The sequence below is a fragment of the Mycobacterium colombiense genome (assembly GCF_001672755.1).
Taxonomy (GTDB): Bacteria; Actinomycetota; Actinomycetes; order Mycobacteriales; family Mycobacteriaceae; genus Mycobacterium; species Mycobacterium colombiense_C.
This window is the reverse complement of sequence record NZ_LZKI01000043.1, coordinates 1-57671: the sequence shown is the minus strand read 5'-3', so window position 1 is coordinate 57671 and position 57671 is coordinate 1. Positions and strand designations below refer to the sequence as shown.

Here is a 57671-nt window from a genome sequence, read left to right as displayed (position 1 = left end):
ACCTGCAGCGGCAGCTCCGGGGTGGCCTGCGTGACGCAGTAATACGAACTGCTCCGCGCGGTCCCGGCCGCTTCGTCGATGTAGAGCTGCACGTTGGTTGTGTTGTGTTTGGTCTTCGGGGTGCCGTCTTCGTAGATCCGGGTGGCCATGTCATACATCTCCCGCACCCGGGTGGAACCCGCGAACACCGTCTCCGGCGGGCCGTCCTCCATCCCACAGATGCGGCCATGCTCGAAGAGCCGGGCCACGCCGTCCAGGTCGCCGCCATCGAGAAGCTGCGCATAGGTGTAGATGAGGTTGGTGATCTCGGTGGCGCTGTCACTCATTGTCGAACCGCCTCGGGAGTCTGCCGCTCTGTTCCGCAACAATGTTGGCAGAACCGGTCCAACTTACATAGAACCGACCATTACTCTTGATCGCCGTGACCTTACCGTGGACCCCGAGCAGGCTCGGCAACCTCACCGGCAAACGCGTGATCGTGACGGGCGCGACCAACGGCGTCGGGCTCGGCACCGCGCGTGCGCTCGCCAAAGCCGGTGCGCACGTGATCCTGGCGGTGCGCAACACCCAACTCGGCGAGCAACGCGCGGCTGAAATCGGCGGATCGACCACCGTGGTCAAGCTCGACCTCGCCGACCTGTCGTCGGTGCGCGCGTTCGCCGGCCTGATCGACGAGCCGGTGGACATCCTGATCAATAACGCGGGGGCCCTGACCGACCGGCGCACCGAGACGGTCGACGGCTTCGAGATGACGCTGGGCACCAACCTGCTCGGGCCCTTCGCCCTGACCAATCTGCTGCTGGGAAGGGTGCGCTCGCAGATCATCAATGTCGGCTCCGACGCGCACCGGTCGGCGACGCTGCGGCTCGACGACCCGCACCTGCGTCAGCACAAGTGGACGCGGCTGGGCGCGTATGCGCAGTCGAAGCTCGCGGTCATGCTGTGGGGGCTGGAGCTGGACCGCAGGCTGCGCGCGGCCGGGTCGCCGATCGTCACGCAGCTCACCCACCCGGGCTGGGTGGCCTCCAACCTGTCGAACCTGGGCGACTCGCCGCTGATGTCGCTGGCCCACCAGGGGGTCAAGTTGGTGGCCGACCGGTTGGCCAACGACATCGACGAAGGTGCGGCACCCACGCTCTACTGCATCAGCGAGCCGATTCCGCCGGGCAGCTACGTCGGGGTCAGCGGCAGGTTCGGGCTGCGCGGCGGCCCGGTGCTCATCGGCCGCACGCAGCTGGCATGCGATTACGACACCGCCGGGCGCTTGGTGGCCTTCGCCGAGCGCGAGACCGGCACGACACTGGAGGTGTAGTCATGGGTGAATTCGACAACACGGTTGCCGTGATCACCGGCGCCGCGCGCGGCCAGGGCCGCAGTCACGCCGTGGCGCTGGCCGAGCGGGGCGCCGACATCATCGCCGTTGACATCTGCGCCGATCTCGAGGCGATCCCCTACTCGTTGGGAACCAAGGCCGATCTCGAGGAGACGGTACGGCTGGTCGAGGCCGCCGGCCGTAAGGCCGTGCCCGTCGTCGCCGACGTCCGCGACCTGGCACAGCTGGAGGCCGGCGTGCAAGGCGCGATCGACGCCGTCGGAGAGGTGGACGTCGTCATCGCCAACGCGGGAGTGGTCGCGATCGGTGACACCGACGCCCATTCCGAGCCGGTGTTCAACTCGATCGTGGACACCAACCTCAAGGGGGTCTGGCACACGCTGCTCGCGACGGTGCCGTCGATCATCCGCAAGGGCCGGGGCGGTTCGATCGTGATGATCAGCTCGTCGCAGGGTCTGACCGGACGGGGCGGCGACGGCAGTTCCGCGATGTTCGCCTACGCCGCATCCAAGCACGGCGTGGTGGGGTTGATGCGTTCGGCCGCCAATGCCTATGCGCCGCACAAGATCCGGGTCAACTCCATCCACCCGGCCGGTGTCATGACGCCGATGATCCTCAACGACTTCGTCGTCAACCGGATGCTGGAGAACCCGAATCCTGCCGTCTCCCAGATGCTGCTGCCGGACGTGCCGCTGGTCGAACCGCAGGACGTGACCGAGGCGGTGCTGTGGCTGGCCGGCCCGAAAGCACGCTATGTGACGGGCGTGTCGGTGCCCGTCGACGCCGGGCACATCGTGATGTAGCTGCGGCTGTGCTCAGCCCGATGGTGGCGACCCGCTGCGCCCGGCTACGCCGCGCTTGCGATCGCCCCTAGCCGCGGACGACCTTGCCGGCCTTGATGCAGGACGTGCAGACGTTCAGGCGCTGCTTGTTGCCGCCCGGACGGGCGACGACGTGCACGGTCTGGACGTTGGGGTCCCACCGGCGGCTGGTGCGGCGGTGGGAGTGCGACACCGACTTACCGAAGCCGGGGCCTTTCCCGCAGATGTCGCACACAGCGGCCATTGTTCAAGCTCCTCAAATCTCGGGGGTCCGGCAATCTGGCCGGGACAGCCCAGGGTCGCCCGGGCTCAACCAGAATACCGACTGTGGTGGCAACCACCAAAACGGTCACCACCGGCTGACCCTGCGGTTACGGGGCGTCAGCGGGTCAACTGTGTGCTGGCAGCCCTTGCCCCGTCGACATGTAGTCGATCACAGTTACCGGTCGCATCGGGGTTGCTGGGGCGAACCGCCGTTAGGATGGCGTCGCCGCCGATGGTCGGTGTGGTCCCGTGTCAAGCGTGGACGGCGCGCTGGCCGTGACTGAAGTCTTCTTCCCGGTGGTGCCGGCCCGCGCGGAGCTGCGGATGAGGCTGGGAAGCAATATATCGGCAGGCTTTGAGGGGAGTGCGCGGAGTGGTTGCGCGCGCCGAAAACACCGCAGGTTGCGCCCGCGTCGAAAACCGACGCGGCTGTCCGGCGGGCGTAGGACGGTTGTTATCGCGGTTGCGACGGGTCGCGACGGCTTATCTGGTGGTGGCGGCGCTGGGCGGCGTCGCCATCGGTAGTACCTCGGGTATCAGCGCGACCGGTATGGCCGGGCCGGGCCCGAAAGCGTCGTGGGCCGGCCAGGCCGGTGCCGCTGCGTCGTGGTGGCAGCCCGTCAGCCTTCCTGCTGCGGGGCACGAGGCCGCTGCCGCGCAAGGCCCGATTCAGCTGTCGCAGGTGGGTTTCGACGGCCGGGGAGCGTGGCCGGAGGGACCGGATGCGATCCGGGGCTACCTCGAGGAAGCCCTGACGCGGATCGGAATCACCGACGCGCCGGCCCGCGGCCATTGGATCGAGGGGATGATGACCATCGCCGATCACGAGGCTCAGTTCCACTCGGGTGCCATCAATCTGTCGGACAGCAACGCCTACGGGCCCTCCCAGCTGGACGGAGCCCCGCTGCACGCGACCCGAGGCCCGTGGCAGGTGATGCCGGATACCTTCGCGGCTTTCCACCAGGCGGGGACGTCGAACTCGGCATGGGATCCGGTAGCCGCCGCGTGCGCGTCGATCAACTACCAGATGAGGCGCTACGGGGTGAGCCGCGACGGCAGCAATCAGCGCATGCTCGTGGGGCAGGCCAATCCCGGTATCAGGCAGGGCTATTAGGCCCGCCCGCGGTTTATCCTTGCAAAGGTGAATGGCGTCGAGGACCACCTCGATCAGATGGATCCGCTGCTTGCTGCTCAGGCTTTCGCAACGGCGCCGAGCAACTGAACGCAGCGGCTCCATCGCACGGCTACGCTGGCGCCCACCCCGGAATTGGTGCGGAGGAGGTGGGTCACCCTGGGCACTGCTGACACGTCGCAGGATCGTCTCCTGGACGCGATCACCCTGCGCGACTGGGCGCACACCGCCGTCAGCGACCTGATCACGCACATCGACGAGATCAACCGGCTCAACGTCTTCCCCGTCGCCGACTCCGACACCGGCGCCAACATGCTGTTCACCATGCGTTCGGCCCTGGCCGAGGCCAAGGTGGGTGCCGGCGCCGAGGGCGGCTCGACCTGCGTGGCGCGGGCCGCGGCGGCGCTCTCGACCGGCGCACTGAACGGCGCGCGCGGCAATTCCGGGGTGATCCTGTCGCAGATCCTGCGCGGCATCGCCGACGCCACCGCGACGGCCGCGGCCGACGCCGGGGGCGAACTGGCCCACATCGACGTCGTGGTCCTCGGTGCGGCGCTGCAACGCGGCGTGGAGCTCGTGATCAGCTCGATGGGCGGTGAGGAGGTACCCGGGACCATCGTGTCGGTGCTGCGGGCGGCCGCCGGTGCGGTTGCGCAGTGCGGCAAGGCCGGGGACGGGTTGGTGCCGGCGGTCATCGCCGCCGGGGACGCGGCGGTGGTGGCGCTGGAAAAGACGCCCGAACAGCTCGACGTGCTGGCCGACGCGGGCGCCGTGGATGCCGGCGGGCGCGGTCTGCTCGTCCTGCTGGACGCGTTGCGGTCCACCATCGCCGGGCAAGCGCCGGCCCGCACGGTGTACGAGCTGTCGCCACGAGCGCCGCAGCCGGAGGCGGCCCCGCAGCGCCCGGCGCCCCAGTTCGAGGTGATGTACCGGCTGGACGGCTGCGAGCCCACGGCGGCGGACACGCTGCGCGACCGGCTGGGGGAGCTGGGTGATTCGGTGGGCATCGCCTCGGCGCCGTCGTCGGCGCGGCGGACCTACTCGGTGCACGTGCACACCGACGACGCCGGCGCCGCGGTGGAGGCGGGCCTGGCGGCCGGGCGGCTCAGCCGGATCGTCATTTCGGCGCTGAGCTCCGCCACCCCCGGCCTGCCCGCCGGCGGCTGGACGCGGGAGCGCGCCGTGCTCGCCGTGGTCGACGGCGACGGCGCGGCCGACCTGTTCGCCGGCGAGGGCGCCTGCGTGCTGCAGCGCGACCCGGGCGGGCACGATCCCGTCACCAACATCAGCGCGCACCAGCTGATCCGGGCCGTCGTCGACACCGGCGCCGCCCAGGTGATGGTGCTGCCCAACGGCTATGTGGCGGCCGAGGAACTGGTGGCCGGCTGCACCGCGGCCATCGGCTGGGGGATCGACGTGGTGCCGATCCCGACCGGGTCGATGGTGCAGGGGCTGGCCGCGCTGGCCGTGCACGAAACCGATCGGCAGGCGGTGGACGACGGCTACACCATGGCCCGCGCCGCCGGTGCGGCCCGGCACGGCTCGGTGCGCATCGCCACCGAGAGCGCGTTGACCTGGGCGGGGCGCTGCCGCCCCGGCGACGGGCTGGGCATCGCGGGCGACGAGGTGCTGATCGTGGCCGCCGACGCGGTCGGGGCGGCGATCGGCCTGCTCGATCTCCTGCTGGCCTCCGGCGGCGACCTGGTGACGGTGCTGCTGGGCGCCGGCATCGACACCGACGGTGACGCCGGGGCCGTCGGCGACATCCTGGAAGAACACATGCACGACCACCACCCCGGAACCGAACTGGTCACCTACCGCACCGGCCACCACGGCGACGCGCTGCTGATCGGGGTCGAGTAGCGATGGTGTCGCTGAGCGATCGGCTGGACTTCGTTGTGGGCGCCAAGGCCGCCGACTCCCTCGACGAGGTGTTCGGCATCCGGACCGTCGACGACCTGCTGCGCCACTACCCGCGCAGCTACACCGAGGGCGCCAGTCGCTGGGAGGCCGACGGCGAGCGACCCGAAACGGGCGAGCACATCACCATCATCGACACGATCGCCGAGACCAAGACGTTCCCGATGAAGAAGACCCCGAAGAAGATGTGCCACCGCATCACGCTGGGCGCCGGGCGCAGCAAGGTGACCGCGACGTTCTTCAACGCGAACTACCTGAAGAAGGACCTGGTCAAGGGCGCCAAGGTGATGCTTTCCGGCGAGGTCGGATTCTTCAACAACGTGATGCAGTTGACGCACCCGGCGTTCCTCATCCTCGACGGACGCAACCGCGGGACCCGATCGTTGAAGAACATCGCCGACGCCTCGGGCGCGACCAGCGGCGAAGAACTGCTGGACGCCTACGAACGCCACTTCTTCCCGATCTATCCGGCCAGCACGAAACTGCAGAGCTGGGACATCTTTTCGTGCGTGCGCCAGGTGCTCGATGTGCTCGAGCCGGTGCCGGATCCACTGCCCGACGAACTGCGCGCGAAGCTCGCGTTGGTCTCCGAAGACGAGGCGTTGCGCGACATCCATCTGGCCGAGAGCGAGCCGCGGCGGCAGCGGGCCCGGCAGCGCCTCACCTTCGACGAAGCCGTCGGCCTGCAGTGGGCGCTGGTGGCCCGCCGCCATGGAGAGCTGTCGGAGTCGGGCCCGCCGGCGCCGCCGCTTCCGGACGGTTTGGCCGCAGAACTGTTGGGGCGCTTACCCTTCGAGCTGACCGCGGGGCAGCGTGAAGTGCTCGGTGTGCTGTCCGACGGGCTGGCGGCGAGCCGCCCGCTGAATCGCCTGCTGCAGGGCGAGGTGGGTTCGGGAAAGACGATCGTCTCGGTGCTCGCGATGCTGCAGATGGTCGACGCCGGCTATCAGTGCGCGTTGCTGGCGCCGACGGAAGTGCTTGCCGCGCAACATCTCCGGTCGATTCGCGACGTGCTCGGTCCGCTGGCGATGGCGGGGCAGCTCGGTGGCGCCGACAACGGGACCCGGCTGGCGCTGCTGACCGGTTCGATGACCGCCGCACAGAAGAAGCAGATCCGCGCCGAGATCGCCGGCGGCGAGGCCGGCATCGTCGTCGGCACCCACGCGCTGCTACAGGACGCGGTGGAATTCGACAACCTGGGCATGGTGGTGGTCGACGAACAGCACCGCTTCGGCGTCGAACAGCGAGACCAGTTGCGCGCCAAGGCCCGTCCCGGCGTGACACCGCACCTGCTGGTGATGACGGCGACGCCGATCCCGCGCACCGTCGCGCTCACCGTGTACGGCGATCTGGAAACCTCGACGCTGCGCGAACTTCCGCGCGGCCGCCAGCCCATCACCAGCAACGTCATCTTCGTCAAGGACAAGCCCGCGTGGCTGGACCGGGCCTGGCAGCGCATCACCGAGGAGGTCGCGGCCGGACGCCAGGCCTACGTGGTGGCGCCGCGCATCGACGAGAGCGACGACCCGGGCGAACAGGAGCAGAACGCCAAGGCCCCGGAGACCGCCGAGGGCCTGTACGCCCGGCTGCGCTCGGGCGAGTTGGCGAACCTGCGACTGGGTCTGATGCACGGGCGGCTGTCGGCGGAGGAGAAGGACGCCGCGATGGCGGCCTTTCGGTCCGGCGAGGTCGATGTGCTGGTGTGTACCACCGTCATCGAGGTGGGCGTCGACGTGCCCAATGCCACCGTCATGCTGGTGATGGATGCCGACCGGTTCGGGATCAGTCAATTGCATCAGCTGCGCGGCCGGATCGGCCGCGGCCAGCATCCGAGCCTGTGCCTGTTCGCCAGCTGGTCCGCGCCGGGTTCGTCGGCCGGCCGGCGGCTGAACGCGGTGGCCGGGACGCTGGACGGCTTCGCCCTGGCCGACCTCGACCTCAAGGAGCGTCGGGAGGGAGATGTGTTGGGCCGCAACCAGTCCGGCAAGTCGATCACGCTGCGGCTGCTGTCCCTGGCCGACCATCAGGAATTCATCGAGGCGGCCCGGGACTTCTGCGTCCAGGCCTACACCGACGACCGCGCCAACCCCGGCTTGGCCGTGCTGGCAGCGAGATTCACCGACACCGACCGCATCGAATATCTGGACAAGTCGTGACCGCCGGCGACGATGCAGAGCGTAGCGATGAGGAGGAGCGGCGCAGTTGAACCGCAAAGTGCTGCTGTGGCTGGCCGCGGCGGCGGTGCTCGCACTGCTGGTGGCCTACCAGACCGTGGGCTCCTCGGCGGCCCGGCATTCGGCCGAATACGCCGCGCGCGCCGACGTTCCGACGGTGCAGCCCGGCACCGACGTGCTCGCGGGCGTCGCCGTCGTGCCGCTGCGCCGGCACCGCTACGACTACCTGCGGTCGGCGTTCGGCGACGCCTGGGACGACGACAACGACGCGCCGATGGGGCACAACGGATGTGACACCCGCGACGACATCCTGAACCGCGATCTCATCGACAAGACATATGTGTCGATCAAGCGGTGTCCGGACGCGGTGGCCACCGGCACGCTGCACGACCCGTACACCAACAAGACCATCGCATTCCAGCGCGGGCCCAAGGTCGGCGAATCCGTCCAGATCGACCACATCGTCCCGCTCGCCTACGCCTGGGACATGGGCGCCAGCGGCTGGCCCGCCCCCGAGCGGCTGCGGTTCGCCAACGACCCGGCCAACCTGCTGGCCGTCGACGGGCAGGCCAATCAGGACAAGGGCGATTCGCCGCCGGCGCAATGGATGCCGCCGAACGCGGCGTTCGCGTGCCAGTACGCCATGCAGTTCATCGCGGTGCTGCGCGGCTACGCGCTGCCGGTGGATCAGGCGTCGACCGGCGTGCTGCGGCAGGCCGCGACGACCTGTCCGACGGGATAGCGGGCTACGAGCCCGTGTAGGTCTCCGGGTCCGGGCGCAGCCGGGTGCCGTCGTTGAGGCCGTTGATCGCATCCATGTGCTCGTCGGCCAGTTCGAAGTCGAACACGTCCAAGTTGGAGGCGATGTGCTCGGCGTTGGCCGACCGGAAGACGACCGCGTTGCCCAGCTGCAGGTTCCACCGCAGCAGCACCTGCGAGGCGGTCTTGCCGTATTCGCCCGCGACCGATTTCACCGTCGCGTTGTCGTTCAGCTTGCCCAGCGCCAGCGGCGTGTAGGACTGCGTGAGCACGTTGTGCTCGGCGTTGGTCTTGCGCAGCGCTTCCTGGTTGAGCAGCGGGTGCAGCTCGATCTGGTTGACCGCCGGGGTGACGAAGGTGAGGTCGATGACCGTCGTCAGGTGCTCGTCGGTGAAGTTGGAGACGCCGATCGAGCGGGCAAGACCATCCCCGCGCGACTGGATCAGCCCGCCGAAGGAGTTGACGTACGTCCCCAGCGACGGGGCGGGCCAGTGGATCAGGTAGAGGTCGACGTAGTCAAGGCCGAGGCGCTCGAGGCTGGCGCTGCACGCGTCCATCGCCCCCTTGAAACCCTGGTCGGGGGTGGCCAGCTTGGTGGTGACGAACAGTTCGGCGCGGGGAATGCCGGAGGCCGCGATGGCACGCCCGACGGCTTCTTCGTTTCCGTAGACCGCGGCTGTGTCGATCAGGCGGCAGCCGATTTCCAGCGCCGCCGACACCGCGCGTTCGGTCTCGTCGTCCGACAGTTCCGCGACGCCCAGGCCGAGGGCCGGGATCGTGTTTTCGTCGTTGAGAGCGATTGAGGGTAAGGCGGAGCCCGACTCGCCGGCCAATTCATTCACCTGCCTGTGAAATTGAAGGTTCGAGATTGTGCACCGAGCCGGGTTCCGTCATCGAGCGAGAGATCAACGCCGTTCGGCGCCGAGTTCGAGGCGCTCAGTTCGATATCGAACACGTCGAAGTTGCTCGCAATCCGATGACAGCTCACCGACTTGGGGATCACGATATTACCGAGTCAGTAAATGCAACCTAATCAACACCTGGGCAGGTGTCTATCCGCGCCTTCTGCATCGAGTACGCGACCCCGTACAGTTGGTCGCGCGGCACACCGGAATCGGCAGCCCGACCGGCCGGTCTTGCGTAGGACGCGGGGGTGGCGGCGATGTCGATTCGCCGGTAACCGACGATGGGCGTTGACCGCCCGTTTGGTGGCCGCCGGGGCCGGCAAGCCTCGAGACGATGGGTAGCGGTAGCCGAATAACCGTTCGTCGTCGAGCGTTAGCACGTGTTGTTTAAGGGGGTTGCCTATGACCAGGCCTCTGTCAGGCGCGCCGGAACTCGAGTTCGGAGCCGCCCGCGCGTCGGTGTCGCTGGCCAGTCGCATCCAGGGCGCCGTCACCGGCGTCGGGGCCAAGGTCATCCCGTGGATCCCGACCGCGATCAGACGAGGGCTGGTGCGCGGCCGTTCGGTCATCATCGACGGCAATACGCTGGATCCGACGTTGCAGCTGATGCTTTCGGGCCTGCGCGCCGTGGGCATCGACGGGTTGGTCGTGGACGACGACCCGCAGGCGTCGCGCGCACAGATGCGCGAGTCGACTGTCGGGTTCCCCGGTCCGCAGATCCACGTCGATGTGGACGAGCTGTCGTTGCCCGGCCCGGCCGGCGACATCCCGGCCCGCCACTACCGCCCCGCGGGCGGCGAGGCGGCGCCGCTGCTGGTCTTCTATCACGGCGGGGGCTGGTCGATCGGCGACCTGGACACCCACGACGCCCTGTGCCGACTGACCTGCCGCGACGCCGGCATCCACGTGTTGTCGATCGACTATCGGCTGGCCCCCGAGCACCCGGCGCCGGCCGCCATCGAGGACGCGTACGCGGCCTTCACCTGGGCCTACCGGCACGCCGCTGAGCTGGGTGCGACGCCGGGGCGGGTCGCGGTCGGCGGCGACAGCGCCGGCGGAAATCTGGCCGCCGTCGTCAGCCAGATGGCGCGCGACGAGGGCGCCCCGGCGCCGGCGCTGCAGTGGCTGATCTATCCGCGCACCGACTTCACCGCGCAGAATCGGTCGCTGACCCTGTTCTCGCGCGGCTTTCTGCTGACCAAGCGGGACATCGACTGGTTCGAATCGCAGTATCTGCGGCGTTCGGAGCTCGACCGCACCGATCCGCGGGTATCCCCGGCGCTGGCCGAATCGCTGACCGGCCTGGCTCCCGCGCTGATCGCGGTCGCCGGCTTCGACCCGCTGCGCGACGAGGGCGAGAGCTACGCCGAGGCGCTGCGAGCCGCCGGGGTCGCGGTGGACCTGCGGTACCTGGGTTCGCTGACCCACGGCTTCGCCAACCTGTTCCAGCTGGGCGGCGACAGCATGGTCGCGACCAGCGAGCTGATTTCGGCCCTGCGCGCACACCTGAGCCGGGTCTGATTCCGCGAGCGGCGGGCGCCGGTAATCTAGAGGCGCTTTGTCCGATCGCTTTGTCCGCAGCCGGGCAGACCGACAACTCGTACCGAAAGATCAGGGAACCTGTGGCCGACAAACCCAAACGTCCCCCGCGATTCGACATGAAGTCGGCCTCTGGCGGCAAGTCGAGCCGGCTCGTCCAAATAGGCGGCACCGCATTCGTCGTGATCTTCGCGGTCGCCCTGGTCTTCTACATCGTGACGTCGCACCACAAGAAGACCGGCCCCACCGGCGCCGGCGACACCGTCCGGGTGACGTCGAGCAAGCTGGTCACCCAGCCGGGCAGCAGCAATCCCAAGGCAGTGGTGACGTTCTACGAGGACTTCCTGTGCCCGGCGTGCGGCAACTTCGAGCGCACCTTCGGCCCGACGGTGTCCAGGCTCATCGACCTCGGCGCCATCGCCGCCGACTACAACATGGTGTCGATCCTCGACAGCTCACGGAACCAGAACTATTCGTCGCGTGCGGGGGCCGCGGCCCTGTGCGTCGCCGACGAGTCCCAGGACGCATTCCGCCGCTTCCACTCCGCGCTGTTCAGCACCGACATCCAGCCGAGCGAAACCGGCAAGACCTTCCCCGACAACGCGCGGCTGATCGAACTCGCCCGCGAGGCCGGGGCGGCGGGCAAGGTGCCCGACTGCATCAACAGCGGCAAATACCTGTCCAAGGTCACCGGCGAAGCGGCGGCCGCGCACATCAACGCGACGCCGACCATCAAGATCAACGGCGACGACTACGACCCGTCGACGCCCGATGCGCTGGTCAACAAGATCAAAGAGATCGTGGGCAACATTCCGGGCATCGACGGCGCGGTCGCGCCGGCATCCATGTGACCGGTGCGGTGTCCACAGCAGCTGCCGACCCCACGGGCGACCTGGCCCCGGATGCAGCGCCGACGACGGTAGTGCCGGCGCTCAGCGCCTGGTGGGTGCTGATCGCCGGTCTGATCGGTCTGATGGCATCGATGACACTGACGATCGAGAAGATCGACATCCTGCTCAACCCGTCGTACGTGCCGTCCTGCAACATCAACCCGATCCTGTCCTGCGGCTCGGTGATGATCACGCCGCAGGCGTCGCTGCTGGGCTTCCCCAACCCGCTGCTGGGCCTGGTGGCCTTCACCGTGGTGGTCGTCACCGGGCTGCTGGCGCTGACGAAAGTGACTCTGCCGCAATGGTATTGGGTGGGACTGACGGTCGGGGTGCTGGTCGGTGCGGTGTTCGTGCACTGGCTGATCTTCCAGAGCCTCTATCGCATCAACGCGTTGTGCCCGTACTGCATGGTGGTCTGGGCGGTCACGATGTCGCTGCTGGTGGTGGTCGCCTCGATCGCCTATCGCCCGGCGCTGCAAGGCCGCCAGACCGGCCCGGCGTGGGTGCTCTTCCAATGGCGGTGGTCGATCGCCGCGCTCTGGTTCACCGCGGTGTTCTTGCTGATCATGGCGCGGTTCTGGGACTACTGGTCGACGCTGCTGTAGGTAGCTGCAGGTGACCCGGATCATTGGCGGCGCGGCCGGGGGCCGTCGCATCGCGGTCCCGCCGCGCGGCACCAGGCCCACCACCGACCGGGTCCGCGAGTCGCTCTTCAACATCCTTGACGCGCGCCTGGAGCTGACCGGCCTGGCCGTGCTGGATCTCTACGCCGGTTCGGGCGCACTGGGATTGGAGGCGCTTTCCCGCGGCGCCGCCGCCGCGCTCTTCGTGGAGTCCGACCCCCGCACCGGATCCGTCATCGCGCGCAACATCGAAACCCTGGGCCTGGCCGGCGCGACGCTGCGCCGCGGAGCGGTGGCGACCGTGCTGGCGGCCGGGACCGCGGCCGCGTTCGATCTGGTGCTGGCCGACCCGCCCTACGACGTCGACGCCGCGGAGATCGAGGCCGTGCTGGCCGCGTTGGCCGAGCACGGCTGGGTGCACGGGGGCAGCGTCGTGGTGGTGGAGCGGCCGGCGGGCGGCGCACCGCTGAATTGGCCGGGCGGGTGGTCGGTGTGGCCGCAACGGGTTTACGGCGACACCCGTCTGGAGCTGGCCGAGCGTCAGTGAGGTGGCGTGTACCGTCATTCGTCATGGCGCCGCCCCTCAGCATCGCTTCGCTCTGCATCGTCTCGGCGCGCGTCATGGCGAGACGACCCGCTCACATCGGAGCGCCCGCATGACCGGCGCGGTGTGCCCGGGTTCGTTCGACCCGGTGACGTTGGGCCACATCGACGTCTTCGAGCGAGCGTCGGCTCAGTTCGACGAGGTGGTGGTGGCGATCCTGACCAACCCCGCCAAAAAGGGCATGTTCGATCTGGACGAGCGGATCGCGATGATCAACGAATCGACGACGCACCTGCCCAACCTGCGGGCCGAAGCCGGGCAGGGTCTGGTGGTGGATTTCGTCCGGTCGCGCGGCATGACCGCCATCGTGAAGGGGCTGCGCACTGGCACCGACTTCGAATACGAACTGCAGATGGCGCAGATGAACAAGCACGTCGCCGGCGTGGACACCTTCTTCGTCGCCACCGCCCCGCGCTATTCGTTCGTGTCGTCCTCGCTGGCCAAAGAGGTCGCGATGCTCGGCGGTGACGTGTCGGAACTGCTGCCCGAACCGGTCAATCGCCGCCTGCGCCAAAGGATTTCGGATAAGTCCTGACCCGGCTGCCCGAGGCCGAAAGCACTGCGGCAACCGGATTGACGGCGCAGGGCGCGGCCTGGAGTACCCGGGGGCGCAGCGGGTACCCGATGGTTTCGTGTTCTCCGTCGATTAGCCATGAGTCTCTCGCAACGGGCAGTCGACGGGTTCGAGTGCGCCACGGGCAACCCAGTCCACCGGAAAAGATCGCAGACGCCCACGCGGAACGTATGTTGATGATCTGATCCGAAGGAGGGGGTCCGCGAGGTTGCCGACGTCGATAGGAGAACGACACTGATGACGGTAGACAATCTTTTCGACGTACCCGAGGCCGCGGCCAATCTGATCGCACTGCTCGCCGACGAGGGAGTCGCGCACTTCTTCATCAATCCCGGAACGGATTCCGCGCCGATCCAGGAGGCGCTGGCCGCGGCGCGCGCCGCCGGCACCCCGAGCCCGCAGGCCGTGTTGTGCGTGCACGAGAGCATCGCGCTGGCGGCGGCCATCGGCCATCACATGGCCAGCGGCCGCCCGCAGGCGGTCATGGTGCATGTCGATGCCGGGACGCTGAACCTGGGCTGCCAGCTGCACAACGCGCAGCGCAACGGAACTCCCGTGGTGATGTTCGCCGGGCGCACTCCCTACAGTTCGGCGCCGCAGGTGCGCGGTCACCGCGATACCTATATCCATTGGCAGCAGGAACAACTCGACCAGCCGGCCGTGGTGCGCAACTATGCCAAGTGGCACATGGAGGTGCCCCGCGGCCGCGAGCTGGCCCCGATCGTGCGTCGGGCGTTCCAGGTCGCCCAGTCCTGCCCATCCGGTCCCGCCTACGTCATGCTGCCGCGAGAAGCGTTGATGGAGCCCGGCGTCGGTGCGTTGCCGCGCCGGTTACCGCCGGCCGTACCGCCCGGCCCTGACCCGGCCGCGCTCGGACGGTTGGCGGGAATCCTGGTGGCGGGCAAGCGGGTTGTCATCGTCACGTCCCGGACCGCCGCCGACCCGGGGACCGCGACCGTGCTGGGCCGAATCGCCGAGCTGCTCGGCGCGCCGGTCATCGATCAGGGTGACCGCGCCAACCTGCCGCCGGGGCATCCGCTGCACGTGGTGGGCGACGCCGCCCCCCTGGAAAGCGCCGACACCGTGCTGCTGCTGGACTCCGAGGTGCCGTGGGTGCCGTCGCAGCTGGCCCCGCCCGCGGACGCCCGTGTGGTGCAGATCGACGGGGATCCGGTCAAACCGAGCATGCCGCTGTGGTCGTATCCGGTCGAGGTCGCGTTGACCGCCGACACCCGCGTGGCGCTGCTGCTGCTCGAGCAGACCCTGCTACGGCTTACCACCGACGAGTTGCGGGAGAAGTGGGCCGCGCGCCGGCAGGCGGCGGAGGCCGAGACCGCCGAACGCGACCACGAAGCGATCCGCCGGGCCGCCTCCGGGCAGCCGGCGGATGTGCCCGATGCGATGCTGGCCGCGCTGGGCCGCGCCCTGCCCGACGATGCGATCGTGGTCCAGGAGGCCGTGACCAACCGGGCCGCCGTGGCCCGGCAGGTGCGCCGGGCGCCGGGGCACCTGTTCGACACTGGCGCACCGGCTTTGGGGTGGGCACTCGGCGGCGCCTTCGGGGTCAAGCTCGCCCGGCCGGAGGCGCCCGTCGTCGCCATCTGCGGTGACGGTTCGTTCAACTTCGGCGTGCCCACCGCCGCGCTGTGGTCGGCGCATCGCCACGGTGCGCCGTTCGTGACGGTCGTCTTGAACAACCGGTCCTATCTGGCCTCCAAACTACCGGTGATGGGTTTGTATCCGGACGGAGTATCGGTGCGGGAGAACGACTTCGGCGAAACCCGGCTCACCCCGGACACCGACTACGCCGCCCTCGCCCAGGCCTGCGGCGGTAGCGGACGCAGCGTGCACACGCCGGCGGAGATGAGCGAGGCCATCGGCTGGGCGCTCGGCGAGGCCGATAATGGGCGTTGCGTCGTGCTGGACGTGCGGTTGCCACAACCCTGACGGCGGTCAGTGGTGATGTTCGGTTTCGCCGGCGGCGGGGGAGCCGCCCATCATCCGCACCATCGGCAGGCCCCCGGACGTGACGAACCGGGCGACCAGGATGGCCGCAAGCGCCAGGAACGCGATGTTGAGCCAGGTCGTGTAGTTCCACGAGATCGACGCTTCGATCACCGTCGCGTTGCGCTGCGCGGGAATGAGATTTGTTGTGCCGAAGATCAATTCGATTAGATACCCGGCGGTGACCATCGCGGCGTAGAAGGTGCCCAGCAGCGTCAGCATCATCTTGGTGCCGTAGTACTTGCGGTAGATATTGAGGATCGGAAGGATCAGCAGGTCGGCGTAGATGAACGCGATGACGCCGCCGAAGCTGATGCCGCCGTTCCACAGCACCGCGGCCAGCGGGACATTGCCGATGGAGCACACGAAGGACACGATCGCCACGATGGGCCCCACGATCGGTCCCCATATCGCCGAGAGTCCCGGGTGCTCGGCCAAAAAGAAGACCTGCCAGAACTTTTCGGGCACCCAGGCCCCGATGGCGCCCGCGATCAGCAGGCCCAGGACGAGGTCGCGCAGGATCGCCAGCCACTCCATCACGAACACGTGCGAGACCGAGGTCAGGCCGGCGGGTGAGAACAGCCGTCGGTAGAACGAGCCGTCCCCCTGGATGGACATGTCCATGGCGGCATGGCCTTCCATCGCACCGGCGATTCCACGCTCGGCCTGCTCGCGGGCGGCGTCGACGAGCCGTGACCGCACGAACAGCCGGAACAATACGGCCAGCACCACGATCATCAGTGGGCCGCCGACGAATTCGGCGGCGGTGAACTGCCAGCCCATCAGCAGCGCCAGGATGATGCCCAACTCCACCACCAGGTTGGTGGACCCGATTTCGAACGCCATCGCGGCGGTGAAGTCGGCGCCCTTGCGGAACAGCGATCGCGCCAACGCCACCGCGGCGTATGAGCACGACGACGACGCCGCCCCCAGTCCCGCCGAGACCGCCAGGGTGCGCGGCCGGTCGTCACCCATCAGCGCCACGATCGTCGAGCGGCGCACCACGGCCTGCACCACCGCCGAGAGGGCAAAGCCCAGAATCAGCGCCCACAGGATTTCCCACGTCATCGAGCCCGCGAGCGTCAAAGCGTGCCCGACCGCTGATATCACCGTCACTGTGTCCTCCTGCGGGAAACGAGTCGCTCCGGGGGGCGCCGCACCCAACCGTGGAGTATACCCCTCGGGGGTATAAGCCGGCGCGCGGAGTGTCGCCGATGCCCTCGCCCCGGCGCGGCCAGCCGCGTCGTGCCTGCCGCGAGGATGACGGCGCGGATAGTGGCCCGGCCGTCCGCGACCTAGAATCGCTGGCAAATAGCCGGGTCCCGGCGCGTCGACGCAAATGCCGGGCCGCCGCCCCACCCGCATCGACCGGGACCCGGCAACGAATATGGATGAACCACCCCGCGCGGTCGCCGTGGCCGCGGTAACAGCGTGAATGGGCCCTTCTGCGATGACACTGACGTCCAAACGCCGGGCCGGAAACACCGGACCAGGGCGTTTAAGGGCCGCCGAACGGGCAAATACCCGACACACCGGTGTCGCCACCGCAGTCACAGGGACATCACCAGGCACACTAGTAACAACAGGATCTTTGCAGACGCCAGGAGGGTATGGCCGTGTATCGAGTCTTTGAGGCGCTGGACGAACTCAGCGCCATCGTGGAAGAAGCCCGTGGCGTTCCGATGACGGCCGGCTGCGTGGTACCTCGCGGCGACGTGCTGGAGTTGATCGACGACATCAAGGATGCGATCCCGGGCGAACTGGACGACGCCCAGGACGTCCTGGATGCGCGCGACTCCATGCTGCAGGACGCCAAGACGCACTCCGAGTCCATGGTGTCCTCGGCGACCACCGAGTCCGAGTCGATGCTCAACCACGCCCGCTCGGAGGCCGACCGGCTGCTGTCCGACGCCAAGGCGCAGGCCGACCGGATGGTGAGCGAAGCGCGCCAGCACAGCGAGCGGATGGTCGGTGAGGCCCGCGAAGAGTCGGTGCGCATCGCCATGGCGGCCAAGCGCGAGTACGAGGCGAGCGTCGGGCGCGCCCAGGCCGAAGCCGACCGGCTGCTCGAAAACGGCAACATCTCCTACGAAAAGGCCGTGCAAGAGGGCATCAAGGAGCAGCAGCGCCTGGTCTCGCAGAACAGCGTGGTGGAGGCGGCCAACGCCGAGGCCACCCGGCTCATCGACTCGGCGCACGCCGAGGCCGACCGGTTGCGCGGCGAATGCGACATCTACGTCGACAACAAGCTCGCCGAGTTCGAGGAATTCCTCAACGGCACCCTGCGGTCGGTGGGGCGCGGACGTCACCAACTGCGGACGGCGGCCGGAACCCACGACTACGCGGTGCGGTAGCGCTTCGCGGTTGTTTGCCGGGCGGGCGCGCCCTGGAATTGTGCGGTCAGCGCCGTAGGATTTCCGATATGACGCGGCAGCACAGCACACGATCGGCCCGCGGAGCGTCACGCCTGTCCGCGCCGATGGCGTTCGACATCACAAGGCTCGGGCGCCGCCCCGGGGCGATGGTGACCCTGCGCAAGACCGTGCCCAGCCCGTCGCGCATCGGGCTGGACATGATCGCGATCGAGGCGGACGCCCCGCTCGAACTGGATCTGCAGATCCAGTCGGTGTCCGAGGGCGTCCTGGTGACCGGGACGGTGACCGCGCCCACCGCCGGCGAGTGTTCGCGTTGCCTGACCAAGCTCGAGGGACAGGTGCAGGTGCGGCTCACCGAGCTGTTCGCCTACCCGGACAGCACCACCGAGGCGACCACCGAGGAAGACGAGGTGGGCCACATCGTGGACGACACCATCGACCTCGAGCAGTCCATCGTCGACGCCGTGGGACTGGAACTGCCGTTCTCGCCCGTCTGCTCGCCGGACTGCCCCGGGCTGTGCCCCGAATGCGGTGTTTCGCTGACCGCCGAGCCGGATCATCAGCACGATCGCATCGATCCGCGCTGGGCCAAGCTGGCGGGCATGTTCAGCGCGGAGTCGGACGAGCCGCGGGGTGAGCGGTGACTTCACGCCAACCGCTGATCGACGCCCTCGGGGTTGAGCTGTCCGAGGAACTGCTGTCCCTGGCGCTCACGCACCGCAGCTACGCCTACGAACACGGCGGCCTGCCGACCAACGAGCGCCTGGAATTCCTGGGCGACGCGGTGCTGGGCCTGACCATTACCGACGAGCTGTACCACCGGCACCCCGACCGCACCGAGGGTGATTTGGCCAAATTGCGGGCCAGCGTGGTCAACACCCAGGCGCTGGCCGACGTCGCGCGCAAGCTGTGCGAGGGGGGCCTCGGCGTCCACCTGATGCTCGGGCGCGGGGAGGCGAACACCGGCGGCGCCGACAAATCGAGCATCCTGGCCGACGGCATGGAATCGCTGCTGGGCGCGATCTACCTCGATCACGGCATCGACGTTGCGCGCGAGGTGATTCTGCGGTTGTTCGGCCCGCTGCTGGACGCCGCGCCGACGCTGGGCGCCGGGCTGGACTGGAAGACCAGCCTGCAGGAACTGACCGCGGCCCGCGGCATGGGTGCGCCCTCCTACGTCGTCACCTCCACCGGGCCCGACCATGACAAGGAATTCACCGCGGTCGTCGTGGTGGCGGAGACTGAATACGGCACGGGTGTGGGCCGGTCCAAGAAGGAGGCCGAGCAGAAGGCCGCGGCGGCCACCTGGAAGACACTCGACGTGCTGGATCCCGCGGGAAAAACCAGCGTCTAGATGCCCGAACTGCCCGAAGTCGAGGTGGTGCGCCGCGGCCTGCACGCCCACGTCGTCGGCAAGACGATGACCGCCGTCCGGGTGCATCACCCGCGTGCGGTGCGTCGTCACGAAGCCGGGCCCGCCGACCTCACCGCCCGGCTGCTGAACGCGCGGATCACCGGCACGGATCGGCGCGGCAAGTACCTGTGGCTGCTGCTGGACACGGAACCCGCTGGGCGGGAATCGGATACGGCGCTGGTGGTGCACCTCGGCATGAGCGGGCAGATGCTGCTGGGTGGGGGTCCCCCCAGCCGCGAAGCGGCGAGGGGGAAGGGGCCGCGCGCCGACCACGTCCGGATCTCCGCGCTGCTCGACGACGGGACCGTGCTGAGCTTCGCCGATCAGCGCACCTTCGGTGGATGGATGCTCGCCGATCTGGTCGAGGTGGACGGCAGCGTGCTGCCGGAGCCGGTCGCGCATCTGGCGCGTGACCCGCTGGACCCCCGCTTCGATGCGGATGCGGTGGTGAAAGTGTTGCGGCGCAAGCATTCCGAGATCAAGCGGCAGCTTCTCGATCAGCAGGTGGTGTCCGGCATCGGCAACATCTACGCCGACGAGGCGCTGTGGCGCGCCAAGCTGAACGGCGCGCGGATCGCCGACACGCTGAGCCGCAAGCAGTTGATCGCCGTGCTGGACGCGGCCGCCGAGGTGATGCGCGACGCGCTGGCCCAGGGCGGGACCTCGTTCGATTCGCTGTACGTCAACGTCAACGGCGAATCCGGATACTTCGACCGATCGCTGGACGCCTACGGCCGCGAGGGCGAAGCCTGCCGCCGTTGCGGGGCAGTGATGCGCCGGGAGAGATTCATGAACCGCTCCTCGTTCTACTGTCCGAAATGCCAACCGCGACCGCGTGGTTGAGTGCCTTCGGGCGACTCAGTCGAAGATGTCGCGCCGCAGCGTGCCGGTGGGCGTGGGCAACGCGGGGTCCACGAACCACTCGTGGCTGAACAGCGCGCCGAACACCTGGGGTGGCAACCGGAGCAGTAGCCCGAACACCCGCGCGGCCAGGGCGGAAGCGCCGATCTGAGAGCCGTGTGCGGCGAATGCGTCGCGCTTCTGGCGCGCATAGCGAAAGACGTTGACTCGATGGGTGATTGTGGCGCGCGGCGCGTAGGCACCGCGAACGATGTCCCGCTCGTACGGCCCGGGCAGCCGCAACAGGTGCGCGAGATCGCTGACGCGGAGCAGCATTTCGCGCGGCATCGTCACCTCCAGCACCCGCGGCGTGGCGGCGAGTTCGGCGGCCCGCTTGCCGACGTGGTGCACCTGGACGTGGTCCCGATGGCCGTAGCCGCCGTTGGGCTGGTAGCTGAGCAGCAGGTCGGCGTTTTCGTCGCGCAGAATGCGGGCCAGCCGCCCGGCGGCCTCGTCGACATCGGCCCGCCCGAACCGGGTGCGTCCGGGTGGGTCCGGATAGAACAGCGGGCCATAGCCGCTGTCGGCATACCCGAGGCACTCCACCCGGTGCGCCCCGAGAATGCTTGCGCTTCGGTGTAATTCGTCGAGCCGGTAGTCGCCGTCCTCGTTGTGGATACGCCCGTCGGTGGCCGTGACCACGACCACCCGGTGTCCGGCCGTGGCCGCCCGCGCCAGGGTGCCGCCGGTGAGCACGACCTCGTCGTCCGGGTGGGCATGGAAAGCGACCACGGTGGCCATGCCTTGCAGTATGCCCGCGCGTCCGAGTTCGCCTCGCCCGGTAGAAATAAGCCATGGCCGAACTATGGGTGGAACGCACCGGGACTCGCCGCTACACCGGATACAGCTCGCGCGGCGCGCAGGTGCTGATCGGTTCCGAGGACGTCGACGGCGTGTTCACCCCCGGTGAGCTGCTCAAGATCGCGCTCGCGGCGTGCAGCGGGATGTCCAGCGACCTGCCGCTGGCCCGCCGGCTGGGCGACGACTACCAGGCGGTCGTCAGGGTCTCCGGCGCCGCCGACCGCGAGCAGGAGCGCTATCCGCTGCTCGAGGAGACCCTGGAACTGGACCTGTCGAGCCTGGCCGACGACGAGAAGGAGCGCTTGCTGGTCGTGGTCAGCCGGGCCATCGATCAGGTTTGCACCGTCGGGCGCACGCTGAAGTCCGGTACCACGGTCAACTTCGAGGTCAGCTCCGAGGCGAACAATGTCGGAGCCTGACACCCGGCTCACAGCCTGGGTGCACGGCCGGGTCCAGGGGGTGGGATTCCGCTGGTGGACGCGCTGCCGCGCGCTGGAGCTGGGCCTCACCGGTTACGCGGCCAACCAGGCCGACGGCCGCGTCCTGGTGGTCGCCCAGGGGCCGCGGGCGGCCGGCGAGCAGCTGCTGCACCTGCTGGAAGGCGGCACGGCCTGGCCGTCGCGGCCCGGCCACGTCGACAAGGTGGTCGCCGACTGGTCGCCGCCGCAGGAGCGGTTCGAGGGATTCGTCGAGCGCTGAGACACGTCGCCGCCCCGCGCGTCACATCCGTCACACTGGCACCGGCTCTGGCTTCGATAGCCGAATCCGAAACGCGCTAGCGCCGGTGCTAGCGCGTTTCAGACAGACGCAATCGCCTTCTCTCCGTGGCTGATGTGGCCACTGTGACGAGTGCGCCGACCGCTCGGAGCGCGGCCACATTTCGGGCCTGCCGACACCCCTCGGTGCAGCAATCCGGGGGGATTTGAGCGGTAGTCTGGCTCGCCGTGTACCTCAAGAGTCTGACGCTGAAGGGCTTCAAGTCCTTCGCCTCGCCGACGACTCTGCGCTTCGAGCCGGGCATCACCGCCGTCGTCGGGCCCAACGGCTCGGGCAAATCCAACGTCGTCGACGCGCTGGCCTGGGTGATGGGGGAGCAGGGGGCAAAGACGCTGCGCGGCGGCAAGATGGAAGACGTCATCTTCGCCGGGACCTCGTCGCGGGCCCCGCTGGGCCGCGCCGAGGTCACCGTCACCATCGACAACTCCGACAACGCGCTGCCCATCGAATACTCCGAGGTGTCCATCACGCGGCGGATGTTCCGCGACGGCGCCAGCGAGTACGAAATCAACGGCAGCAGTTGCCGTTTGATGGACGTTCAGGAGCTGCTGAGCGACTCCGGGATCGGCCGGGAGATGCACGTCATCGTCGGGCAGGGCAAGCTCGACGAGATCCTGCAATCGCGGCCCGAGGACCGTCGCGCGTTCATCGAGGAAGCCGCCGGTGTGCTCAAGCACCGCAAGCGCAAGGAAAAGGCCCTCCGCAAACTCGACGCGATGTCGGCGAATCTGGCCCGGCTCACCGACCTGACCACCGAACTGCGCCGCCAGCTCAAGCCGCTGGGCCGCCAAGCCGAGGTGGCCCGTCGCGCCCAGACCATCCAGGCCGACCTGCGTGACGCCCGGCTGCGGCTGGCCGCCGACGACCTGGTCAACCGGCAGGGCGAGCGCGAGGCGATCTTCGAGGCCGAGGCCGCCATGCGCCGCGACCACGACCAGGCCTCGTCGCGGCTGGCCGTGGCGTCCGAGGAGCTGACCACGCACGAGGCCGCGGTCGGCGAACTGTCGAGCCGGGCCGAGTCGGTGCAGCACACCTGGTTCGCGCTGTCCGCGCTGGCCGAACGGGTCGCCGCGACCGTGCGCATCGCCAGCGAGCGGGCCCACCACCTCGATGTGGAGCCGCTCGCCCCCAGCGACACCGACCCCGACGCGCTGGAAGCCGAGGCCGAGCAGGTCGCGGTCGCCGAGCGGCAGCTGCTCGCCGAACTGGCCGGGGCGCGCACCCGCCTGGACGGCGCCCGCGCCGAATTGGCCGAGCGCGAGCGCGAAGCCGCCGAGGCCGACCGGGCCCACATGGCGGCGGTGCGCGCGGAGGCGGATCGCCGAGAAGGCTTGGCGCGCTTGGCCGGTCAGGTGGAGACGATGCGGGCGCGCGTCGAATCGATCGACGACAGCGTGGCGCGCCTGTCCGAACGCATCGAACAGGCCGCCGCCCGCGCACAGCAGGCCAAGGCCGAATTCGAGACCGTGCAGGGCCGGGTCGGTGAACTTGATCAGGGCGAGGTGGGTCTGGACGAACACCACGAGCGCACCGTGGCCGCGCTGCGGCTGGCCGACGAGCGGGTGGCCGAGCTGCAGTCCGCCGAGCGGGACGCCGAACGCCAGGTGGCGTCCTTGCGGGCCCGCATCGACGCGCTGGCGATCGGGCTGGACCGCAAGGACGGCGCGGCGTGGCTCACCCAAAACCACGGTGGCACAGGACTTTTGGGTCCGATGGCCAAGCTGGTCAAGGTTCGCCCCGGCTACGAGGCGGCGCTGGCCGCGGTGCTGGGGTCGGCGGCCGACGCGCTGGCCGCCGAAAGCTTCGGCGCGGCCCGCTCGGCCGTCGCCGCCCTCAAGGAGGCGGACGGCGGCCGCGCCGCGTTGGTGCTGGGCGACTGGCCCGCCGATCAGCCCGCGCCGCAGCAGGCCCCGGCGGGCGCGCGGTGGGCGCTCGACCTGATCGACGCGCCGGCGCGGCTGCGCGGCGCGATCACGGCCATGCTCTCCGGCGTCGCGGTGGTCGACGACCTGGACCAGGCGCTGACCCTGGTGGCGGCGCACCCTCAGCTGCGCGCGGTCACGCTCGACGGTGACCTGGTGGGCGCCGGCTGGGTGAGCGGCGGCTCGGACCGCAAGCTGTCCACCCTCGAGGTGACCTCGGAGATCGATAAGGCCGGCGACGAGCTGACCGCCGCGGAGGCCCGGGTCGCCCAGCTGACCGCGGCGCTGTCCGGGGCGCTGACCGAGCAGGCCGCCCGCCAGGATTCGGCCGAGCAGGCGCTGGCCGCGCTCAACGAGTCCGACAGCGAGATCTCCGGGATGTACGAGCAGCTGGGCCGGCTCGGCCAGGAGGCCCGGACGTCCGAGGACGAGTGGAGCGGGCTGCTACGGCAGCGCGAAGAGCTCGAGGCGGGCCGGACCCAGACCGTCGCCGAAGTCACCGAACTGGAAACGCGGCTGCGCAACGCCCAGGAGACCCAGCACGCGCCATCCGAAGAACCCGTGAACCGTCAGCAGATCGCCGCGGCGACCGAAACCGCCCGCAGCGTCGAGGTGGAGGCCCGGCTGGCGGTGCGGACCGCCGAAGAGCGCGCGAATGCGGTTCGCGGGCGGGCGGATTCGCTGCGCCGCGCGGCCGCGGCCGAACGCGAAGCCCGGCTGCGGGCCCAGCAGGCGCGGGAGGCGCGGCTGCGCGCCGCCGCGGTGGCGGCCGCGGTGGCCGACTCGGGGCGGCTGCTGGCGCAGCGGCTGAACGGGGTCGTCGACGCCGCCTCCAAGATCCGCGACGCCCTGGCCGCCGAACGCCAGCAGCGTGCGACCGCGATGGCCGCGGTCCGCGACGAGGTGAACGCGCTGAGCGCCCGGGTGGCCGCCCTGACCGACTCGCTGCACCGCGACGAAGTGGCCAATGCCCAGGCGGCCATGCGGATCGAGCAGCTCGAACAAATGGTGCTCGAGCAGTTCGGCATGGCGCCGGCCGACCTGATCGCCGAGTACGGTCCGGAGAATCAGCTGCCGCCCTCCGACCTGGAGATGGCCGAATACGAGCAGGCCAAGGAACGCGGCGAACAGGTATTCGCGCCCGCCCCGATTCCCTACGACCGGCCCACCCAGGAGCGGCGGGCCAAGCGGGCCGAGCGTGAGCTGGCCGAACTGGGCCGGGTCAACCCGCTGGCCCTGGAGGAGTTCGCCGCGCTCGAGGAGCGCTACAACTTCCTGTCCACCCAGCTCGAGGACGTCAAGGCCGCCCGCAAGGACCTGCTCGGGGTGGTCGACGAGGTCGACGCCCGCATCCTGCAGGTGTTCAGCGAGGCCTACACCGACGTCGAACGCGAGTTCACCGAGGTCTTCACCGTGCTGTTCCCCGGCGGTGAGGGCCGGCTGCGGCTGACCAACCCCGACGACATGCTCACCACCGGCATCGAGGTCGAGGCCCGCCCGCCGGGCAAGAAGGTCACCCGGCTGTCGCTGCTGTCCGGTGGCGAGAAGGCGCTGACGGCGGTGGCGATGCTGGTCGCGATCTTCCGCGCCCGCCCGTCGCCGTTCTACATCATGGACGAGGTGGAGGCCGCCCTCGACGACACCAACCTGCGGCGGCTGATCTCGCTGTTCGAGCTGTTGCGGGCGCGCTCGCAGCTGCTCATCATCACGCACCAGAAGCCGACGATGGAGGTCGCGGACGCGCTTTACGGCGTGACCATGCAGGGCGACGGCATCACGGCTGTCATCTCCCAGCGGATGCGCGGCCAGCAGGTGGACCAGCTGGTCACCAGTTCGTAGCGCTGGTCGCGAGCGCGGCGTAGCCGGGCGAAGCGGGCCGGCGCCCTCCGGCGAGCGCTGGTCGCGAGCGCCCGAAGGTGGTGGCTGCCCGGCGGCCACGCCGCCCCTGAAACAATGTCAGCGTGTCCCAAGGTCTTTGGATCGCCATCGCGGTCGTCGCTGCCCTGGTCGTCATCATCGCGCTGGTCCTGGGCCTGCTGCGGTATCGGCGCCGCCGTATCAGCTTCTCCACCCGGACCGAGCCCGGGGCGATCGACCGGTCCGGCGGCTACACCGCGTCCTCAGGCATCACCTTCAGCCAGACCACGACGGCCGACCGGCTCGACACCACCGGCCTGCCCGCGGTAGGCGACGACGCGGCGATTCCGCGCGACGCGCCGCGCCGGACCATCTCCGAGGTCGAGCTCCCCGAACCCGCGCCCCAGCCCGAGGCCCAGGTGGCCCCGCCGCCACCAGACGTTCAGGCCCCGCCCGCGCCGGAAGCCTCCGCGCCCGAAGCCCCCGCGCCCGAGGCCCCGGCCGCCCCCCAGATCGAGGAGATCGCGCCCACCGAGGGTCGGCTGGAGCGGCTGCGCGGCCGGCTGGCCAGGTCTCAGAACGCGCTCGGCCGCAGCATGCTGGGCCTGATCGGCGGCGGCGACCTCGACGAGGACGCCTGGCAGGACGTCGAGGACACGCTGCTGGTCGCCGACCTGGGCCCGGTGGTCGCCGAATCGGTGATCTCCCAGCTGCGCAGCCGACTGGCCAGCAGCGACGTGCGCACCGAGGCCGACGCCAAGGCCGTGCTGCGCGACGTGCTGATCAAGGAGTTGCAGCCCGGCATGGACCGGTCGATCCGGGCGCTGCCGCACGACGACCATCCCTCGGTGCTGCTGATCGTGGGCGTGAACGGCACCGGAAAGACCACCACCGTCGGCAAGCTGGCCAGGGTCCTGGTCGCCGACGGGCGGCGCGTGGTCCTGGGCGCCGCCGACACGTTCCGCGCCGCGGCCGCCGACCAGCTGCAGACCTGGGCGTCGCGGGTGGGCGCGGAGGTAGTGCGCGGGCCCGAAGGCGCCGACCCGGCCTCGGTGGCATTCGACGCCGTCGACAAGGGCATCGTCGCGGGCGCCGACGTGGTGCTCATCGACACCGCGGGGCGGCTGCACACCAAGGTTGGGCTGATGGACGAGCTCGACAAAGTTAAGCGGGTCGTAACACGGCGTGCCGCGGTCGACGAGGTGTTTCTGGTGCTCGACGCGACCATCGGGCAGAACGGGCTGGCCCAGGCCCGGGTGTTCGCCGAGGTGGTTGAGATCACCGGTGCGGTGTTGACCAAGCTGGACGGAACGGCCAAGGGCGGCATCGTCTTTCGGGTTCAGCAGGAGCTCGGCGTGCCGGTCAAACTCGTCGGGCTCGGGGAAGGCCCAGACGACCTCGCGCCGTTCGAACCGGCCGCTTTCGTCGACGCCCTGCTGGGCTGAAACCCCTTACACGGCGAGCGGGACGTTAATCCCGCTGAAACACGGTGGCACCATCGCCGAAACAACGATTGCGCAATCTTCTGGTCAGGTCATCAGACGCAGGTCTGGCGGCCATTTGTGGGCCGACCGGAGGAGATTGCGAGTGACATACCCGATACTGGGCCAGCCCAATACCGGCGATACCGCCTGGATGTTGGCCAGTTCCGCGCTGGTGTTGTTGATGACGCCGGGTCTGGCGTTTTTCTACGGCGGCATGGTGCGCGCCCGAAGCGTGCTGAACATGCTCATGATGAGCATCAGCGCGATGGGCGTGGTCACCGTGCTGTGGGTGCTCTACGGCTATTCGATCGCCTTCGGCGACGACGCGGGCGCCGGCATCGTAGGAAAACCAACCTCGTTCTGGGGCTTGAAGGGCCTCATCGGGGTCAACTCGGTAGCCGCCGATCCGAGCAAAGGTGTTGCGGCAACGGACATCCCGCTGGCGGGCACCCTGCCCGCCACCGTGTTCGTGGCGTTCCAGCTGATGTTCGCGATCATCACCGTCGCCCTGATCTCGGGCGCGGTGTCCGACCGGCTGAAGTTCGGCGCCTGGCTGGTGTTCGCCGGCCTGTGGGCGACGTTCGTCTACTTCCCGGTCGCCCACTGGGTTTTCGCGTTCGACGGCTTCGCCTCCGAGAAGGGCGGCTGGATCGCCAACAAGTTGCACGCGATCGACTTCGCCGGCGGGACCGCGGTCCACATCAATTCCGGTGTGGCGGGCCTGATGCTGGCGATCGTGCTCGGCAAGCGGCGCGGTTGGCCCACCACGTTGTTCCGGCCGCACAACCTGCCGTTCGTGATGCTCGGTGCCGGACTGCTCTGGTTCGGCTGGTACGGGTTCAACGCCGGATCGGCCACCAGCTCCAACGGTGTCGCCGGGTCGACCTTCATGACCACCACGGTCGCGACGGCCACCGCGATGCTGGGCTGGATGCTCACCGAACGCATCCGCGACGGCAAGGCGACGACGCTGGGCGCGGCGTCCGGCATCGTCGCGGGCCTGGTCGCCATCACGCCGTCATGCTCGTCGGTCAACGTGCTGGGCGCGCTGGTCGTGGGCCTGGTGGCCGGCGTCGTGTGCGCGCTGGCGGTCGGCCTGAAGTTCAAGCTGGGCTTCGACGACTCGCTCGACGTGGTCGGGGTGCACCTGGTCGGCGGTCTGGCCGGCACCCTGCTGGTGGGGCTGCTCGCCGCGCCGGAAAGCCCGGCCATCAACGGCGTCACCGGGGTGTCCAAGGGACTGTTCTACGGCGGCGGCTGGGCACAGCTCGAGCGGCAGGCAGTCGGCGCGTTCAGTGTCCTGATCTACTCTGGGGTGGTTACGCTGATCCTGGCGTTGATCCTGAAATACACCATCGGGCTTCGTCTCAACCCAGAAGCGGAAGCCACGGGTATCGACGAGGCCGAGCATGCCGAGAGTGGATACGATTTCGCTGTGGCTACCGGTTCGGTTCTCCCGCCCCGGGTCGCTGTGGCGGATACCCGTAACGGCCTGGAGGAGGAGCGAGTGGGCGACAAAGTGGAGGCAGAGCAGTCATGAAGCTGATCACCGCGATCGTAAAGCCGTTCACGCTCGATGACGTGAAGACCAGCCTCGAGGACGCGGGCGTCCTGGGGATGACGGTCAGCGAAATCCAGGGCTACGGACGGCAGAAGGGCCACACCGAGGTCTACCGGGGCGCCGAATACTCGGTCGACTTCGTGCCCAAGGTCCGCATCGAGGTCGTCGTCGACGACTCCATCGTCGACAAGGTCGTGGACAGCATCGTCCGGGCCGCGCGCACCGGCAAGATCGGTGACGGCAAAGTGTGGGTGAGCCCCGTGGAAACCATTGTGCGGGTGCGCACCGGCGAGCGTGGAACCGATGCGCTATGACAACCGCTGTCAGTTGCTGATTCGACCCGGGCGGGCCGGGAGGGCATGACCCCGAACGACCCCGATTCGTCCGGGCACCTGAGCGGGACAGAAAGCGCCTGCGGGGCAGTCGATCTGGCTGCCTCGCGGCGCCAACTGTTGTCTGACGGAAGCAAGCTGCACGCCGCCGAACTGCGGCACGCCTGGCTGGATCTGCACGAATCATGGTTGATGGCCAAGGCCGCCGAGATCGGGATCACCGACGACAGCGGCTTCGCGGTCGTCGGGATCGGCGGCCTGGGCCGCCATGAGCTGTTGCCGTATTCCGATCTTGATCTAATGCTGTTGCACGACAACAAGTCCGATGACGTGCTGGGCAAGGTCGCCGACAAGTTGTGGTACCCGTTGTGGGACGCCAACGTTCGGCTCGACCACAGCGTGCGGACCGTTTCCGGGGCCCTCGGCGTCGCCAACGCCGACATGATCGCGGCGCTCGGCATGCTGGACGCCCGCCACATCGCCGGCGACGTGCGGCTGTCCGACGAGTTGATCGCCGGGGCACGACGCCAGTGGCGCAGCGCAATTCGCTCCCGCATGAACGAGCTCGTCGAAATGACGCAGGCCCGCTGGGACCGGTGCGGCCGCATCGCGCAGCGCGCCGAGCCGGACCTGAAGTCGGGTCGCGGCGGCCTGCGCGATGTGCAACTGCTCGATGCGCTGGGCGTGGCCCAGCTGATCGACCGCCACGGCATGGCGCGCCCGGAGTCGCCCGGGGGATCCCTCGACGATGCCCACCTGACGCTGCTCGACGTGCGCACCGAGCTGCACCGGGTGTCGGGTCGCGGACGTGATCAGCTGCAGGCCCAATACGCCGACGAGATCAGCGCAGCCTTGCACATCGGGGACCGGTTTGACTTGGCGCGCAAGCTATCCGATGCCGGGCGCACCATCGCCTACCACACCGAGACGGGCATTCGAACGGCCGAGAACGCGCTGCCGCGCCGCGGGGTGACGGCCCTGGTGCGGCGCCCCAAGCGCCGGCCGCTGGACGAGGGCGTCGTCGAATACGCCGGAGAGATCGTGCTCGCCCGCGACGCTCGCCCCGATACCGACGTGGGTCTGGTGTTGCGGGTGGCCGCCGCGTCGGCCGACACCGGATTGCCGATCGGCGCCGCCACGCTGAGCCGGCTGGCCGCCAACGCGCCGGAGATGCCGGTGCCGTGGCCGCGAGACGCGTTGGACGACTTGCTGGTTGTGCTGTCCGCCGGGCCGACCACGGTGACGACGATCGAGGCGCTGGACCGCACCGGGTTGTGGGGCCGGCTGTTGCCGGAATGGGACGCCATCCGCGACCTGCCGCCCCGCGACGTCGCGCACAAATGGACGGTGGACCGTCACGTCATCGAGACGGCCGTCAACGCCGCACCGCTGTCCACCCGGGTCGCGCGACCCGACCTGCTCGCGCTCGGCGCGCTGCTGCACGACATCGGAAAGGGCCGCGGCGTCGATCACAGCGTGCTCGGCGCGGGCCTGGCGCTCGAGATCGGGCCCAGGCTGGGCATGCCGCCGGTCGAGGTCGAGCTGCTGGCACAACTGGTCCGCCACCACCTGCTGCTGCCCATGGTGGCCACCCGCAGCGACCTCAATGACCCCAAAACCATTGAGCGCGTGGTAAAAGCGCTCAGCGGAGACGCGCTGCTGCTCGAAGTCCTGCACGCACTGACCGAGGCGGATTCGAAGGCCACCGGTCCCGGGGTGTGGAGCGAGTGGAAGGCGTCGCTGATCGAGGACCTGGTCCGGCGCTGCCGGCTGGTGATGGCGGGGGAATCGCTACCCAAGGTGGAACCCGCTGCGCCGCAATATCTCTCACTGGCCGCGGATCGCGGCGTGCACGTGGACATCAAGACCAGCGGTGGTGAGCGCCTGGACGTGGTGATGGCCGCAGCGGACCAGCGGGGGCTGGTGTCGAAGGCCGCCGCGGTGCTGGCACTGAACTCGCTGCGCATCCATTCGGCCTCGGCCAGCACCTACGAGGGCTTCGCCATCGTCGCATTCGTGGTGTCGCCACTGTTCGGTTCGCCGCCGGAAGCGGGTCTGCTGCGCCAACAGTTCACCGGCGCGCTGGCCGGCGACGTCGACGTGCTGGGCACGCTGGAGAAGCGCGACAGCGACGCCGTCAGCGCCGCGACCAGCCGGGCCGGCGAGGTCCAGGTCGGGGTGCCCGTCACCCGGTCGAGCGCCCCGCCCCGCATCCTGTGGGTCGACTCGGCCTCACCGGACCAGTTGATCGTCGAGGTTCGCGCCATGGACCGACTCGGGCTGCTCGCGCTGCTGACCCGTGCGCTGGAACGGGCGGGCACCGACATCCTCTGGGCGAAGGTCAACACCTTCGGGTCGACGGCGGCCGACGTGTTCTGCGTGACGGTGTCCGCCGAAGCGGCCGACGCGGCAGGCGACGCCGAGCACGGTGCGCGGGACGTGGTCGAGCAGAGCCTGCTGGCGGTGTTGGGCGGCCCCGCAGTCGAAGTGCTCGAGGAACCCGTGGGGGACTAGGCCCGCCTGCTTACTAACGACCTGCTTACTAACGCTCGGCGTTGAGCTGGCGCACGGCGTCGATGCGCGCGCGCAGCTGTTCGCGGCTCGCCGCGGCGATCGGTGGGCCACCGCACCGGCGCCGCAGTTCGTTGTGGATCCAGCCGTGCGGCTTGCCGGTGCGGTGATGGGCGATCGACACCAGGGTGTTCAGCTCGCGGCGCAGCTCCCGAAGCTGGCCGTGCACGGTGGCCGGCGGGGTGTCGACGCCCGACAGCGGCGCGCCCTCCTTGTGCAGTTGGGCCCGCTTCTGCAGCTGCTCGTCCTGGCGCTGGTGCAGCAGCGCGCGCATCTGGTCGGCATCGAGCAGCCCTGGAATGCCGAGGTAGTCGGCCTCCTCGTCGCTGCCCGCCGCAGCGGCGGTGCCGAACGAGGAACCGTCGAAGATGAGCTGATCGAGTTCCGCGTCGGCGCCCAACGAGGTGAAGCCCTTGTCGAGGTCGGTCTTCTCGTCCTGTGTCTTGGTGGCGGGATCGTTCTCGAGCGGGTCGCCCTCGGAGACCCGGTGCGGCTCGCCGAGCACGTGGTTGCGCTGGGCCTCCAGCTCGCTGGCCAGCTGCAGCAGGTTGGGCACCGACGGCACGAAGATGCTGGCGATCTCGCCCGGGCGGCGCGACCGCACGAACCGGCCGATGGCCTGGGCGAAGAACAGCGGCGTCGAGGCGCTGGTGGCGTAGATCCCGACCGACAGCCGCGGCACGTCGACGCCTTCGGAGACCATGCGCACCGCGACCAGCCAGCGGCTGGTGCTCGCGGCGAAGTCGCTGATGCGCGCCGACGATCCGGGGTCGTCGGAGAGCACCAGCGTCGGCGCCTCGCCGGTCAGCTTGGTCAGCAGGACGGCGTAGGCGCGGGCCGCGGTCTGATCCGAGGCGATGATCATGCCGCCCGCGTCGGGTATGTGCGTGCGCAGCTGGCGCAGCCGCAGATCGGCGGCGGTGATCACCGCGGGCATCCATTCGCCGGCGGGGTCGAGCGCTGTGCGCCAGGCGCGCGCGGTCTGCTCGGCGGACAACGGCTCGCCGAGGCGGGCCGCGTGCTCCTCGCCGGCGCTGTCGCGCCACCGGGCCTCCCCGGAGTAGGCGAGGAAGACCACCGGCCGGACCACGCCGTCGGCGAGGGCGTCGGTGTAGCCGTAGGTGTGGTCGGCCTGCGAACGCCGGATCCCGTCGGGACCGGCCTCGTACGTCACGAACGGGATGGGGCTGTCGTCGCTGCGAAAGGGCGTCCCCGTCAGGGCGAGCCGGCGGGTCGCGTCGCCGAACGCCTCGCGGATCGCGTCGCCCCACGTCTTGGCGTCGCCGCCGTGGTGGATCTCGTCGAAGATGACCAGCGTCTTGCGCTGCTCGGTGCGCACCCGGTGCAACGTCGGATGCGCGGCGACCTGGGCGTAGGTGACCATCACGCCGTGATACTCCGGGGCGATCCGCGCGTTGCTGTTGGAGAACTTCGGGTCCAGGGCGAGGCCGTACCGCTGCGCGGCCTGCGCCCACTGCACCTTCAGGTGCTCGGTGGGCACCACGACGGTGACGTGTTCGACGGCGCGCTGGCCGAGCAGTTCGGCCGCGACCCGCAGGGCGAAGGTCGTTTTCCCCGAGCCCGGGGTGGCCACCGCCAGGAAATCGCGCGGCTGGGCGGCGAGGTACTTGACCAGCGCCCTGCGCTGCCAGCCACGCAGCACGCCGGTGCCGCTGGTGTCGCCGGGAACGCTGTCGGCCTGCGCCTGGATGCTGCTGAGCGGCACCGACACAGGCCCCCCGTTCGTTACTCGTCGACGCGGCTGACTCGATTGAGTCGCGGCTGTGAAATCTAGCACGCCAACGCTTTTCGGCGCAGTAACGACTCGACTGGCTATCGTGTCGGGCTCACCGTTTCGCGGGTCTGCAGCCATTCATGGATGCGTCCGGCAACGTCGGCCCAGCCCGGTTCGAGCATCATGTTGTGGCCCATGGAAAAGAATTCCGGCTCGGTCCGGTAGGCGCGCGCCGTGTTGCGCACCTCGCGGACGCTGACGAAGCCGTCGTACTCGGCGCCCAGCACCAGCATCGGCGTGGTCACCCGCTTGGTTCGGACCCGGCGGACGATCGGGTCGGTCATGGCTGCGCGAACGCTCTCGGCCCCGGCACGTTGCCGGCAGGATTCGACGACGGCCTCGGGGGTGTCGGCGCAGAACAGATACTCGCGGGCGAGCGCCGGGGTGGCGAGGAATCTCAGCAGCGTGGGATCGCTCCACGATTCGATCGTCATCGACGGCCGGCGGCGCCACACCCGCAGCGCCAGCGTGAGCACGCCCTGTGGCGGCACCGAGCCCACCAGCACCGCGGCCGGGGCGCGGCGATCTTCGAGGTAGCGCTGGATCACGAAGCCGCCCAGGGAATGGCCGACAAGGACCGGCGCGCCGCCCAGGTCGTCGGCCACCGAGCGGACGTCGTCGATGTAGTCGGCGATGGACACCTTCGGCAGCGGCTTGGCCGTGGGGCTGGCGCCGTGTCCGCGCAGGCTCATCGCGACCGCGCGGTAGCCGGCGTCGGCGAAGAAGTCCAGGAAGTGTTCCCAGCACCAGGCGCCATGCCAGCCGCCGTGCACGAAGAGCAGCGGCACCGGATGCGCTTCGCTGCAGGACCCCTTGTCGATCACCTCGAGCATGAGCCTGACCCCTCCGGCGGCGTTTTTGTTCGCCCGACCATTCAAGCCCACTCAGCGCCTTGCCGAGACTGAAACGGCGCGCACCTAAATCGGTGTGTCCTGTGCGTAGTTTCAGTGTCGCGGTCGATGGGTGCCCGCGACCACCAAACGAGCTTGTCGCCGAACCTGCGCCGCGCGGTCCGGGACCGGTGCCCACTAGGCCTGATGAGTGGCACTTGCTGCGCCCGGCTTGGCCGCGCTTGCAGTGCCACTAGGCTGACGGGGTGTTTGAATCGCTGTCCGACCGTTTGACCGGTGCCCTTGCGGGGCTGCGTGGCAAGGGTCGATTGACCGACGCCGATATCGAGGCCACCACTCGCGAGATCCGGCTGGCGCTGCTGGAAGCCGACGTGTCGCTGCCCGTGGTGCGCGCCTTCGTCACCCGGATCAAGGACCGCGCCAAGGGCGCCGAGGTCTCCGGGGCCCTCAACCCGGCGCAGCAGGTCGTCAAGATCGTCAACGAAGAACTCATCGGCATCCTGGGCGGGGAGACCCGACAGCTGGCGTTCGCCAAGACGCCGCCGACCGTGCTGATGCTCGCCGGTCTGCAGGGTTCCGGTAAGACGTCGCTGGCCGGCAAGCTGGCCGCGTGGCTGCGCGGCCAGGGGCACACCCCGCTGCTGGTGGCGTGTGACCTGCAGCGCCCGGCCGCGGTCAACCAGCTGCAGGTCGTCGGTGAGCGCGCCGGCGTACCGGTGTTCGCGCCGCATCCCGGCGAATCGCCCGGGTCCGGGCCCGGCGACCCGGTCGCGGTCGCGGCGGCCGGCCTCGCCGAGGCCCGGGCCAAGCACTTCGACGTGGTCATCGTCGACACCGCCGGCCGGCTGGGCATCGACGACGAGCTGATGTCGCAGGCCGCGGCGATCCGTGAGGCGATCAATCCGGACGAAGTCCTGTTCGTGCTGGACGCGATGATCGGTCAGGACGCCGTCACCACCGCAGAGGCGTTCCGCGAGGGCGTCGGCTTCACCGGCGTGGTGCTGACCAAGCTGGACGGTGACGCCCGCGGTGGTGCGGCGCTTTCGGTGCGCGAGGTGACCGGCGTCCCAATCCTTTTCGCCTCCACCGGCGAGAAGCTGGAGGACTTCGACGTCTTCCACCCCGACCGGATGTCCAGCCGCATCCTGGGCATGGGCGACGTGCTCAGCCTCATCGAGCAGGCCGAGCAGGTCTTCGACGCCGAACAGGCCGAGGCCGCCGCCGTCAAGATCGGCAGCGGCGAGCTCACGCTCGAGGATTTCCTGGAACAGATGCTGGCCATCCGCAAGATGGGCCCGATCGGCAACCTGCTGGGCATGTTGCCCGGTGCCGGGCAGATGAAGGACGCGCTGGCGCAGGTCGACGACAGCCAGCTCGACCGCCTGCAGGCCATCATCCGCGGCATGACCCCCGCCGAGCGCGCCGACCCGAAGATCATCAACGCGTCGCGGCGGTTGCGCATCGCCAACGGCTCGGGCGTCACGGTGTCGGAGGTCAACCAGCTGGTGGACCGCTTCTTCGAGGCCCGCAAGATGATGTCGTCGATGCTCGGCGGCATGGGCATCCCCGGTCTGGGCCGCAAGTCGGCGACGCGAAAGTCCAAGGGAGCCAAGGGCAAGGCTGGCAAAAAGGGCAAGAAGGGCGGACGCGGCCCGACACCGCCGAAGGCCCGCAACCCGCTGATGCAGGGTATGCCGGCCGGGTTCCCGGACCTGTCGCAGATGCCCGAAGGCCTCAACGAGCTGCCGCCCGGGTTGGCCGACTTCGATCTGTCCAAGCTGAAGTTCCCGGGCAAGTCGTGACGATCGCGAGCGCGGCGGAGCCGGGCGCAGCGGGTCGTCACCATTGGACCGGAAGGCGGTAGCCGCCCGGTGCGCATGCACGTGCGGGGCGTGGGGCTGCCCGACGAAACCGAGATCGAACTGTGGATCGTCGACGGCCGCATCAGCGCCGAACCCGTCGCCGGTGCCGACACCGTCTTCGACGGCGGCTGGATCGTGCCCGGGCTGGTCGACGCGCACTGCCACGTCGGACTCGGGGATCACGGCGAGATCCCGCTGGACGACGCGATCGCCCAGGCCGAGATCGAACGCGATGTCGGCGCGCTGTTGTTGCGCGACTGCGGCTCGCCCACCGACACCCGCAGCCTCGACGACCGCGACGATCTGCCCCGCATCATCCGTGCCGGAAAGCATCTGGCCAGGCCCAAGCGGTATGCGGCGGGCTTCTCGCGGGAGCTGGAAGACGAATGGCAGCTGCCTGACGCGGTCGCGCAGGAGGCCGAGCGCGGCGACGGCTGGGTCAAGCTGGTCGGCGACTGGATCGACCGCGGCGTCGGGGATCTGGCCCCGCTGTGGTCCGACGACGTGCTCAAGGCCGCCATCGAGACCGCGCACGCCCACGGCGCCCGGGTCACCGCGCACGTCTTCAGCGAGGACGCGCTGCCCGGCCTGATCAACGCCGGCATCGACTGCATCGAACACGGCACCGGGCTTACCGACGACACCATCGAGCTGATGGTCGAGCACGGCACCGTGCTGGTCCCGACGCTGGTCAACATCGTGGAGAACTTCCCCGGGATCGCCGACGCCGCAGCGAAGTATCCGGCGTACGCGGCGCACATGCGTGACCTGCACGCGCGCGGCCTGTCCCGGGTCGCCGCGGCCCGCGACGCAGGCGTGCCGATCTACGCCGGTAGCGATGCCGGCACCATGGTGGCGCCCGGCCGCATCGCCGACGAGGTCGAGGCACTCAAGAGCATCGGGATGAGCCCGACCGAGGCGCTGGGCGCGGCGTGCTGGGACGCGCGTCGCTGGCTCGGCCGGCCCGGGCTCGATCACGGCGCCTCGGCAGACCTGCTGTGCTACTCCAGCGACCCGCGTTCGGGCGCCGCCGTGCTGAACAGTCCCGATCTGATCATGCTGCGCGGCAATATTTTTCGCTCGCCGGCCTAGCCGCGTCCCCCGCCGCCCTCACGCGGCTGCCCCACCTCGCCACCCGCCGCGCCGAGCTCACCACGATTGCGGCCCCGGCGCCGCCCGGTGGCGCACACTATCGATCAGCGCCGAATACTTCCGAGGTTTCGCCAGGAAAAGATTGCGAGTGATCGCTATCTATGTTAGCGTTCCGGGCATCATCGACATGGAGGAAACCATGGCCTACGACGTGATCATCCGCGACGGATTGTGGTTCGACGGCACCGGCAGCGCCCCGCTGACGCGCACGCTCGGCATCCGCGACGGCGTGGTGGCCACCGTCTCCACCGAGCCGCTGGACGAGACGGGGTGCCCCGAGGTGATCGACGCGGCCGGCAAGTGGGTCGTGCCCGGTTTCCTCGACGTGCACACCCACTACGACGCCGAGGTGCTGCTGGATCCCGGGCTGCGCGAGTCGGTGCGCCACGGCGTCACCACGGTGCTGCTGGGCAACTGTTCGTTGTCGACGGTCTACGCCGATTCCCAGGACGCCGCCGACCTGTTCAGCCGGGTGGAGGCGGTGCCGCGCGAATACGTCTTCGGCGCGTTGGATTCCAACCGGACCTGGTCGACGGCCGCGGAATACGTCAAGGCGATCGACGCCCTGCCGCTGGGGCCCAATATCGGTTCGCTGCTTGGTCATTCGGACCTGCGGACCGCGGTGCTCGGGCTGGATCGGGCCACCGACGCCACGGCGCGGCCCACCGAGGCCGAGCTGGCGAAGATGGCCGGCCTGCTGGACGAGGCCCTCGACGCCGGTGTGCTCGGCATGTCCGGGATGGACGCGCCCATCGACAAACTCGACGGCGAGCGGTTCCGCTCGCGCGCCCTGCCGTCCACCTTCGCCACGTGGCGGGAACGACGCAGGCTGATCAACGTGCTGCGCAAACGCGGCCGGATTCTGCAGAGCGCCCCCAACGTGGGCAAGCCGTCAACCGGGATGCTGTTCTTCCTGGCCAGCAGCCGGATACTCAACTGGGGCAAGGGCGTTCGGATGAGCATGCTGGTATCCGCCGACGCCAAATCGATGCCGCTGTCGGTCTACGTGTTCGGCCCGGGCACTCGCCTGCTCAACAAGCTCCTGGGTGCCAGCGTGAAATTCCAGCACCTGCCGGTGCCGTTCGAGTTGTACTCCGACGGAATCGACCTGCCGGTCTTCGAGGAGTTCGGCGCCGGAACGGCGGCCCTGCACCTGCGGGACCAGTTGGAGCGCAACGAGTTACTGGCGGACAAGGAATATCGCCGCAATTTCCGGCGCGAGTTCGACCGCATCAAGCTCGGGCCGTCGCTGTGGCACCGTGACTTCCACGACGCGGTCATCGTCGAATGCCCGGATAAGTCGTTGATCGGCAAGAGCTTTGGCGCGATCGCCGACGAGCGCGAGCTGCACCCGCTCGACGCCTTCCTGGACGTGCTCGTCGAGAACGGTGAACGCAACGTCCGGTGGACGACCGTCGTCGCCAACCACCGCCCCAAGCTGCTGAATGCGCTCGCCACCGAGGGCAGCGTGCACATGGGCTTCTCGGACGCCGGTGCGCACCTGCGCAACATGGCCTTCTACAACTTCGGGCTGCGGATGCTCAAGCGCACCCGGGACGCCTACCGCGCGGGCGCGCCCTTCATGTCGATCGAGCACGCCGTGCACCGGCTCACCGGTGAACTGGCGGAGTGGTTCGGCATCGACGCCGGCACGCTCCGCCACGGCGACCGCGCGGACTTCGTGGTGATCGACCCGGTAGGCCTCGACGAATCCGTCGACGCCTACCACGAGGAGGCGGTGCCGTTCTACGGCGGCCTGCGGCGCATGGTCAACCGCAACGACGACGCCGTGGTCGCCACCGGGGTGGGCGGCGTGGTCGTCTTCGGCGGGAGCCATTCCAAGGGCGAATTCCGGGACGGCTACGGACAATCCGTGCGGTCGGGCCGCTACCTGCGGGCGGGGGAGCGCACCCGTCGGGAACGCGGCGCGCTGGGCGTCACCGCCTGACATGGCCAGAACCCAGCAGCAGCGCCGCGAGGAGACCGTCGGACGGCTCATCGACGCCTGCATCGCCACCATCATCGAGGTCGGCTACGCCCGCGCGTCCGCCGCGGCGATCACCAAGCGGGCCGGGGTGTCGGTGGGCGCGCTGTTCCGGCACTTCGACACCATGGGCGATTTCATGGCGGCCACGGCATCGGAGGTGTTGCGTCGCCTTATGGAGCGGGGCACCAAGCAGGTCGCCGCGATACCGCCCGAGGAGCCGCCGCTGGAGGCGGGCCTGACGATTCTGCGGGACATCACCCGCAGTCCGGGGAATGCGGTGCTCTACGAACTGCTGGTCGCCGCGCGTACCGACGAGAAGCTCAAGACCACCCTGCAGCAGGAACTCGGGCAGTATGCCGAGAAGATCATTGATGCTGCGCGGGCGCTGCCGGGGGCAGAGCGGTTCCCGGAGGACAAATTCCCGGTGATCGTCGGACTGCTGACAAACGTCTTCGACGGAGCCGCTCTGGTGCAAAGCATCATCCCGCAGGCGGAACTCGACGAACAGCGGATTCCGGTGCTGACGGCGCTGCTGAGAGCGGCTCTAGAGGATCCCGCCTTCTAGAGCGAGCCGATGCTGGACTGCGGGCTCTGCTCGAATCCCCAGTCGAACAGCGTGGCCGCCTGATCCCAGTACGTCGGTCCGCCCTCCTTGATCAGCCCGTACATCATGGCGATCACCAGCCGGCGACCGCCGCGCGCGGCGGCCCCGACGAAGGTCTTGCGGGCGGCGTTGGTGAAGCCGGTCTTGCCGCCGATCGCGCCGGGATAGCGCTGCAGCAGCTCGTCCTGGTTGGTGATCGGGTGATCGCCGTTATCGCCGGGGAACATCGCCGACGGCTCGGCGGTGATCTGCGCGAACACCGGGTTGGCCATCGCCGCGCGGAATATGACCGCCAGGTCGTGCGCCGTTGACGCGCCCGAACCCCCGGGCCCGTCCAGACCGGACGGTGTCGCGGCGTGCGTGTTGGTGGCGCCCAGCGAGGCCGCCTTGGCGTTCATCTTGGCGACGGTGACGTCCGGGCCGCCCAGCATGTGCGCCAGCGCGTTGGCGGCGTCGTTACCCGAGACCAGCAGCAGGCCGTCCAGCAGCTGGCGCGCGGTGTAGGTGCGGCCCGGTTTGATCCCGACGCAGTTGCACTCCACCTGGGTGTCGGCGACGTCGGCGACCACCGTGGAGTCCAGGCTCACCGAGTCCAGCACCACCTGGGCCAGCAGCGTCTTGATGGTGCTGGCCGGCGGGTGGGCGACATCCTGGTCGCGCCCGGCCAGCACCTGACCGCTGTCGAGGTCGGCGATGATCCAGGTCCGGGCCGGCCCGTCGGGAATGGGGATCGAGCCGACCGGCTGCGAGTTGTCCGCCCAGGCGGTGGACATGGCGACGGTGGCGGTGCAGGTACCGAGCGCGAGCAGGGTAGCGGCTGCGGCCGTGAGCTTCCGCATGGCCGCAAAGTCTAACTTCCGACCCGGTTCGAGGCGGATCTTCAGTACTGTCCGATGCATGTTGAGCCTGGAAGAGATCTCGGATCGGCTCGAGATCCAGCAGCTTCTGGTGGATTACTCCACCGCCATCGACAACCGGCGATTCGACGATCTGGACAAGGTCTTCACGCCGGACGCCTACATCGACTACACGGCGTTGGGCGGCATTGAGGGCCAGTACCCGGAGGTGAAGAAGTGGCTGGCCGAGGTGCTGCCCAACTTCCCGGTGTACGCGCACATGCTCGGCAACTTCTCCGTACAGATCGACGGGGACAAGGCCTCGTCACGGGTGATCTGCTTCAACCCGATGGTGCTGGGCGGTGATAAGGACCAGGTGCTGTTCTGCGGACTCTGGTACGACGATGAGTTCGTGCGCACGCCCGACGGCTGGCGCATGACCCGCCGCGCGGAGACCAAGGTTTTCCAGAAAGTGATGTGAGCGCCGGCTCGCGATTTCTGATCACCGCGCCCGTTCTGGCACAATAGGCGGCTGTCCGCCGAGCGATCACGCATCGCCGACCGGTCATACACGCGAGGCGAAACCGGATCCGGGCATCCCGCCCCGATCGCTGAATTGCAGCGTGACACACACAGGAGAATTCGCTTAACCATGGCTGTCAAGATCAAGCTCACCCGGCTTGGCAAGATCCGCAATCCCCAGTACCGCATCTCCGTCGCCGACGCCCGCACCCGCCGCGACGGTCGCTCCATCGAGGTCATCGGCCGCTACCACCCCAAGGAAGACCCGAGCCTCATCGAGATCGACTCCGAGCGCGCCCAGTACTGGCTGTCCGTGGGGGCTCAGCCCACCGAGCCGGTCCGCAAGCTGCTGCAGATCACCGGTGACTGGCAGAAGTTCAAGGGCCTGCCCGGCGCCGAGGGCCGCCTGAAGACCACCCCGGCCAAGCCGAGCAAGCTGGAGCTGTTCAACGCCGCGCTGGCCGACGCCGACGGCGGACCCACCACCGAGGCCGCGAAGCCGAAGAAGAAGGCCCCGGCCAAGAAGGTCGCCAAGGGCGCGGACGAGGCCGCCGAGCCGGAGGCCGCCGCCGAGACCCCGGCCGAGACCGCTGAGGCCGAGGCGCCCGCCGAGGGCGGCGAGCAGGCCGAGCCGACCACCGAAAGCTGACCGCGGCGATGAGTACGGTTGTCGTTGACGCTGTTGAGCACCTGGTTCGCGGGATTGTGGACAACCCCGACGACGTCCGGGTCGACATGGTGACCAGCCGCCGCGGGCGGACGGTCGAGGTCCACGTCCATCCCGACGACCTGGGCAAGGTGATCGGCCGTGGCGGTCGCACCGCGACCGCACTGCGCACCCTGGTCGCCGGCATCGGCGGTCGCGGCATCCGCGTCGACGTGGTGGACACCGACCAGTAGGCCAGCGCTGCTCATGGAACTCCCTTGGAGTTGACCGTCGGGCGCGTGGTGAAAGCCCACGGCATCACCGGCGAGGTGGTCGTCGAGGTTCGCACCGACGATCCCGACGCCCGGTTCGCGCCGGGTAATGCGTTGCGCGCCAAGCATTCCCGTGCCAGCTGGGAGCGTGAGCTCACCGTCGAGAGTGCGCGCGAACACGGTGGGCGGCTGCTGGTGCGGCTGGCCGGCGTCACCGACCGTGACGCGGCCGACGCGCTGCGCGGCACCCTGTTCGTCGTCGATTCCGAGGACTTGCCCGATATCGACGAGGCGGACACCTACTACGACCATCAGCTCGAGGGCCTGCGCGTGCGCACCACCGCGGGCGAGCAGATCGGCGTCGTGGGCGAGGTGTTGCACACCGCGGCCGGTGAACTGTTGGCGGTGCGGCGCGAGGAGGGCGACGAGAAGCGGGAAGTGCTGGTGCCGTTCGTGTCCGCGATCGTCACGTCGGTGTCGCTGGACGACGGCACCGTCGAGATCGATCCGCCCGAAGGCCTGCTGGACCTGTAGGCCTCCGATATGAGAATCGACGTCGTCACGATCTTTCCGGCCTACCTGGACCCACTGCGGCAATCGTTGCCCGGCAAGGCGATCCAGTCCGGCCTGGTCGATCTGCAGGTGCACGACCTGCGGCGCTGGACGTACGACGTGCACCGCTCGGTCGACGATTCGCCCTACGGCGGCGGTCCCGGGATGGTGATGAAGGCGCCGGTATGGGGTGAAGCGCTGGATGAGATCGCTTCCGAGGAAACACTTTTGGTCGTCCCCACCCCCGCAGGGCGGTTGTTCACGCAGGCGACGGCCGCGCGCTGGAGCGCCGAGACCCACCTGGTGTTCGCGTGCGGCCGCTACGAGGGCATCGACCAGCGGGTGATCGAGGACGCCGCGGGGCGGATGCGGGTCGAGGAGGTCTCGATCGGCGACTACGTGCTGCCGGGCGGCGAGTCGGCGACCGTGGTGATGATCGAGGCCGTGCTGCGCCTCCTCGACGGGGTACTCGGCAATCCCGCGTCGCACCGCGAGGATTCGCACTCGCCGGCGCTGGACCGGCGCCTGGAGGGGCCCAGCTACACCCGGCCGCCGAGCTGGCGCGGGCTCGACGTCCCCGAGGTGCTGCTGTCGGGTGACCACGCGCGAATCGCCGCGTGGCGCCGGGAGATCTCGCTGCAGCGCACCCGCGAACGCCGGCCCGAACTGCTTGAGCCCGAAGGGGATTGAGGCCGAAGGCGATTGAGCCCGTCAGAGCCCGTGCCGGGGCGCATCGATGCGGCCCTCGGGAAATATCGTCTTGACCGCCCGGGTGATGGTGTCGCGGGCGGTGGCGTCATCGGCGGGCTGCAGGGATTGGACGACCATGATGTAGCGGTGGTCGGCCCCGATCACGCCGGTGGACAGGTGCATCCAGTCGCTGCCGATGCAGCACATCCAGCCCTGCTTGACCGCGACCGGTTCGGCGTACAGGCCGTCCGGGATGCCGAACCGCTGCGGGTAGCCGTCGAGCCCGTTGGGAGTGGACTGCGCCAGGTCGTTCACGATGATCTTGGCGTCATCGGCCGGCAGGCCTCCCGATCCGTCCAGCAGCATCTCGTAATAGCGGATCAGGTCGGTCACCGAGCTCATCGTGTTCCACCACCGCCCGTCGCTGGGCGGGGTGGTGGAGGACAAGCCATAGCGGGACGCGACCTCGGTGATGATCGCGGCGCCGCCGCCCTGCCCCCAGAACTTCTCGGCGGCGCCGTCGTCGGATGACTGCAGCATGATGTCCAGGGCCTGGCGGTCGTCGGCGCTCAGCGGTGCCTTGCCCTCGGACTCGTGCAGCAGCAGATCGTCGGCGATGAACAGCTTGGCCACCGACGCGGTGCCGATGACCTGGCTGTTGCCGTTGGAGATCAGCTGATGGGTGCTGCGATCAAAGATGGCCACCGACAGGGCGGCGCCGCTGCCGGCGGCCTCGTCGGCGGCCTGCTGGACCCGGACCTGCAACTGGCCGAACCCCGGCCCCGGCAGCGCCTGGGCCGGCTGCGGCGGTGTGGCCGCCTCGAGCATCAGCGTGGTCGACTGCGGCGGAGTCGAGGTGGGTGGCGCGGAGACCACCCGGACGGGCGCGGCGACCGGCAGCCTGTAGACCTTGGCCTGGACCAGCGCCTCGGAGCCGGCCGCAACCACCAACGTCACCGCCGCGGTGGCGGTGACCAGCGTCAGCGGACGTACCCGCATTCTCTCCTCCGGCGTGACCTCGACACAGTGCAACAGCGGGACCTTCGCGCCAACCTGCACCGGCCATCACGCTCCCGCGCGGGTAGCGCGTTCTGACCCCAGTCATATGTACCATTTACCAGCGCGTTTGGCGCGTTATGAACCGCCGACGCGCTGTGATTTTCGCAGCACGCGCCCCGTCTGGCACAATTGACCAGTTGTCTCCAGCGGTTGCAGGCCGGTTGGGCCGTTTCCCGCCCGCTGCGAGATACGCCAGAAAGCCCGAAACCATCGGCTGGGCGACCGCCTCACACCTGCGTGTGGGTAGCTGCCGTCGGCCGCGACCTCAAGGAAGTGTCTCGCATGAACCGGCTGGACTTCGTCGATCAGGCGTCGCTGCGCGACGATATCCCGGTGTTCGGCCCGGGCGACACCATCAACGTGCACGTCAAGGTCATCGAGGGCGCCAAGGAGCGTATCCAGGTGTTCAAGGGCGTGGTGATCCGTCGTCAGGGCGGTGGCATCCGCGAGACCTTCACGGTGCGCAAGGAAAGCTATGGCGTCGGCGTCGAGCGGACCTTCCCGGTGCACTCGCCCAACATCGACCACATCCAGGTGGTGACCCGCGGTGACGTCCGCCGCGCCAAGCTGTACTACCTGCGTGAGCTGCGCGGCAAGAAGGCCAAGATCAAGGAGAAGCGCTGAGCCGGGACGCCTTGGTGGCGCTGCTGATTCGTCCCAGCGTTTCTCCGGTGCGCCGGTTTGGGCGGCCCCAACGCGCGCTGGCTACGCTGATCTCGTGACCGACACCGCGGATTCATCGAAGCCCGAGCCCCACGCCGGCGAGTCAGATCCGAAGGTCTCTACCCGCAGCCCGGAGACGCGCCCCGAGGACGCCGCGACGGCGGCCGGATCCATCCCCGAGCCGGTGCCGGTGGCCGAGACGCCCGAGGGCGAGCCGGAGGACGCCAAGCGTTCGACGTTGCGCGAATTCGCGCTCCTGGCGGTGATCGCCGTCGTCCTCTACTACGTCATGTTGACGTTCGTGGCGCGGCCGTACCTGATCCCGTCGGAATCCATGGAGCCCACGCTGCACGGCTGCACCGGCTGCGTCGGCGACCGGATCATGGTCGACAAGGTCACCTACCGCTTCAGCGCGCCGCACCCCGGTGACGTCATCGTCTTCAAGGGCCCGCCGCCGTGGAACCTCGGCTACAAGTCGATCCGGTCCAACAACACCGTGCTGCGCTGGGTGCAGAACGCGCTGTCCTTCGTCGGCTTCGTGCCGCCCGACGAGAACGACCTGGTCAAGCGGGTCATCGCGGTCGGCGGGCAGACGGTGCAATGCCGGGCCGACACCGGGCTGACGGTCGACGGCAAGCCGCTCAAGGAGCCGTACCTGGATCGCACCACCATGGCCGCCGACCCGTCGGTGTACCCCTGCCTGGGCAGCGAGTTCGGGCCGGTTCACGTCCCGGCCGGCCGGCTGTGGGTGATGGGTGACAACCGGACGCACTCGGCGGACTCGCGGGCCCACTGCACCAGCGTGCCGGCCGAGGCGCTCAAGGGTGTGCTGTGCACCGGCGACCCGACGTCGGGAACCGTGCCGGTGTCCAACGTGATCGGAAAAGCCAGGTTCATCGTGTGGCCGCCGTCCCGATGGGGTGGCGTGGGATCGGTGAACCCGCAGCAGAATCGGTAGCCATGGCCACGACGTGGCCGCCACGGACGGTGATCCGTAAAGCTGGGGGTCCGCGGGGAATGCGCACCTTCGAATCGGCGCTGTACCGCAGCGGGTTGGGTCCGGTCGCCGGCGTCGACGAGGTGGGCCGCGGCGCCTGCGCCGGGCCGCTGGTGGTGGCGGCCTGCGTGCTCGGCCCGGGGCGAATGGAAAGCCTTGCCGCGCTTGATGATTCCAAGAAGCTCACCGAGGCCGCCCGGGAGAAGCTGTTCCCCCTGATCCGCCGTTATGCGCTGACCTACCACGTGGTGTTCATCCCGCCCGCCGAGGTGGACCGGCGCGGCGTGCATGTCGCCAACATCGAGGGGATGCGCCGTGCCGTCGCCGGGCTGTCCGTGCGGCCCGGCTACGTGCTGAGCGACGGCTTCCGGGTGCCCGGGCTGGCCGTCCCGTCGCTGCCGGTCATCGGGGGCGACGCGGTCGCGGCGTGCATCGCGGCGGCCAGCGTCCTGGCGAAGGTCAGCCGGGACCGCTTGATGGTCGCCATGGAGGCCGACCATCCCGGCTACGGGTTCGCCCTGCACAAGGGCTACAGCACGCCCGCGCACAGCACGGCGTTGGCGCAGCTGGGCCCGTGCCCCGAGCATCGTTATTCGTTCATCAACGTGCGGCGCGTGGCCAACGGGTCGGGCGGCCGGGTGGTGGCCGACTGCCAACCGGACCCACCGCTGCAGCGCGACGGATATCGGTGAGGAAAGATGGGATCAGGATTCCCACCCCGGCGAACGGCAGCTAGCGCCGGGATGCCCGGGGAAAGCTGTCTGGGAGAAGGACGTCTGAGCAGATGAGTGCAGAAGATCTCGAAAAGTATGAAACCGAGATGGAGCTCTCGCTGTACCGCGAATACAAGGACATCGTCGGCCAGTTCAGCTACGTCGTGGAGACCGAACGACGCTTCTACCTGGCCAACAGCGTGGAGATGACGCCGCGCAACGCCGACGGCGAGGTCTACTTCGAGCTGCGGCTGTCCGACGCGTGGGTGTGGGACATGTACCGGCCGGCGCGGTTCGTCAAGCAGGTCCGGGTGGTCACCTTCAAGGACGTCAACATCGAAGAGGTCGAAAAGCCCGAGCTGCGGCTTCCCGAGTAGCCGCCGCTAGGTGTTCGGCGGAAGCGGGTTGTCGCCCGGCACCGGCAGCTGACCACGCTGCTCGATGACCTCGCGGGCGACGTCGGCCAGCTTGATGTTCAGCGCCTGGGAGTGGCGCCGCAACAGGTCGAACGCGTCGTCCTCGCTCATCTCGTGCAGCATCATCAGCATGCCGACGGCCTTGCCGATCTCACGGTTGCTCATCAGCCCGCGGCGCAGGCTCGCCGCGTCCTCGCCCTTGTTGACGGCATTGATCGCGACGCTGGCGAACGCCGCCAGCACCGCCGCCCGCCCCGCGGACTCGGAGTCGAACATGTTCGGGGTGTCGCTGAACAGATTCAGCGCGGCGCCTTTGCGTTTGTCGACCAGCAGCCGAAACCCCATCGCGCCGCGCACCGGTGTCTCGGCGACCAGGACGGCCGCCAGCTTGGGCCACAGCGACGGCGTGGTCAGGTCCGTGTCGATCTGTGGCGTCTCTTCCTCGATGGCGTCGATGCACGGGCCGTCGCCGGCGCGCCGTTCGAGCTCGTCGACGGCCTGGGCCAGCCGGTCACTGGCGCCGACGGTGACGTATTTGTCGTTCTCGCGGACCAGCAGGCTGGCGTGGTCGCAGCCGCGGACGGTCAGGGTGGCGGCGACACAGATGGCGGCGTACATCTGGTTGGCGTCCGAGCCCTGATAGATGATCTCGGCGAGGGCGGCGAAAACCGTCGCGGGGTCGGCCTTCTCCCCGCCAGTCACGGACGCGTCCGCGCCGGCCCTCGATTCGTCGCCCATGCTGCGCCCTCGTTTTCTGCGGTGTCGGCGGTGTGGCCGCTTTCGATCGCCGTAAATTATCGGTCGCCGAGACCAGCCTTACACCCGGTTTCGGGCATCCTGTGGGTCACCGTCGACCGCCAAGCTACCGCTGTGGATGCGGAACGCCCGCACGTCCAGACGCTCACGAACCGCGAGACGCTGGAAAGATGGTTCTATCATGCGCGGATCGCGCGCGCCGGGGGGCTCGGTGAGGTTCCGCACGCCGGGGTTTCGGCAGGCCGCGGGAGGGAAGGACGTTCTGATGGGAGTGACCGTCGCGGTGACCGGACCGACCGGGGAGATCGGCCTCTCCGCGGTGACGGCGCTGGAACGCGAGCCCGCCGTGGACGCGATCATCGGGATGGCTCGCCGGCCGTTTGACCCGCCGTCACACGGCTGGCTGAAGACCACCTATCAGCAAGGCGACATCCTGGACCGCGAGGCCGTCGACGCCCTGGTCGCGCAGGCCGACGTGGTGATCCACCTGGCCTTCATGATCATGGGTTCGCGCGACGAGAGCTCCCGGGTGAATCTGGAAGGCTCCCGCAACGTCTTCGAAGCGACCGTAGCCGCCGAGCGGCCCCGGCGCCTGGTCTACACCTCGTCGGTGGCGGCCTACGGCTACCACTCCGACAACCCCACCCCGCTGACTGAGGACGTGCCGGCCCAGGGGTCTGCGGAGCACTATTACTCGGCGCAGAACGCGGCGTCCGAAGCGCTGCTCGCCGAGATCACCGAGGACTCGCCGCTCGAGGTGTTCGTGTTGCGGCCCTGCATCGTCGCCGGGCCCAAAGCCACCGCGCTTGCCGACGCGATGCCGTGGAATCAGCTGCCCGGCCCGATGCGTGCCGTGGTCAAAGCCGTCCCGGCGCTGAAGCCGGTGGTGCCGGATCCGGGCATTCCGCTGCAACTGGTTCACCACGACGACGTCGCGGCGGCGATCGCGCTTGCGGCCACCGCCCCGGCCCCGCCGGGGGCCTACAACATCGCCGGTGACGGGGTCGTGACGGTGGCCGACGTGGCCAGGGCGCTGGGCGGGCGCCCGGTGCGGGTTCCTGCCGTCGCCGCCACGGCGGCCTCCGCGGCGATCTCGCGGGTGCCGCTGGTGCCGTCCATGCTGGAGTGGCTGCACACCGCGCGGACGTCGATGGTCATGGACACCACCAAGGCCAAGACCCAGCTGGGCTGGCGGCCGCTGCACTCGTCGGCCGAGACGCTGGAAGCGCTGGCCGAGGGGGTGTGAGGGCACTGTCCTTCTCGGCGGGCGGATACCGGCCGGGGTAGTTTGATCCGGTGGGTTTCCAGCGTTCCGCCGCTTCTCGCGACGTCTCCGCCGGCGGTGAAATCGCCTAGTGGGGCACGTAACGTCGCGCCGGCGTGTCACGCATCTGACCGCCGAGAAGGCGATCACCCGACCGGAAACCCTGGTCGTCGAGGAGCCGTTGGAGATTCGGGTCGACGGCACGGCGGTCACCGTGACGATGCGCACACCTGGTTCGGATATCGAACTCGCCCAAGGCTTTCTGCTCACCGAGGGCGTCATCGCGGGCCGCGACGACGTGCACAGCGTCCGGTACTGCGCCGGCCGTGACGACGAGGGCGCGAACACCTACAACGTGCTGGACGTGACGCTGGCCCCGGGAGTGGAAAAACCCGGCCTCGACGTCACCCGCAACTTCTACACCACCTCGTCGTGCGGGGTGTGCGGCAAGGCGTCGCTGGACGCGGTGCGGCTGATCAGCCGGTTTTCCCCGGCCACCGATCACGCAACCGTCGCGGCCGCCACCCTCAAGGCGATGCCCGACCAATTGCGTTCGGCGCAAAAGGTTTTCGACAGCACCGGCGGCCTGCACGCCGCCGCGCTGTTCGGGGTGGACGGCGCGATGCTGGTGGTGCGCGAGGACGTCGGGCGGCACAACGCGGTCGACAAGGTGATCGGCTGGGCGCTGGAACACGGGCGGATACCGCTGCAGGCCTCGGTGCTGCTGGTCAGCGGGCGGGCATCATTCGAGCTGACGCAGAAGGCCGTGATGGCCGGCATTCCGGTGCTGGCGGCGGTGTCCGCGCCGTCGTCGCTGGCGGTGTCGCTGGCCGAGGAGTCCGGCATCACGCTGGTGGCGTTCTTGCGCGAGGACTCGATGAACATCTACACCCGGGCCGACCGGATCACCTAGGCCCGCGGGCGCCTGCTGCAGCGCGCGCCCGGCTACGCCGCGCTTGCGATCGCCGCTGGCCGATGGCGGCGACCCGCTGCACCCGGCTACGCCGCGCTTGCGATCGCCGCTGGCCGATGGCGGCGACCCGCTGCACCCGGCTACGCCGCGCTTGCGATCGCCGCTGGCCGATGGCGGCGACCCGCTGCACCCGGCTACGCCGCGCTTGCGATCGCCGCTGGCCGATGGCGGCGACCCGCTGCACCCGGCTACGCCGCGCTTGCGATCGCCGCTGGCCGATGGCGGCGACCCGCTGCACCCGGCTACGCCGCGCTTGCGATCGCCGCTGGCCGATGGCGGCGACCCGCTGCGCCCGGCTACGCCGCGCTTGCGATCGCCGCTAGCCGCACCCTGGTCTCGCCCCGCCGGCTGTGGATGGGCGCCGCACTGGGGATAACCGACCGTTGCGGGTGGCCGCGGGCCGCGATGGTGGCCCGTCCCGTCGGGGGCGCCGGGCACGGTGGCCCCATGACGACCGAAACGACGATGACCCGGATCCAGCTGGGGGCGATGGGCGAGGCGCTCGCCGTAGATCACCTGATGCGGATGGGATTGCGGATCCTGCAGCGCAACTGGCGCTGCCGCTACGGCGAACTCGACATCATCGCCCGCGACGACGCCACCTCGACGGTGGTGTTCGTCGAGGTGAAGACCCGCACCGGCGACGGATACGGAGGACTGGCCCATGCCGTCACCCCGCGCAAGGTGCTGCGGCTGCGCAGGCTGGCCGGCCTGTGGCTGGCCGGCCGGGAGCAGCGCTGCGGGGCGATCCGCATCGACGTGATCGGCGTGCGGGTCGGGCGGCGCCGCACTCCCGAGATCACCCACCTGCAAGGGATCGGCTGATGGCGCTGGGACGCGCGTTCTCCGTCGCGGTGCGCGGCGTGGACGGACAGATCGTGGAGATCGAAGCCGACATCACCTCAGGGCTGCCCGGCGTGCACCTGGTCGGCCTGCCCGACGCCGCGCTGCAGGAGTCGCGCGACCGCGTCCGGGCGGCCGTCACCAATTGCGGCAACACCTGGCCCATGGCGCGGCTCACCCTGGCGCTCTCGCCCGCGACGCTGCCCAAAATGGGGTCGGTCTACGACATCGCCCTGGCCGCCGCCGTGTTGTCGGCGCAGCGCAAGAACCCGTGGGACCGGCTGGAGAAAACGGTGCTGCTGGGTGAGCTGTCCCTGGACGGGCGGGTCCGGCCGGTGCGCGGGGTGCTGCCGGCCGTGCTGGCCGCCAAGCGCGACGGCTGGCCTTCCGTGGTGGTCCCGGTGGACAACCTCGCCGAGGCCAGCCTGGTCGACGGCGTCGACGTGTGGGGCGTGCGCACCCTGGGGCAACTGCAGAAGTGGCTCAGCGGCTCCGGCGCCCTGGACGGCAGGATCGACGCGAAACCCACGGACGGGGAGCCCGAGGCGGATCTTGTCGACGTGGTGGGGCAGACGCAGGCGCGGTTCGCGGTGGAAGTGGCCGCCGCCGGGGCGCACCACCTCATGCTCACCGGCCCCCCGGGGGTCGGCAAAACGATGCTCGCGCAACGCCTTCCGGGACTGCTGCCCCCGTTGACCGACGCCGAGTCCCTGGAAGTCACCGCGATCCACTCGGTGGCCGGGTTGCTGTCGGGCGACACGCCGCTGATCACCAGGCCGCCATTCGTGGCGCCCCATCACAGCTCCAGCGTCGCGGCGCTGGTCGGCGGGGGGTCGGGGATGGCGCGCCCCGGGGCCGTCAGCCGGGCGCATCGCGGGGTGCTCTTCCTCGACGAGTGCGCCGAGATCCGGGTCAGCGCGCTGGAAGCCCTACGAACACCTCTGGAGGACGGCGAGATTCGGCTTGCCCGCCGCGACGGGGTGGCGTGCTATCCCGCCCGGTTCCAGCTGGTGCTGGCCGCCAACCTGTGCCCGTGCGCGCCGGCCGATCCGCAGGACTGCATCTGCGCGGCGGCCGCCAAACGCCGCTACCTGGGCAAGCTGTCCGGGCCGCTGCTGGATCGCGTGGACCTCCGCGTGCAGATGCATCAGGTCAAGGCCGGAGCGTTCGCGGGCCGAGCCGGTGAATCGACGGAGCAGGTCCGCCACCGGGTGGCGCAGGCCCGCGCGGCCGCCGCCGAGCGCTGGTCATCGCACGGATTTCGCACCAACGGCGAGGTCAGCGGGACACTGCTGCGCCGAAAGTTCCGGCTCAGCAACGCGGCGATGGAGCCGCTGCAACGGGCGCTGGACGGCGGGCTGCTCAGCATCCGTGGCCTCGACCGCACGTTGCGGGTCGCGTGGAGCCTGGCCGACCTGGCCGGCCGCACCTCGCCCGGGACCGACGAAGTCGCCGCGGCACTCAGCTTCCGCCAGCCCGGGGCGCAGCGATGAGCGCCGCAACCCATTTGCCGGGCGCGTTACCAGCGGGCCATGGCCAGCCAATCGGTGTGCCCACCCCGCACCGCTATCGCGATGGTCACCAGAATGGCGAACGCGCGGGCGAATTGGGCCAGGGCGCGGCCGCTTTCACCCCGCTGTTCCATCTCGCGCAACCCGAGGCAGGCCAGGCCGATGCTGATGATGGGGATGGGAAAACCGATCCAGCTGACCAGGCTGAGCACGAACGCCGCGACGGCCCAGGGGTTCTTGGGACGGGTGGACGTGCTGTACACCATTGGCGGGTTGAGGATCATGGTTCGTTCCGTTCGTTGCGGGCCGGCGTGCGGCGGGCGGCTGACAACGCCACGTTCGCGTGCGGGGCTCGAAGGATCCTTGGCGGATTCTTGGGGATACGGCGATGACGACGGCGCTCGACGATCCCGCGCTGCGCGCGTGGGCCTATCTGTCCCGGGTGGCCGAACCGCCCTGCGCCGAACTCGCCGCCCTGGTGCGGCACGTCGGCGCGGTCGAGGCCGCGGAGCGGGTCCGCCGCGGACTGGTGGATGACGACGTGGCCCGGCGCACCGAGGCCCGGCGCGAAATCGACTGCGGCGCAGCCGATCTCGAGATGCTGGCCCGGCGTGGCGGAAGGTTGATCACCCCGGATGACGACGAGTGGCCGTTGCTGGCGTTCGCCGCCTTCCGCGGTGCCGCACCGCGAACCGGCGGCGGCGCGGCGATGGTTGCGCCGATGGCGTTGTGGGCGCACGGGCCGGTGCGGCTCGATGAGGTCGCGCAGCGGGCGGCCGCCGTGGTCGGGACGCGCGCGTCGACCCCGTATGGCGAACACGTCGCCGGCGAACTGGCGGCCGGGCTGGCGCAGCGCGACGTCGCGGTGGTCTCGGGCGGCGCCTACGGCATCGACGGCGCGGCGCACCGCGCCGCGCTGGACTGCGACGGCGTCACCGTGGCCGTCCTGGCCGGCGGGCTCGATGTTCCCTACCCGAGCGGGCACGCCGCGCTGCTGCACCGGATCGGCCAGCACGGGCTGCTGTTCACCGAATACGCGCCCGGTATACGCCCGGCCCGCCACCGCTTCCTGACCCGCAATCGGCTGGTGGCCGCGGTCGTGGGGGCGGCCGTCGTGGTGGAAGCCGGTCTGCGTAGCGGCGCGGCCAACACCGCTGCCTGGGCGCGGGCTTTGGGGCGGGTGGTGGCCGCGGTGCCCGGGCCCGTCACGTCGTCGGCGTCGGCGGGCTGCCACGCCCTGCTGCGCAACGGCGCCGAACTGGTCACCCGCGCCGACCACGTGGTCGAGCTCGTCGGCCACATCGGTGAACTGGCGCGCGACGAGCCGCACCCGGCGACGCCTCTCGACGGCCTCAGCGACGCCGAACGCCGGATCTATGAGGCCTTGCCGGGTCGCGGTGCCGCCACGGTCGATGAGATCGCGGTCGCATCCGGAATGGTGCCCGAGCTGGCGCTGGGGCCGCTGGCGATGCTCGAGCTGGCCGGCCTGGTGCAGCGTCAGGACGGGCGATGGCGGATTGTCCGGGTCGCCGCAGGCCAAGCTGCGTCAACGACGCGGCTCGTATAGTCGACCGGGGGTCGGGGTTTGAACAGGAGGACAAGTGGCAGGTCGACCACTGCAATGCTTCGAAGTTGTCGGTACCGAACAACTCACACCGCACATGGTGCGGATAGTGCTCGGGAGCAAGGATTTTGACGCTTTCGTGCCCAGCAAGTTCACCGACTCCTACGTCAAGCTGGTCTTCGTCGCCGACGACGTGGACGTGGCCGGCTTGCCCGAGCCGCTGACCCTCGACAGCTTCGCCGCCCTGCCCCCGGAGAAAAAGCCTTCGGTGCGCACCCTGACCGTTCGCCACGTCGACATCGAGAAGCGCCGCATCACGCTGGACATCGTCGTGCACGGCGAGCACGGCATGGCGGGTCAGTGGGCGTCCACCGCCCAGCCCGGCCAAAAGATCTACCTGATGGGCCCCGGGGGCGCATACACGCCCGACCCCGCCGCCGACTGGCACCTGCTGGCCGGCGACGAATCGGCGCTGCCGGCCATCGCTGCGGCGCTCGAGGCGCTGCCGCCCAGCGCGATCGGCAAGGCGTTCATCGAGGTCGCGGGCCAGGAGGACGAGATCCCGCTGACCGCACCCGAAGGCGTCGAGGTGCGCTGGGTCTACCGCGGCGGTCGCGCCGACCTGGTTCCCGAGGATCGCGCCGGCGACCATGCGCCGCTGATCGAGGCCGTCACCAGCGCGTCCTGGCTGCCGGGACAGGTGCACGTCTTCATCCACGGCGAGGCCCAGGCCGTCATGCACAACCTGCGGCCCTACATCCGCAAGGAGCGGGGGGTCGACGCCAAATGGGCGTCGTCGATCTCGGGGTATTGGCGCCGCGGCCGCACCGAAGAGACCTTCCGGCAATGGAAGAAAGAACTCGCGCAAGCGGAGTCGGCGAACTCGTCAGCCTGACGGCCGCCTGGCATTGTCTATCGCATGGCATTCGGCGACTACCAGAACGAGATCTACTTCAAGGGCCTGGGCGGGGTAGCGCCCGCGCTGCCGATGGCCTTCGCGGAGCTGGAGGCACGCGCCGAGCGGGCGATGTCCCCGTCGGTGTGGTCCTACGTCACCGGTGGCGCCGGTGACGAACGCACGCAGCGGGCCAACCGGGAGGCGTTCGATCGCTGGGGTCTGATACCGCGCATGTTCGTTGGCGCCGCCGCCCGCGATCTGTCGGTGGAGATGTTCGGCCTGACGCTGCCGTCGCCGCTGTTCATGGCCCCGATCGGCGTCATCGGCATCTGCGCCCAGAACGGCCACGGCGACCTGGCCACCGCGCGCGCGGCCGCGGCCAGCGGCGTCCCGATGGTCGTGTCCACCCTGACCGCCGACCCGATGGAAGACGTCGCGGCGCAATTCGGTGACACCCCGGGCTTTTTCCAGCTGTACACGCCGAAGGATCGCGACCTGGCCGCCAGCCTCGTCCAGCGGGCCGAAGCAGCCGGCTATCAGGGCATCGTGGTCACCCTCGACACCTGGATCCCCGGGTGGCGCCCGCGCGACCTCACCACGGCCAACTTCCCCCAACTGCGGGGACTCTGCCTGAGCAACTACACCAGCGATCCGGTCTTCCGCGCCAAACTCCAACGCCCTCCGGAAGAAGACCCGCAGGGCACCGTGCTGCAGTGGGTAACGACCTTCGGAAATCCGTTGACCTGGGACGACCTGCCGTGGCTGCGGTCGCTGACCGACCTGCCGCTGATCATCAAGGGCATCTGCCACCCCGACGACGCGCGGCGCGCCAGGGACGGCGGCGTCGACGGCATCTACTGCTCCACCCACGGCGGCCGCCAGGCCAACGGCGGCCTGCCCGCCCTCGCATGCCTGCCCGGCGTCGTCGAGGCGGCCGACGGGCTGCCGGTCCTGTTCGATTCGGGGATCCGCAGCGGCGCCGACGTCGTCAAGGCGCTCGCGCTGGGCGCCACGGCCGTGGGCATCGGCAGGCCGTACGCCTACGGCCTGGCGCTCGGCGGGGCCGACGGCATCGTGCACGTGCTGCGCTCGATCCTGGCCGAAGCCGACCTCATCATGGCCGTCGACGGCTACCCGACGCTCAAAGATCTCACCCCGGACACGCTTCGGCGCGTCGACTAGAGCGCCCCGGCCCGCGCCTGCGACCGTGGGGGAGTGCAGGCGATCCTCGACGAGTTCGACGAGTACCTGGACTTGCAGTGCGGCCGTTCCGCGCACACCCGCCGCGCCTACCTCGGCGACCTGCGCTCGCTGCTCACCTTCCTCGGGGACCGCGGCGCCGGCCTGGACGGGCTGAGCCTGCCGCTGCTGCGCTCCTGGCTGTCCGCGGCGGCCGCGGCCGGTGTCGCCCGCACGACGCTGGCCCGGCGCACCTCGGCGGTCAAGGCCTTCACCGCCTGGGCGGTGCGGCGCGGCCTGCTCACCTCGGATCCGGCCGCGCGCCTGCAGGTCCCCAAGGCGCACCGCATCCTGCCCGCGGTGCTGCGCCAGGACCAGGCCGCTGACGCCATGGCCGCCGCCAAATCCGGTGCACAGCAAGGTGATCCGATGGCACTGCGCGATCGGCTGATCGTGGAGATGCTGTATGCCACCGGGATCCGGGTCAGCGAGCTGTGCGGCCTGGACATCGACGACGTCGACACCCATCACCGTCTCGTCAGAGTCCTCGGCAAGGGCAACAAGCAGCGCAGCGTGCCGTTCGGCCGGCCCGCCGCCGAGGCGCTCGACGCGTGGCTGGCCGGCGGGCGCCCGGCCCTGATGAACGCCGAGTCGGGCCCGGCGCTGCTGCTGGGCGCGCGGGGCCGCCGGATCGATGTCCGGCAGGCGCGCACGGTCGTGCATCAGACCGTCGCCGCCGTGGACGGCGCGCCGGACATGGGGCCGCACGGCCTGCGGCACAGCGCGGCCACCCACCTGGTCGAAGGCGGTGCCGACCTGCGCGTTGTCCAGGAGCTGCTCGGGCATTCGAGCCTGGCGACCACCCAGCTCTACACCCACGTTGCGGTGTCCCGGTTGCGCGCGGTACACGACCAGGCCCACCCGCGGGCCTGAACCCCGCTCAGCGGTTCAGCGGCTTGAGCCGCACCGGCGTGGACTGCAGCAGGCCCAGTGGATCGACGTAGCGGGCGCCCGACGCCGGGCCCCACATCGCGCCCCAGTGCAGGCACGCCCCCCCAGCTCGAGAGGCCGGGCAGCCGGCGTGCCCCGGCATCAGCTCGCCGATCACGGTCGAGGCCGTCACATGCTGGCCGACCCGCACGGTCGCCCGGACCGGCTCGTAACTGGTGTGCAAGCCACCGGGATGGGCCAGCGACACGACCGACCGCCCGGCCAGCAGCCCGGCGAACACGACGGTCGCAGCGCCCGCCGCGTACACCGGCTGACCGGCGGCCCCGGCCAGGTCCACGCCCCGATGTCCGGGATTCCAGTTGGGCGACGGGGCGTCGAATCCCCGGGCCACGGCCGGCGGCGGGCGCAGCGGCCACTCCAGGCGATCCTCGGCGGCACCCGCCGGCAGCGCGCTGACCAGGCACGCACACAACAGCACCGCCGTCCACCGCATCCAGGCAGCTCAGCGCGCCGCCTGTCGCCCGGCCACTCGGTCTCGCCGGTTTTTGTGGACGAGCGCACCGGCTGGGGAAGCGTGGC

The 57671-nt window shown here is 69.6% G+C and carries 54 protein-coding genes and 3 pseudogenes (1 of these 57 running past the window's edge); 44 read left to right on the top strand and 13 right to left on the bottom strand.

The genetic code is table 11. From position 1 onward, the window contains the following. Positions 1-326: the 5' portion of a nuclear transport factor 2 family protein gene (locus A5708_RS05820; RefSeq protein WP_065027701.1), read on the bottom strand. The gene continues 118 nt to the left of window position 1, outside the view; the window shows 326 of its 444 coding nt (coding positions 1-326); its start codon is at positions 324-326; its stop codon lies beyond the left edge, outside the window. A gap of 95 nt (positions 327-421) precedes the next feature. Here A5708_RS05820 and A5708_RS05815 point away from each other — a divergent pair, with 95 nt between their 5' ends. Then, the gene (locus A5708_RS05815) at positions 422-1312 is read left to right on the top strand and encodes an SDR family NAD(P)-dependent oxidoreductase (protein WP_065027716.1); all 891 of its coding nucleotides are present in this window, start codon (positions 422-424) and stop codon (positions 1310-1312) included. A 2-nt stretch (positions 1313-1314) separates the two neighbouring features. After that, entirely contained in the window at positions 1315-2136 is an 822-nt protein-coding gene (locus tag A5708_RS05810; protein WP_065027700.1) for a mycofactocin-coupled SDR family oxidoreductase, read from the top strand. 67 nt (positions 2137-2203) lie between these two features. Here A5708_RS05810 and rpmB read toward each other — a convergent pair whose 3' ends face one another. Then, positions 2204-2398 carry a 50S ribosomal protein L28 gene (rpmB, locus tag A5708_RS05805; protein WP_064950728.1) on the bottom strand — a complete coding sequence of 65 codons (195 nt, stop codon included), beginning with the start codon at positions 2396-2398 and terminating at the stop codon, positions 2204-2206. A 471-nt stretch (positions 2399-2869) separates the two neighbouring features. On the opposite strand from rpmB, the gene A5708_RS05800 reads away from it, so the two are divergent. The 4 genes from A5708_RS05800 (at position 2870) to A5708_RS05785 (ending at position 8386) form a co-directional block, all read left to right on the top strand. Further along, positions 2870-3532: a hypothetical protein gene (locus tag A5708_RS05800; protein WP_231117824.1), complete on the top strand. Its 663-nt coding sequence runs from the start codon at positions 2870-2872 to the stop codon at positions 3530-3532. Between the two features lie 177 nt (positions 3533-3709). Then, a complete protein-coding gene (locus tag A5708_RS05795; protein ID WP_155765906.1) occupies positions 3710-5413 on the top strand; it encodes a DAK2 domain-containing protein in 1704 nt (567 codons plus the stop codon). Between the two features lie 2 nt (positions 5414-5415). Continuing rightward, positions 5416-7626 carry an ATP-dependent DNA helicase RecG gene (gene recG / locus A5708_RS05790; protein ID WP_065027699.1) on the top strand — a complete coding sequence of 737 codons (2211 nt, stop codon included), beginning with the start codon at positions 5416-5418 and terminating at the stop codon, positions 7624-7626. Between the two features lie 46 nt (positions 7627-7672). Beyond that, the gene (locus A5708_RS05785; RefSeq protein ID WP_065027698.1) at positions 7673-8386 is read left to right on the top strand and encodes an HNH endonuclease family protein; all 714 of its coding nucleotides are present in this window, start codon (positions 7673-7675) and stop codon (positions 8384-8386) included. A gap of 4 nt (positions 8387-8390) precedes the next feature. Here the strand turns inward: A5708_RS05785 and A5708_RS05780 are convergent, their stop codons facing one another. Further along, positions 8391-9236, bottom strand: a complete 846-nt coding sequence (locus tag A5708_RS05780; protein WP_065027713.1) for an aldo/keto reductase — start codon at positions 9234-9236, stop codon at positions 8391-8393. Between the two features lie 5 nt (positions 9237-9241). Continuing rightward, positions 9242-9455 (bottom strand): annotated as a pseudogene (locus A5708_RS27390) (oxidoreductase); the annotation flags it as partial. A 255-nt stretch (positions 9456-9710) separates the two neighbouring features. Here A5708_RS27390 and A5708_RS05775 point away from each other — a divergent pair. From A5708_RS05775 to A5708_RS05750, 6 genes are all read left to right on the top strand, one after another. Then, entirely contained in the window at positions 9711-10829 is a 1119-nt protein-coding gene (locus A5708_RS05775) for an alpha/beta hydrolase (protein WP_065027697.1), read from the top strand. A 101-nt stretch (positions 10830-10930) separates the two neighbouring features. Next, positions 10931-11698 (top strand): DsbA family protein, encoded by a 768-nt coding sequence (locus A5708_RS05770; protein WP_065027712.1) that lies wholly within the window; start codon positions 10931-10933, stop codon positions 11696-11698. Then, positions 11695-12342, top strand: a complete 648-nt coding sequence (locus A5708_RS05765; protein WP_065027696.1) for a vitamin K epoxide reductase family protein — start codon at positions 11695-11697, stop codon at positions 12340-12342. Before A5708_RS05770 ends, A5708_RS05765 begins: the two co-directional genes overlap by 4 nt. A 10-nt stretch (positions 12343-12352) precedes the next feature. Continuing rightward, positions 12353-12907, top strand: a complete 555-nt coding sequence (gene rsmD / locus A5708_RS05760; protein WP_065027695.1) for a 16S rRNA (guanine(966)-N(2))-methyltransferase RsmD — start codon at positions 12353-12355, stop codon at positions 12905-12907. Positions 12908-13016: 109 nt separating this feature from the next. After that, the gene (gene coaD, locus A5708_RS05755) at positions 13017-13499 is read left to right on the top strand and encodes a pantetheine-phosphate adenylyltransferase (protein ID WP_065027694.1); all 483 of its coding nucleotides are present in this window, start codon (positions 13017-13019) and stop codon (positions 13497-13499) included. Between the two features lie 276 nt (positions 13500-13775). Further along, positions 13776-15485, top strand: a complete 1710-nt coding sequence (locus A5708_RS05750) for a thiamine pyrophosphate-requiring protein (protein WP_065027693.1) — start codon at positions 13776-13778, stop codon at positions 15483-15485. A gap of 6 nt (positions 15486-15491) precedes the next feature. Here A5708_RS05750 and A5708_RS05745 read toward each other — a convergent pair whose 3' ends face one another. Continuing rightward, entirely contained in the window at positions 15492-16706 is a 1215-nt protein-coding gene (locus A5708_RS05745; RefSeq protein ID WP_196772541.1) for a permease, read from the bottom strand. Between the two features lie 452 nt (positions 16707-17158). Between A5708_RS05745 and sepIVA the strand changes: the two genes are divergently transcribed. The 4 genes from sepIVA (at position 17159) to mutM (ending at position 20174) form a co-directional block, all read left to right on the top strand. Further along, complete coding sequence (sepIVA, locus tag A5708_RS05740) at positions 17159-17896, top strand: cell division protein SepIVA (protein ID WP_065027711.1); 738 nt, start codon at positions 17159-17161, stop codon at positions 17894-17896. 68 nt (positions 17897-17964) lie between these two features. Continuing rightward, a complete protein-coding gene (locus A5708_RS05735) occupies positions 17965-18561 on the top strand; it encodes a YceD family protein (protein ID WP_196772540.1) in 597 nt (198 codons plus the stop codon). Further along, the gene (rnc, locus tag A5708_RS05730) at positions 18558-19271 is read left to right on the top strand and encodes a ribonuclease III (protein WP_065027690.1); all 714 of its coding nucleotides are present in this window, start codon (positions 18558-18560) and stop codon (positions 19269-19271) included. Before A5708_RS05735 ends, rnc begins: the two co-directional genes overlap by 4 nt. Next, positions 19272-20174, top strand: a complete 903-nt coding sequence (gene mutM, locus A5708_RS05725) for a DNA-formamidopyrimidine glycosylase (protein WP_065027689.1) — start codon at positions 19272-19274, stop codon at positions 20172-20174. 15 nt (positions 20175-20189) lie between these two features. Here the strand turns inward: mutM and A5708_RS05720 are convergent, their stop codons facing one another. Then, the gene (locus A5708_RS05720) at positions 20190-20972 is read right to left on the bottom strand and encodes a PIG-L deacetylase family protein (protein WP_065027688.1); all 783 of its coding nucleotides are present in this window, start codon (positions 20970-20972) and stop codon (positions 20190-20192) included. A 53-nt stretch (positions 20973-21025) separates the two neighbouring features. On the opposite strand from A5708_RS05720, the gene A5708_RS05715 reads away from it, so the two are divergent. The 7 genes from A5708_RS05715 to A5708_RS05685 all read left to right on the top strand — a co-directional run bounded on the left by A5708_RS05715 (position 21026) and on the right by A5708_RS05685 (position 31479). After that, positions 21026-21451, top strand: coding sequence for an OsmC family protein (locus A5708_RS05715; RefSeq protein WP_065027687.1), 426 nt, complete (start codon positions 21026-21028; stop codon positions 21449-21451). Then, positions 21438-21731 carry an acylphosphatase gene (locus A5708_RS05710; protein ID WP_065027686.1) on the top strand — a complete coding sequence of 98 codons (294 nt, stop codon included), beginning with the start codon at positions 21438-21440 and terminating at the stop codon, positions 21729-21731. The genes A5708_RS05715 and A5708_RS05710 overlap by 14 nt, the downstream gene beginning before the upstream one ends. A 245-nt stretch (positions 21732-21976) precedes the next feature. Beyond that, the gene (smc, locus tag A5708_RS05705) at positions 21977-25570 is read left to right on the top strand and encodes a chromosome segregation protein SMC (RefSeq protein WP_065027685.1); all 3594 of its coding nucleotides are present in this window, start codon (positions 21977-21979) and stop codon (positions 25568-25570) included. Positions 25571-25692: 122 nt separating this feature from the next. After that, positions 25693-27033, top strand: a complete 1341-nt coding sequence (ftsY, locus tag A5708_RS05700) for a signal recognition particle-docking protein FtsY (RefSeq protein ID WP_065027684.1) — start codon at positions 25693-25695, stop codon at positions 27031-27033. Positions 27034-27223: 190 nt separating this feature from the next. Then, positions 27224-28612 carry an ammonium transporter gene (locus tag A5708_RS05695; RefSeq protein ID WP_065027710.1) on the top strand — a complete coding sequence of 463 codons (1389 nt, stop codon included), beginning with the start codon at positions 27224-27226 and terminating at the stop codon, positions 28610-28612. Next, positions 28609-28947, top strand: a complete 339-nt coding sequence (glnB, locus tag A5708_RS05690; RefSeq protein WP_003878721.1) for a nitrogen regulatory protein P-II — start codon at positions 28609-28611, stop codon at positions 28945-28947. The genes A5708_RS05695 and glnB overlap by 4 nt, the downstream gene beginning before the upstream one ends. A gap of 45 nt (positions 28948-28992) precedes the next feature. Further along, entirely contained in the window at positions 28993-31479 is a 2487-nt protein-coding gene (locus A5708_RS05685) for a [protein-PII] uridylyltransferase (protein ID WP_081292832.1), read from the top strand. 28 nt (positions 31480-31507) lie between these two features. Here the strand turns inward: A5708_RS05685 and A5708_RS05680 are convergent, their stop codons facing one another. Then, a complete protein-coding gene (locus tag A5708_RS05680) occupies positions 31508-33268 on the bottom strand; it encodes a DEAD/DEAH box helicase (RefSeq protein ID WP_065027683.1) in 1761 nt (586 codons plus the stop codon). Between the two features lie 101 nt (positions 33269-33369). Continuing rightward, positions 33370-34164, bottom strand: a complete 795-nt coding sequence (locus A5708_RS05675; protein WP_065027682.1) for an alpha/beta hydrolase — start codon at positions 34162-34164, stop codon at positions 33370-33372. Between the two features lie 263 nt (positions 34165-34427). On the opposite strand from A5708_RS05675, the gene ffh reads away from it, so the two are divergent. From ffh to A5708_RS05655, 4 genes are all read left to right on the top strand, one after another. Further along, positions 34428-35984, top strand: a complete 1557-nt coding sequence (gene ffh, locus A5708_RS05670; protein ID WP_065027681.1) for a signal recognition particle protein — start codon at positions 34428-34430, stop codon at positions 35982-35984. Positions 35985-36059: 75 nt separating this feature from the next. Continuing rightward, complete coding sequence (locus A5708_RS05665; RefSeq protein WP_155765905.1) at positions 36060-37136, top strand: metal-dependent hydrolase family protein; 1077 nt, start codon at positions 36060-36062, stop codon at positions 37134-37136. Between the two features lie 187 nt (positions 37137-37323). Then, positions 37324-39144: an N-acyl-D-amino-acid deacylase family protein gene (locus A5708_RS05660; protein ID WP_065027679.1), complete on the top strand. Its 1821-nt coding sequence runs from the start codon at positions 37324-37326 to the stop codon at positions 39142-39144. A 1-nt stretch (position 39145) separates the two neighbouring features. Further along, positions 39146-39748, top strand: a complete 603-nt coding sequence (locus A5708_RS05655; RefSeq protein WP_065027678.1) for a TetR/AcrR family transcriptional regulator — start codon at positions 39146-39148, stop codon at positions 39746-39748. Here A5708_RS05655 and A5708_RS05650 read toward each other — a convergent pair. Continuing rightward, positions 39745-40626, bottom strand: a complete 882-nt coding sequence (locus tag A5708_RS05650; RefSeq protein ID WP_065027677.1) for a D-alanyl-D-alanine carboxypeptidase family protein — start codon at positions 40624-40626, stop codon at positions 39745-39747. The two genes, A5708_RS05655 and A5708_RS05650, sit on opposite strands and share 4 nt — an antisense overlap. Positions 40627-40684: 58 nt before the next feature. Between A5708_RS05650 and A5708_RS05645 the strand changes: the two genes are divergently transcribed. From A5708_RS05645 to trmD, 5 genes are all read left to right on the top strand, one after another. After that, on the top strand, positions 40685-41104 hold the full coding sequence (locus tag A5708_RS05645) for a nuclear transport factor 2 family protein (RefSeq protein WP_065027676.1): 420 nt from the start codon (positions 40685-40687) through the stop codon (positions 41102-41104). 171 nt (positions 41105-41275) lie between these two features. Further along, positions 41276-41794, top strand: a complete 519-nt coding sequence (gene rpsP, locus A5708_RS05640; protein WP_065027675.1) for a 30S ribosomal protein S16 — start codon at positions 41276-41278, stop codon at positions 41792-41794. 8 nt (positions 41795-41802) lie between these two features. Then, positions 41803-42045, top strand: a complete 243-nt coding sequence (locus A5708_RS05635; RefSeq protein WP_003878715.1) for an RNA-binding protein — start codon at positions 41803-41805, stop codon at positions 42043-42045. Between the two features lie 24 nt (positions 42046-42069). After that, the gene (gene rimM, locus A5708_RS05630; RefSeq protein ID WP_065027674.1) at positions 42070-42597 is read left to right on the top strand and encodes a ribosome maturation factor RimM; all 528 of its coding nucleotides are present in this window, start codon (positions 42070-42072) and stop codon (positions 42595-42597) included. 9 nt (positions 42598-42606) lie between these two features. Further along, a complete protein-coding gene (gene trmD / locus A5708_RS05625) occupies positions 42607-43305 on the top strand; it encodes a tRNA (guanosine(37)-N1)-methyltransferase TrmD (protein WP_065027673.1) in 699 nt (232 codons plus the stop codon). Positions 43306-43326: 21 nt separating this feature from the next. On the opposite strand, the gene A5708_RS05620 is transcribed toward trmD, so the two are convergent. Next, positions 43327-44304, bottom strand: coding sequence for a hypothetical protein (locus tag A5708_RS05620; RefSeq protein ID WP_065027672.1), 978 nt, complete (start codon positions 44302-44304; stop codon positions 43327-43329). A 342-nt stretch (positions 44305-44646) separates the two neighbouring features. Here A5708_RS05620 and rplS point away from each other — a divergent pair, with 342 nt between their 5' ends. The 4 genes and pseudogenes from rplS to A5708_RS05600 all read left to right on the top strand — a co-directional run bounded on the left by rplS (position 44647) and on the right by A5708_RS05600 (position 47114). Further along, positions 44647-44988 (top strand): 50S ribosomal protein L19, encoded by a 342-nt coding sequence (rplS, locus tag A5708_RS05615; protein WP_064877853.1) that lies wholly within the window; start codon positions 44647-44649, stop codon positions 44986-44988. Between the two features lie 94 nt (positions 44989-45082). Beyond that, positions 45083-45985, top strand: coding sequence for a signal peptidase I (gene lepB, locus A5708_RS05610; protein WP_065027671.1), 903 nt, complete (start codon positions 45083-45085; stop codon positions 45983-45985). Positions 45986-45987: 2 nt separating this feature from the next. Further along, a pseudogene (locus tag A5708_RS05605) lies at positions 45988-46804 on the top strand (ribonuclease HII). Between the two features lie 4 nt (positions 46805-46808). Then, positions 46809-47114, top strand: a complete 306-nt coding sequence (locus A5708_RS05600) for a DUF2469 domain-containing protein (RefSeq protein ID WP_003875077.1) — start codon at positions 46809-46811, stop codon at positions 47112-47114. 6 nt (positions 47115-47120) lie between these two features. Here the strand turns inward: A5708_RS05600 and A5708_RS05595 are convergent, their stop codons facing one another. Then, positions 47121-47891, bottom strand: coding sequence for a GAF and ANTAR domain-containing protein (locus A5708_RS05595; RefSeq protein ID WP_065027669.1), 771 nt, complete (start codon positions 47889-47891; stop codon positions 47121-47123). 283 nt (positions 47892-48174) lie between these two features. On the opposite strand from A5708_RS05595, the gene A5708_RS05590 reads away from it, so the two are divergent. The 4 genes from A5708_RS05590 (at position 48175) to A5708_RS05570 (ending at position 52482) form a co-directional block, all read left to right on the top strand. Next, positions 48175-49155 (top strand): NAD-dependent epimerase/dehydratase family protein, encoded by a 981-nt coding sequence (locus A5708_RS05590; protein ID WP_065027668.1) that lies wholly within the window; start codon positions 48175-48177, stop codon positions 49153-49155. 109 nt (positions 49156-49264) lie between these two features. Further along, positions 49265-50086 carry a formate dehydrogenase accessory sulfurtransferase FdhD gene (gene fdhD, locus A5708_RS05585; RefSeq protein WP_065027667.1) on the top strand — a complete coding sequence of 274 codons (822 nt, stop codon included), beginning with the start codon at positions 49265-49267 and terminating at the stop codon, positions 50084-50086. A gap of 507 nt (positions 50087-50593) precedes the next feature. Then, positions 50594-50971 (top strand): YraN family protein, encoded by a 378-nt coding sequence (locus tag A5708_RS05575; RefSeq protein WP_065027708.1) that lies wholly within the window; start codon positions 50594-50596, stop codon positions 50969-50971. Then, the gene (locus tag A5708_RS05570; protein WP_065027665.1) at positions 50971-52482 is read left to right on the top strand and encodes a YifB family Mg chelatase-like AAA ATPase; all 1512 of its coding nucleotides are present in this window, start codon (positions 50971-50973) and stop codon (positions 52480-52482) included. The genes A5708_RS05575 and A5708_RS05570 overlap by 1 nt, the downstream gene beginning before the upstream one ends. Positions 52483-52508: 26 nt before the next feature. Here the strand turns inward: A5708_RS05570 and A5708_RS05565 are convergent, their stop codons facing one another. Beyond that, positions 52509-52784, bottom strand: a complete 276-nt coding sequence (locus A5708_RS05565; protein WP_065027664.1) for a DUF4190 domain-containing protein — start codon at positions 52782-52784, stop codon at positions 52509-52511. Positions 52785-52888: 104 nt separating this feature from the next. Between A5708_RS05565 and dprA the strand changes: the two genes are divergently transcribed. The 4 genes from dprA to A5708_RS05545 are packed head-to-tail and all read left to right on the top strand — an operon-like array spanning position 52889 to position 57074. Next, entirely contained in the window at positions 52889-54067 is a 1179-nt protein-coding gene (gene dprA, locus A5708_RS05560) for a DNA-processing protein DprA (protein ID WP_065027663.1), read from the top strand. A gap of 34 nt (positions 54068-54101) precedes the next feature. Next, a complete protein-coding gene (locus tag A5708_RS05555) occupies positions 54102-54959 on the top strand; it encodes a siderophore-interacting protein (protein ID WP_065027662.1) in 858 nt (285 codons plus the stop codon). Between the two features lie 24 nt (positions 54960-54983). After that, on the top strand, positions 54984-56144 hold the full coding sequence (locus tag A5708_RS05550) for a lactate 2-monooxygenase (protein ID WP_065027661.1): 1161 nt from the start codon (positions 54984-54986) through the stop codon (positions 56142-56144). A gap of 33 nt (positions 56145-56177) precedes the next feature. After that, positions 56178-57074, top strand: a complete 897-nt coding sequence (locus A5708_RS05545) for a tyrosine recombinase XerC (protein ID WP_065027660.1) — start codon at positions 56178-56180, stop codon at positions 57072-57074. A 13-nt stretch (positions 57075-57087) separates the two neighbouring features. Here the strand turns inward: A5708_RS05545 and A5708_RS05540 are convergent. Then, positions 57088-57546 (bottom strand): annotated as a pseudogene (locus A5708_RS05540) (M23 family metallopeptidase); the annotation flags it as partial. Positions 57547-57671: the final 125 nt, after the last annotated feature.

Excerpts from the sequence above, each read along its gene's own strand:
- A5708_RS05810 (WP_065027700.1), top strand. The coding sequence starts at position 1,315 with ATGGGTGAATTCGACAACACGGTTGCCGTGATCACCGGCGCCGCGCGC.
- rpmB (WP_064950728.1), bottom strand. The coding sequence starts at position 2,398 with ATGGCCGCTGTGTGCGACATCTGCGGGAAAGGCCCCGGCTTCGGTAAG.
- recG (WP_065027699.1), top strand. The coding sequence starts at position 5,416 with ATGGTGTCGCTGAGCGATCGGCTGGACTTCGTTGTGGGCGCCAAGGCC.
- A5708_RS05775 (WP_065027697.1), top strand. The coding sequence starts at position 9,711 with ATGACCAGGCCTCTGTCAGGCGCGCCGGAACTCGAGTTCGGAGCCGCC.
- coaD (WP_065027694.1), top strand. The coding sequence starts at position 13,017 with ATGACCGGCGCGGTGTGCCCGGGTTCGTTCGACCCGGTGACGTTGGGC.
- A5708_RS05750 (WP_065027693.1), top strand. The coding sequence starts at position 13,776 with ATGACGGTAGACAATCTTTTCGACGTACCCGAGGCCGCGGCCAATCTG.
- A5708_RS05735 (WP_196772540.1), top strand. The coding sequence starts at position 17,965 with ATGACGCGGCAGCACAGCACACGATCGGCCCGCGGAGCGTCACGCCTG.
- mutM (WP_065027689.1), top strand. The coding sequence starts at position 19,272 with ATGCCCGAACTGCCCGAAGTCGAGGTGGTGCGCCGCGGCCTGCACGCC.
- A5708_RS05720 (WP_065027688.1), bottom strand. The coding sequence starts at position 20,972 with ATGGCCACCGTGGTCGCTTTCCATGCCCACCCGGACGACGAGGTCGTG.
- A5708_RS05715 (WP_065027687.1), top strand. The coding sequence starts at position 21,026 with ATGGCCGAACTATGGGTGGAACGCACCGGGACTCGCCGCTACACCGGA.
- A5708_RS05710 (WP_065027686.1), top strand. The coding sequence starts at position 21,438 with ATGTCGGAGCCTGACACCCGGCTCACAGCCTGGGTGCACGGCCGGGTC.
- A5708_RS05695 (WP_065027710.1), top strand. The coding sequence starts at position 27,224 with ATGTTGGCCAGTTCCGCGCTGGTGTTGTTGATGACGCCGGGTCTGGCG.
- glnB (WP_003878721.1), top strand. The coding sequence starts at position 28,609 with ATGAAGCTGATCACCGCGATCGTAAAGCCGTTCACGCTCGATGACGTG.
- A5708_RS05685 (WP_081292832.1), top strand. The coding sequence starts at position 28,993 with ATGACCCCGAACGACCCCGATTCGTCCGGGCACCTGAGCGGGACAGAA.
- A5708_RS05675 (WP_065027682.1), bottom strand. The coding sequence starts at position 34,164 with ATGCTCGAGGTGATCGACAAGGGGTCCTGCAGCGAAGCGCATCCGGTG.
- A5708_RS05665 (WP_155765905.1), top strand. The coding sequence starts at position 36,060 with ATGCACGTGCGGGGCGTGGGGCTGCCCGACGAAACCGAGATCGAACTG.
- A5708_RS05660 (WP_065027679.1), top strand. The coding sequence starts at position 37,324 with ATGGAGGAAACCATGGCCTACGACGTGATCATCCGCGACGGATTGTGG.
- A5708_RS05655 (WP_065027678.1), top strand. The coding sequence starts at position 39,146 with ATGGCCAGAACCCAGCAGCAGCGCCGCGAGGAGACCGTCGGACGGCTC.
- A5708_RS05650 (WP_065027677.1), bottom strand. The coding sequence starts at position 40,626 with ATGCGGAAGCTCACGGCCGCAGCCGCTACCCTGCTCGCGCTCGGTACC.
- A5708_RS05645 (WP_065027676.1), top strand. The coding sequence starts at position 40,685 with ATGTTGAGCCTGGAAGAGATCTCGGATCGGCTCGAGATCCAGCAGCTT.
- rpsP (WP_065027675.1), top strand. The coding sequence starts at position 41,276 with ATGGCTGTCAAGATCAAGCTCACCCGGCTTGGCAAGATCCGCAATCCC.
- A5708_RS05635 (WP_003878715.1), top strand. The coding sequence starts at position 41,803 with ATGAGTACGGTTGTCGTTGACGCTGTTGAGCACCTGGTTCGCGGGATT.
- trmD (WP_065027673.1), top strand. The coding sequence starts at position 42,607 with ATGAGAATCGACGTCGTCACGATCTTTCCGGCCTACCTGGACCCACTG.
- A5708_RS05620 (WP_065027672.1), bottom strand. The coding sequence starts at position 44,304 with ATGCGGGTACGTCCGCTGACGCTGGTCACCGCCACCGCGGCGGTGACG.
- rplS (WP_064877853.1), top strand. The coding sequence starts at position 44,647 with ATGAACCGGCTGGACTTCGTCGATCAGGCGTCGCTGCGCGACGATATC.
- A5708_RS05600 (WP_003875077.1), top strand. The coding sequence starts at position 46,809 with ATGAGTGCAGAAGATCTCGAAAAGTATGAAACCGAGATGGAGCTCTCG.
- A5708_RS05595 (WP_065027669.1), bottom strand. The coding sequence starts at position 47,891 with ATGGGCGACGAATCGAGGGCCGGCGCGGACGCGTCCGTGACTGGCGGG.
- A5708_RS05590 (WP_065027668.1), top strand. The coding sequence starts at position 48,175 with ATGGGAGTGACCGTCGCGGTGACCGGACCGACCGGGGAGATCGGCCTC.
- A5708_RS05575 (WP_065027708.1), top strand. The coding sequence starts at position 50,594 with ATGACGACCGAAACGACGATGACCCGGATCCAGCTGGGGGCGATGGGC.
- A5708_RS05570 (WP_065027665.1), top strand. The coding sequence starts at position 50,971 with ATGGCGCTGGGACGCGCGTTCTCCGTCGCGGTGCGCGGCGTGGACGGA.
- A5708_RS05565 (WP_065027664.1), bottom strand. The coding sequence starts at position 52,784 with ATGATCCTCAACCCGCCAATGGTGTACAGCACGTCCACCCGTCCCAAG.
- dprA (WP_065027663.1), top strand. The coding sequence starts at position 52,889 with ATGACGACGGCGCTCGACGATCCCGCGCTGCGCGCGTGGGCCTATCTG.
- A5708_RS05550 (WP_065027661.1), top strand. The coding sequence starts at position 54,984 with ATGGCATTCGGCGACTACCAGAACGAGATCTACTTCAAGGGCCTGGGC.